General features: G+C 60.0%; 62 protein-coding genes and 1 tRNA gene (1 of these 63 cut by a window edge). 28 read left to right on the forward strand and 35 right to left on the reverse strand.

Translation table 11 applies throughout. The features are described 5' to 3' along the window. The 13 genes from HKD24_RS00005 to HKD24_RS00065 form a co-directional block, all read right to left on the reverse strand. Positions 1–927: hypothetical protein (locus tag HKD24_RS00005; protein WP_194258454.1), on the reverse strand; the 927-nt coding region annotated here is incomplete at its 3' end. 9 nt (positions 928–936) lie between these two features. Continuing rightward, the gene (locus HKD24_RS00010; protein WP_194258455.1) at positions 937–1,941 is read right to left on the reverse strand and encodes a phage tail tube protein; all 1,005 of its coding nucleotides are present in this window, start codon (positions 1,939–1,941) and stop codon (positions 937–939) included. A 59-nt stretch (positions 1,942–2,000) separates the two neighbouring features. Next, positions 2,001–2,423 carry a hypothetical protein gene (locus HKD24_RS00015; RefSeq protein ID WP_194258456.1) on the reverse strand — a complete coding sequence of 141 codons (423 nt, stop codon included), beginning with the start codon at positions 2,421–2,423 and terminating at the stop codon, positions 2,001–2,003. After that, positions 2,420–2,746, reverse strand: a complete 327-nt coding sequence (locus HKD24_RS00020; RefSeq protein WP_194258457.1) for a hypothetical protein — start codon at positions 2,744–2,746, stop codon at positions 2,420–2,422. The genes HKD24_RS00015 and HKD24_RS00020 overlap by 4 nt, the downstream gene beginning before the upstream one ends. Then, on the reverse strand, positions 2,746–3,402 hold the full coding sequence (locus tag HKD24_RS00025) for a phage gp6-like head-tail connector protein (RefSeq protein ID WP_194258458.1): 657 nt from the start codon (positions 3,400–3,402) through the stop codon (positions 2,746–2,748). Before HKD24_RS00025 ends, HKD24_RS00020 begins: the two co-directional genes overlap by 1 nt. A 20-nt stretch (positions 3,403–3,422) precedes the next feature. Beyond that, entirely contained in the window at positions 3,423–4,643 is a 1,221-nt protein-coding gene (locus tag HKD24_RS00030) for a phage major capsid protein (protein ID WP_194258459.1), read from the reverse strand. Positions 4,644–4,709: 66 nt separating this feature from the next. Continuing rightward, positions 4,710–5,528, reverse strand: coding sequence for an HK97 family phage prohead protease (locus tag HKD24_RS00035; protein WP_194258460.1), 819 nt, complete (start codon positions 5,526–5,528; stop codon positions 4,710–4,712). Continuing rightward, positions 5,521–6,843 carry a phage portal protein gene (locus HKD24_RS00040; protein ID WP_194258461.1) on the reverse strand — a complete coding sequence of 441 codons (1,323 nt, stop codon included), beginning with the start codon at positions 6,841–6,843 and terminating at the stop codon, positions 5,521–5,523. Before HKD24_RS00040 ends, HKD24_RS00035 begins: the two co-directional genes overlap by 8 nt. Continuing rightward, positions 6,840–8,420: a terminase large subunit gene (locus HKD24_RS00045; protein WP_228124061.1), complete on the reverse strand. Its 1,581-nt coding sequence runs from the start codon at positions 8,418–8,420 to the stop codon at positions 6,840–6,842. The genes HKD24_RS00040 and HKD24_RS00045 overlap by 4 nt, the downstream gene beginning before the upstream one ends. Before the next feature lie 196 nt (positions 8,421–8,616). After that, positions 8,617–9,216 carry a terminase gene (locus HKD24_RS00050; RefSeq protein WP_194258463.1) on the reverse strand — a complete coding sequence of 200 codons (600 nt, stop codon included), beginning with the start codon at positions 9,214–9,216 and terminating at the stop codon, positions 8,617–8,619. Between the two features lie 189 nt (positions 9,217–9,405). Next, complete coding sequence (locus HKD24_RS00055; protein WP_194258464.1) at positions 9,406–9,720, reverse strand: HNH endonuclease; 315 nt, start codon at positions 9,718–9,720, stop codon at positions 9,406–9,408. A gap of 62 nt (positions 9,721–9,782) precedes the next feature. Beyond that, the gene (locus HKD24_RS00060; RefSeq protein ID WP_194258465.1) at positions 9,783–10,010 is read right to left on the reverse strand and encodes a hypothetical protein; all 228 of its coding nucleotides are present in this window, start codon (positions 10,008–10,010) and stop codon (positions 9,783–9,785) included. A gap of 23 nt (positions 10,011–10,033) precedes the next feature. After that, positions 10,034–10,246, reverse strand: a complete 213-nt coding sequence (locus tag HKD24_RS00065; RefSeq protein ID WP_194258466.1) for a hypothetical protein — start codon at positions 10,244–10,246, stop codon at positions 10,034–10,036. Positions 10,247–10,570: 324 nt separating this feature from the next. Here HKD24_RS00065 and HKD24_RS00070 point away from each other — a divergent pair, with 324 nt between their 5' ends. Together HKD24_RS00070 and HKD24_RS00075 are read left to right on the forward strand one after the other, a co-directional pair. Continuing rightward, on the forward strand, positions 10,571–11,002 hold the full coding sequence (locus HKD24_RS00070) for a hypothetical protein (RefSeq protein WP_194258467.1): 432 nt from the start codon (positions 10,571–10,573) through the stop codon (positions 11,000–11,002). Next, complete coding sequence (locus HKD24_RS00075; protein ID WP_194258468.1) at positions 10,999–11,622, forward strand: BRO-N domain-containing protein; 624 nt, start codon at positions 10,999–11,001, stop codon at positions 11,620–11,622. The genes HKD24_RS00070 and HKD24_RS00075 overlap by 4 nt, the downstream gene beginning before the upstream one ends. A 32-nt stretch (positions 11,623–11,654) precedes the next feature. Here HKD24_RS00075 and HKD24_RS00080 read toward each other — a convergent pair whose 3' ends face one another. The 9 genes from HKD24_RS00080 to HKD24_RS00120 all read right to left on the reverse strand — a co-directional run bounded on the left by HKD24_RS00080 (position 11,655) and on the right by HKD24_RS00120 (position 16,992). After that, positions 11,655–12,266, reverse strand: a complete 612-nt coding sequence (locus tag HKD24_RS00080) for a DUF3164 family protein (RefSeq protein ID WP_194258469.1) — start codon at positions 12,264–12,266, stop codon at positions 11,655–11,657. Further along, complete coding sequence (locus HKD24_RS00085) at positions 12,263–12,460, reverse strand: hypothetical protein (RefSeq protein ID WP_194258470.1); 198 nt, start codon at positions 12,458–12,460, stop codon at positions 12,263–12,265. The genes HKD24_RS00080 and HKD24_RS00085 overlap by 4 nt, the downstream gene beginning before the upstream one ends. A 42-nt stretch (positions 12,461–12,502) precedes the next feature. Beyond that, positions 12,503–13,354 carry a tyrosine-type recombinase/integrase gene (locus HKD24_RS00090; protein WP_194258471.1) on the reverse strand — a complete coding sequence of 284 codons (852 nt, stop codon included), beginning with the start codon at positions 13,352–13,354 and terminating at the stop codon, positions 12,503–12,505. 182 nt (positions 13,355–13,536) lie between these two features. Then, positions 13,537–13,950, reverse strand: a complete 414-nt coding sequence (locus HKD24_RS00095) for a hypothetical protein (RefSeq protein ID WP_228124062.1) — start codon at positions 13,948–13,950, stop codon at positions 13,537–13,539. Between the two features lie 122 nt (positions 13,951–14,072). After that, complete coding sequence (locus tag HKD24_RS00100; protein ID WP_194258473.1) at positions 14,073–14,573, reverse strand: hypothetical protein; 501 nt, start codon at positions 14,571–14,573, stop codon at positions 14,073–14,075. Positions 14,574–14,585: 12 nt separating this feature from the next. After that, the gene (locus tag HKD24_RS00105) at positions 14,586–14,795 is read right to left on the reverse strand and encodes a hypothetical protein (RefSeq protein ID WP_194258474.1); all 210 of its coding nucleotides are present in this window, start codon (positions 14,793–14,795) and stop codon (positions 14,586–14,588) included. Positions 14,796–14,798: 3 nt separating this feature from the next. Beyond that, entirely contained in the window at positions 14,799–15,338 is a 540-nt protein-coding gene (locus HKD24_RS00110; protein WP_194258475.1) for a TRM11 family methyltransferase, read from the reverse strand. Then, positions 15,335–16,546, reverse strand: coding sequence for a hypothetical protein (locus tag HKD24_RS00115; RefSeq protein WP_194258476.1), 1,212 nt, complete (start codon positions 16,544–16,546; stop codon positions 15,335–15,337). The genes HKD24_RS00110 and HKD24_RS00115 overlap by 4 nt, the downstream gene beginning before the upstream one ends. Further along, positions 16,543–16,992 (reverse strand): phage regulatory CII family protein, encoded by a 450-nt coding sequence (locus HKD24_RS00120; RefSeq protein ID WP_194258477.1) that lies wholly within the window; start codon positions 16,990–16,992, stop codon positions 16,543–16,545. The genes HKD24_RS00115 and HKD24_RS00120 overlap by 4 nt, the downstream gene beginning before the upstream one ends. Before the next feature lie 90 nt (positions 16,993–17,082). Here HKD24_RS00120 and HKD24_RS00125 point away from each other — a divergent pair, with 90 nt between their 5' ends. Continuing rightward, on the forward strand, positions 17,083–17,364 hold the full coding sequence (locus HKD24_RS00125) for a hypothetical protein (protein WP_194258478.1): 282 nt from the start codon (positions 17,083–17,085) through the stop codon (positions 17,362–17,364). Here the strand turns inward: HKD24_RS00125 and HKD24_RS00130 are convergent. Together HKD24_RS00130 and HKD24_RS00135 are read right to left on the reverse strand one after the other, a co-directional pair. Further along, a complete protein-coding gene (locus HKD24_RS00130; protein WP_194258479.1) occupies positions 17,336–17,761 on the reverse strand; it encodes a hypothetical protein in 426 nt (141 codons plus the stop codon). The two genes, HKD24_RS00125 and HKD24_RS00130, sit on opposite strands and share 29 nt — an antisense overlap. Next, positions 17,758–17,958 carry a helix-turn-helix domain-containing protein gene (locus HKD24_RS00135; RefSeq protein ID WP_194258480.1) on the reverse strand — a complete coding sequence of 67 codons (201 nt, stop codon included), beginning with the start codon at positions 17,956–17,958 and terminating at the stop codon, positions 17,758–17,760. Before HKD24_RS00135 ends, HKD24_RS00130 begins: the two co-directional genes overlap by 4 nt. 80 nt (positions 17,959–18,038) lie before the next feature. On the opposite strand from HKD24_RS00135, the gene HKD24_RS00140 reads away from it, so the two are divergent. From HKD24_RS00140 to HKD24_RS00185, 10 genes are all read left to right on the forward strand, one after another. Then, positions 18,039–18,404: a helix-turn-helix domain-containing protein gene (locus HKD24_RS00140; protein WP_194258481.1), complete on the forward strand. Its 366-nt coding sequence runs from the start codon at positions 18,039–18,041 to the stop codon at positions 18,402–18,404. An 85-nt stretch (positions 18,405–18,489) separates the two neighbouring features. Next, positions 18,490–18,825: a hypothetical protein gene (locus tag HKD24_RS00145; RefSeq protein ID WP_194258482.1), complete on the forward strand. Its 336-nt coding sequence runs from the start codon at positions 18,490–18,492 to the stop codon at positions 18,823–18,825. Next, complete coding sequence (locus HKD24_RS00150) at positions 18,822–19,214, forward strand: hypothetical protein (RefSeq protein WP_194258483.1); 393 nt, start codon at positions 18,822–18,824, stop codon at positions 19,212–19,214. Before HKD24_RS00145 ends, HKD24_RS00150 begins: the two co-directional genes overlap by 4 nt. Then, positions 19,204–19,341 carry a hypothetical protein gene (locus tag HKD24_RS00155; protein ID WP_194258484.1) on the forward strand — a complete coding sequence of 46 codons (138 nt, stop codon included), beginning with the start codon at positions 19,204–19,206 and terminating at the stop codon, positions 19,339–19,341. The genes HKD24_RS00150 and HKD24_RS00155 overlap by 11 nt, the downstream gene beginning before the upstream one ends. Beyond that, a complete protein-coding gene (locus HKD24_RS00160) occupies positions 19,338–19,586 on the forward strand; it encodes a hypothetical protein (RefSeq protein WP_228124063.1) in 249 nt (82 codons plus the stop codon). The genes HKD24_RS00155 and HKD24_RS00160 overlap by 4 nt, the downstream gene beginning before the upstream one ends. Positions 19,587–19,755: 169 nt before the next feature. Next, positions 19,756–19,995 carry a MerR family transcriptional regulator gene (locus tag HKD24_RS00165; RefSeq protein ID WP_194258485.1) on the forward strand — a complete coding sequence of 80 codons (240 nt, stop codon included), beginning with the start codon at positions 19,756–19,758 and terminating at the stop codon, positions 19,993–19,995. Further along, positions 19,977–21,023: a site-specific integrase gene (locus tag HKD24_RS15215; protein ID WP_228124064.1), complete on the forward strand. Its 1,047-nt coding sequence runs from the start codon at positions 19,977–19,979 to the stop codon at positions 21,021–21,023. The genes HKD24_RS00165 and HKD24_RS15215 overlap by 19 nt, the downstream gene beginning before the upstream one ends. Positions 21,024–21,147: 124 nt before the next feature. Beyond that, entirely contained in the window at positions 21,148–21,489 is a 342-nt protein-coding gene (locus HKD24_RS00175; protein ID WP_194258486.1) for a hypothetical protein, read from the forward strand. Further along, positions 21,486–21,971, forward strand: a complete 486-nt coding sequence (locus tag HKD24_RS00180; RefSeq protein WP_194258487.1) for an ImmA/IrrE family metallo-endopeptidase — start codon at positions 21,486–21,488, stop codon at positions 21,969–21,971. The genes HKD24_RS00175 and HKD24_RS00180 overlap by 4 nt, the downstream gene beginning before the upstream one ends. 15 nt (positions 21,972–21,986) lie before the next feature. Next, a complete protein-coding gene (locus HKD24_RS00185; RefSeq protein WP_194258488.1) occupies positions 21,987–23,045 on the forward strand; it encodes a beta family protein in 1,059 nt (352 codons plus the stop codon). Here the strand turns inward: HKD24_RS00185 and HKD24_RS00190 are convergent. The 3 genes from HKD24_RS00190 to HKD24_RS00200 all read right to left on the reverse strand — a co-directional run bounded on the left by HKD24_RS00190 (position 22,994) and on the right by HKD24_RS00200 (position 25,114). Beyond that, positions 22,994–23,647, reverse strand: a complete 654-nt coding sequence (locus HKD24_RS00190) for a sce7726 family protein (RefSeq protein WP_194258489.1) — start codon at positions 23,645–23,647, stop codon at positions 22,994–22,996. The two genes, HKD24_RS00185 and HKD24_RS00190, sit on opposite strands and share 52 nt — an antisense overlap. A gap of 340 nt (positions 23,648–23,987) precedes the next feature. Further along, positions 23,988–24,064, reverse strand: a tRNA-Arg gene (locus tag HKD24_RS00195). 87 nt (positions 24,065–24,151) lie between these two features. Then, a complete protein-coding gene (locus tag HKD24_RS00200; RefSeq protein ID WP_228124065.1) occupies positions 24,152–25,114 on the reverse strand; it encodes an alpha/beta hydrolase in 963 nt (320 codons plus the stop codon). A 125-nt stretch (positions 25,115–25,239) separates the two neighbouring features. Here HKD24_RS00200 and polA point away from each other — a divergent pair, with 125 nt between their 5' ends. Genes polA through HKD24_RS00215 form a run of 3 tightly spaced genes read left to right on the forward strand, consistent with a single transcriptional unit; the run spans position 25,240 to position 30,352 of the window. Beyond that, positions 25,240–28,074: a DNA polymerase I gene (polA, locus tag HKD24_RS00205; protein ID WP_194258491.1), complete on the forward strand. Its 2,835-nt coding sequence runs from the start codon at positions 25,240–25,242 to the stop codon at positions 28,072–28,074. 13 nt (positions 28,075–28,087) lie between these two features. Beyond that, positions 28,088–28,696, forward strand: a complete 609-nt coding sequence (locus tag HKD24_RS00210) for an SCO family protein (RefSeq protein ID WP_062508589.1) — start codon at positions 28,088–28,090, stop codon at positions 28,694–28,696. Beyond that, positions 28,697–30,352: an ABC transporter substrate-binding protein gene (locus HKD24_RS00215; RefSeq protein ID WP_194258492.1), complete on the forward strand. Its 1,656-nt coding sequence runs from the start codon at positions 28,697–28,699 to the stop codon at positions 30,350–30,352. It begins immediately after the preceding gene. On the opposite strand, the gene HKD24_RS00220 is transcribed toward HKD24_RS00215, so the two are convergent. Together HKD24_RS00220 and purD are read right to left on the reverse strand one after the other, a co-directional pair. After that, positions 30,332–31,021, reverse strand: coding sequence for a hypothetical protein (locus HKD24_RS00220; RefSeq protein WP_194258493.1), 690 nt, complete (start codon positions 31,019–31,021; stop codon positions 30,332–30,334). The two genes, HKD24_RS00215 and HKD24_RS00220, sit on opposite strands and share 21 nt — an antisense overlap. After that, positions 31,018–32,247 (reverse strand): phosphoribosylamine--glycine ligase, encoded by a 1,230-nt coding sequence (gene purD, locus HKD24_RS00225; RefSeq protein ID WP_194258494.1) that lies wholly within the window; start codon positions 32,245–32,247, stop codon positions 31,018–31,020. The genes HKD24_RS00220 and purD overlap by 4 nt, the downstream gene beginning before the upstream one ends. Before the next feature lie 66 nt (positions 32,248–32,313). Here purD and xseA point away from each other — a divergent pair, with 66 nt between their 5' ends. Together xseA and HKD24_RS00235 are read left to right on the forward strand one after the other, a co-directional pair. After that, complete coding sequence (gene xseA / locus HKD24_RS00230; protein WP_194258495.1) at positions 32,314–33,867, forward strand: exodeoxyribonuclease VII large subunit; 1,554 nt, start codon at positions 32,314–32,316, stop codon at positions 33,865–33,867. A 36-nt stretch (positions 33,868–33,903) separates the two neighbouring features. Beyond that, a complete protein-coding gene (locus HKD24_RS00235) occupies positions 33,904–34,266 on the forward strand; it encodes a hypothetical protein (protein ID WP_194258496.1) in 363 nt (120 codons plus the stop codon). 89 nt (positions 34,267–34,355) lie between these two features. Here the strand turns inward: HKD24_RS00235 and HKD24_RS00240 are convergent, their stop codons facing one another. Beyond that, positions 34,356–37,139 carry an Rne/Rng family ribonuclease gene (locus tag HKD24_RS00240; RefSeq protein WP_194258497.1) on the reverse strand — a complete coding sequence of 928 codons (2,784 nt, stop codon included), beginning with the start codon at positions 37,137–37,139 and terminating at the stop codon, positions 34,356–34,358. Positions 37,140–37,697: 558 nt separating this feature from the next. On the opposite strand from HKD24_RS00240, the gene HKD24_RS00245 reads away from it, so the two are divergent. The 3 genes from HKD24_RS00245 to HKD24_RS00255 all read left to right on the forward strand — a co-directional run bounded on the left by HKD24_RS00245 (position 37,698) and on the right by HKD24_RS00255 (position 41,235). Next, positions 37,698–38,522, forward strand: a complete 825-nt coding sequence (locus HKD24_RS00245; protein WP_194258498.1) for an N-acetylmuramoyl-L-alanine amidase family protein — start codon at positions 37,698–37,700, stop codon at positions 38,520–38,522. 208 nt (positions 38,523–38,730) lie between these two features. Next, positions 38,731–40,302, forward strand: a complete 1,572-nt coding sequence (locus HKD24_RS00250) for a 2-isopropylmalate synthase (RefSeq protein WP_194258499.1) — start codon at positions 38,731–38,733, stop codon at positions 40,300–40,302. Between the two features lie 165 nt (positions 40,303–40,467). Continuing rightward, positions 40,468–41,235: a sulfite exporter TauE/SafE family protein gene (locus HKD24_RS00255; RefSeq protein ID WP_194258500.1), complete on the forward strand. Its 768-nt coding sequence runs from the start codon at positions 40,468–40,470 to the stop codon at positions 41,233–41,235. A gap of 25 nt (positions 41,236–41,260) precedes the next feature. Here HKD24_RS00255 and HKD24_RS00260 read toward each other — a convergent pair whose 3' ends face one another. After that, on the reverse strand, positions 41,261–41,749 hold the full coding sequence (locus tag HKD24_RS00260) for a hypothetical protein (RefSeq protein WP_194258501.1): 489 nt from the start codon (positions 41,747–41,749) through the stop codon (positions 41,261–41,263). Positions 41,750–41,797: 48 nt separating this feature from the next. Then, a complete protein-coding gene (locus HKD24_RS00265; protein ID WP_194258502.1) occupies positions 41,798–42,052 on the reverse strand; it encodes a YMGG-like glycine zipper-containing protein in 255 nt (84 codons plus the stop codon). Between the two features lie 284 nt (positions 42,053–42,336). On the opposite strand from HKD24_RS00265, the gene HKD24_RS00270 reads away from it, so the two are divergent. The 5 genes from HKD24_RS00270 (at position 42,337) to rodA (ending at position 48,179) form a co-directional block, all read left to right on the forward strand. Next, positions 42,337–43,386: a rod shape-determining protein gene (locus HKD24_RS00270; RefSeq protein ID WP_062033912.1), complete on the forward strand. Its 1,050-nt coding sequence runs from the start codon at positions 42,337–42,339 to the stop codon at positions 43,384–43,386. 17 nt (positions 43,387–43,403) lie between these two features. Next, positions 43,404–44,333 carry a rod shape-determining protein MreC gene (gene mreC, locus HKD24_RS00275; protein ID WP_194258503.1) on the forward strand — a complete coding sequence of 310 codons (930 nt, stop codon included), beginning with the start codon at positions 43,404–43,406 and terminating at the stop codon, positions 44,331–44,333. 5 nt (positions 44,334–44,338) lie between these two features. After that, entirely contained in the window at positions 44,339–44,905 is a 567-nt protein-coding gene (locus tag HKD24_RS00280; protein ID WP_194258504.1) for a hypothetical protein, read from the forward strand. 77 nt (positions 44,906–44,982) lie between these two features. Then, entirely contained in the window at positions 44,983–46,992 is a 2,010-nt protein-coding gene (gene mrdA, locus HKD24_RS00285; protein ID WP_194258505.1) for a penicillin-binding protein 2, read from the forward strand. Further along, on the forward strand, positions 46,989–48,179 hold the full coding sequence (gene rodA, locus HKD24_RS00290; RefSeq protein ID WP_062508617.1) for a rod shape-determining protein RodA: 1,191 nt from the start codon (positions 46,989–46,991) through the stop codon (positions 48,177–48,179). The genes mrdA and rodA overlap by 4 nt, the downstream gene beginning before the upstream one ends. On the opposite strand, the gene HKD24_RS00295 is transcribed toward rodA, so the two are convergent. From HKD24_RS00295 to HKD24_RS00305, 3 genes are read right to left on the reverse strand one after another with little or no spacing between them, the layout of a single operon-like run. Continuing rightward, a complete protein-coding gene (locus tag HKD24_RS00295; protein WP_194258506.1) occupies positions 48,176–50,209 on the reverse strand; it encodes a DUF2075 domain-containing protein in 2,034 nt (677 codons plus the stop codon). The genes rodA and HKD24_RS00295 overlap by 4 nt on opposite strands. 4 nt (positions 50,210–50,213) lie before the next feature. After that, positions 50,214–52,268: a glycine--tRNA ligase subunit beta gene (gene glyS / locus HKD24_RS00300; RefSeq protein WP_194258507.1), complete on the reverse strand. Its 2,055-nt coding sequence runs from the start codon at positions 52,266–52,268 to the stop codon at positions 50,214–50,216. Next, positions 52,261–53,139, reverse strand: a complete 879-nt coding sequence (locus HKD24_RS00305; RefSeq protein WP_041112029.1) for a glycine--tRNA ligase subunit alpha — start codon at positions 53,137–53,139, stop codon at positions 52,261–52,263. Before HKD24_RS00305 ends, glyS begins: the two co-directional genes overlap by 8 nt. A 154-nt stretch (positions 53,140–53,293) precedes the next feature. Here HKD24_RS00305 and HKD24_RS00310 point away from each other — a divergent pair, with 154 nt between their 5' ends. Continuing rightward, a complete protein-coding gene (locus HKD24_RS00310) occupies positions 53,294–54,073 on the forward strand; it encodes a DUF2076 domain-containing protein (RefSeq protein WP_194258508.1) in 780 nt (259 codons plus the stop codon). Between the two features lie 144 nt (positions 54,074–54,217). After that, a protein-coding gene (locus HKD24_RS00315; protein ID WP_194258509.1) for an FAD-dependent oxidoreductase crosses the window boundary here: on the forward strand, positions 54,218–54,742 show its 5' end (the start). The gene runs 1,059 nt beyond the window's last position; only the first 525 of its 1,584 coding nucleotides appear in the window; it begins with the start codon at positions 54,218–54,220; its stop codon lies beyond the right edge, outside the window.

The raw sequence follows: 54,742 nt of genomic DNA on the forward strand, positions 1-54,742 counted from the left end.
CGCTACGCCAAGATCGGCTTTCCAAATGGCGCTGTTCGCATTGGGATAGAGACAGGTATGCGCCTCGCCACCGGACTGCCAGACGTCTCCTGTCGCATACAGTTCGGCTGCATCATCCAGACATCCCGGTTGCCGTTTGGTTACTGGAATTGGTGATGTAGCAGATGGTGCTGACAGCGCATCCAGTCGCAAGGGAAAGCCCGTTTTGTCCAGCAGCTTCACCGTGTCGTCCGGGCTTTGCAGGAGCCGGACGCCGCCAGCGAAAATGCCGGCGCTGGTCAGGCCGAAAGCTGGCTGGCTGCTCTGATCAGATGCGTAAGATCCGTCCGCGCCAACCTGCGCGACAAGGAAGCCATAACTGTCCGTCAGCGTGAAGGCATCGCTACCCTGGCCTGACATGAGACGGGCTGTCCCGGCACGGATTTCGCCCAGGGACGTGATCGTCTGGGCGACTGCGGCCCAGCCGGCGCGGGCGTAATACTGCCAGGCACCATTTGTGAACCAGGCGGCATCTCCGACGCTCCACTGGACATGCCCGGCCAGTGAAGTGCTTCCGGCATTGGAAACGAAGTAGAGATCCCCCTCGGTTCCAGTGCCGTCTGCAAGGGCAGGCTTGTTTGCCGCAGCGTCCCAGTATCCCTTGAAGTTTCCGACCGAGACACCGCTCTGCGATGCCGTCAGAAGAACCTTGGCAGCCGAGGCATCCGAAGCGACACCGGAGACAGCGTTCTGGGCTGAAGCGATGGTTGCCGCATAATCGCTGTCGATCTTGCTTGCCGTATCCGTCGCGTATTTCGCCGCAAACAGTGACATGATCTGTTCTGCAGGAAGCTGAAACAGAAGGGGGATGCCGTTGACGTTTCGAACCAGCATGAGAACGTCACCGCCTTCAAGGGTGGTGACTGGCTGCTTCGTGAGTTCTGTCATGTCGGATCCTTACGGCGTGATGTTCTGACCGCCGACCGTCACGTCTGACTGTTTGAATGTCAGGCTTTTCGGGTCGACTGCGGCACGGACTATCCGGAACGTGCCACCGCCGGCCTGCGGGTTGGCCTCGATGTCGAAGGTGGCCACGATCGAGGTATTCTTGCTGCCGGCATTGATGACCGGATTGCGCAGCGTCGCATTCAGGAAGGTCAGGACATAGCTGTTACCGTTCGAATCTTTCACCGTAATGGCAACCGGTCCCTGCGCACGTGCGGCCCAGAGTTCATACAGATCCCAGGTCTTGAAGAAGACCTGCATGGACCCGGAGGCCAGAAGCTGACCCGGGCGGATGCCACAGGCATCAGCATGTCCCATACCGTAATCAGACCCGGCCCCGTCGCGGTCAAGCGTAATCTGGACCTGCCTGACGCAGCCATCCGGTGCCTGGCCATTCACCGTCATGCCGACGAAGTTGTCGACCGTATCAAATACCAGGCCCGTGGGAGCATCGGTATAGGTCGTGGCCGGATCAGTATCGAGCAGATCCTCTTCTTTGCAGGAGAAGTCGAAGGCAACCGATGCAAAGCTGCCCTGGGCAAAGGTCAGCTGCGCCCGTGTGCAGTAGCTTCCCGGGCGGACCACCCACTTGGAATTCATCTTCTCGATGATGGTCCAGGTCTTGACCAGTGCGCTGTTCTGGACCGCATCGCCGTTCCAGTCTGCACCAAGGACTGCCGCGAACATGTCATCATAGGTGCCAAAGGACAGGGCACCGGAGAGCGTACCTGCGACCGCCGTCTGCGTCAGGACAGCCTGTGATGCTTCGATAGCCGCGTTGATCTCATCCGGACGCTGGGTTGTATCCGTCGGCTTGAAGTTCTCGCCCGTAAAACGGGTGTGCTGGTAGTTTCCCGTAGCCTGGACGCCATAGGTCGGCTCCAGGGCATAGGAAATCGCTGTATCGTTCGCCTGTGCGGCGGCCTGATAGCCTGCCGTAGCCCCTGTGAAAGGCATTTCTCACCCCATAAAAAAAGGCCACCCAAAGGCGGCCATGTCAGGAAATTCAGGAAGGATCAGGACGCCGGCAGGACGATGTCCTGGTAGCGGTAGTCCACCATCAGGGAGAAGCGGACCCAGTTGCCGGTCTGGTCGGCATCAGGCGGGTCGAAGCCCTGTTCGTCATAGAAAAGGCCGGCCGGCAGCGGCGCGACGGGGGCCCGAAATGCGACGGACAGAGCCTTGCGCTGCGTGATGGCATCGATCGCGCCCGTCCCGCGCCGCACCATCAGGTGCAGCCAGATCTGGCCGGTTTCTTCATCGACGATCTCGCCCACGCCAAGGCGTCCGGAGGAGGCGCTGGCAACCTCGAAGTTGACCCATGAGCCTGTGGTCTGATCGAGGTCCTGGGCAAGCGCATCCTTGACGTTCAGGCCAAGTGCTGTGGCGGCTGCCGTGGCACGATCAAAAGCATCCTGCCAGACGACGGGAGAGGTCATGTTCCACCTGCTGCAATGAGTTTCCAGCCGCAAAGCTCGCTGCCGTCATAGACGGGTGCGGCATCTGTCAGCGCGTATTGACGGCCCCCATCCGTCAGGATGTCCGCGTTGGCGGGTTGTCCGTATGCAGCGGCTGCCAGTTCATCGTTCAGGGTTTCCGCCACGAAAGGCATGACGGATACGCCTGATTCCAGTGCCGCCGTCGCAGGCGGCGCGGCATAGGCCATCAGCATGACCGGTTTGGTCCCGCTTGGCCGCGACAGTGTCATCAGCCGGCCTTTCTTGCGGATCTGCCGGCGACGGCGGTCTGTTCTGTAACCCATCAGGAAAACCCTGCCGACAAATAGCGAGACAGGAACGCTGCCGCGTTACCGGGGAGGCCGCCTGTGGTGGCGTCGGGCAACGACCAGGACGTGGAGCCCACGCCTTGTTCGCTTTCCGATTTCAGAAGCGGATCACGATCCTGCGCTGCGTAAAATGACCGTGCCGTCAGGAGGACAGCCTGTCGAATATCGGCAGGCAATGTGACAGGAAGCGGTTTTTCATCTGCGTCGGTCATTCCAGGGATGACCCATCCAGCACGATAAGACACGAGGTAACGCCCTGGTCCCCATAAGGAACCATCACCGTTCTCCGGATATAAGATTCCACTTGAGGACGAAAAGTCCCATCCGTCCGGAGGAGTCACAAGGGGCTGTCCATGTCTGACCACACTGGTGATCGAGAGAACAGGACGGACATCCAGAACAAATGAGGCCATTTGATCGCCCGGTCTTATGCGGATCAGATCTGTATAGTCAGCGGCCGTGATCTGTCGCCCGATATAGCTTTCAACAGCAGCAGATGCCGACAACAACATATCTATCAGGGCTTTGTCCTGGGATGTGTCACTGTCTGCAATCGACAACGCTGCCTTGAAATCAGGCAAAGCCACGAAGGGCAGCGGATCCGCTACCCCATTGGCCTGGAGTGTCGTCATGATCGTCTCCAGTCCTTGGATCAGCCGCCAGCCGGCGCCGCCGTCAGATCGGCAAAGCTGCCATTGATCAGGGCTTCCGGACGGTAGACCGCCAGCATGGCCCGCTCTTCAGCAAGGATCGTGACCATGTTCTTGACGAAGTTGTCCCGGTCTTCCGTGGAGATGGAGACCGTTGCGTCTTCGCGGTCGAAGATCTGCGCTGCCAGGCGGAACGCACCCGTCATGAACTTGCCCTGACCCATGGCAAGGCTTTCTGCCACCGGAAGCCCCCAGAGGACCGGACCGGTCAGTCCCAGCGGATTGGCGAAGACATAGCGCTGCTGCGCATCCTTCGTCAGCGTGATGCTGGCCCAGTCCGTCGGGTTGAGGATGTGTCCCGTTGCCGGGTATTCAGCGAGCGTCGTCTGGAGCATGGCCAGACGCAGACGGTCGATCATGGTCTCATTCTTGACCAGGACGCCGGCCGGCTGGGCATAAGGCACGGAAGAGGCCATCAGCCCCTTGATGCTGACACCGGTGCCGTCGCCGTTCAGGAGCGCATCATCTTCCTTGAAGGCCAGGCCATAACGCAGGCGGCCGTCGATGTAGCTCTGAAGCATCGGGGCATCTGCCAGGATCTGCTTTGAGGCCATGACGAAATGCGCGATCGTCCGAACCGGCAGCGTTTCCAGAGCGAACTGGATGTCAGACTGCGGCTTGGGATTGGCTGGGTTTTCCGCCACGAAATCCGCATTGTTCGTGAAGCCGGTTTCCTTCACATAATCGATGGATCCGGATCCCGTGTTGCCAGGCATCAGCAGGTCGCGGATGACCAGCGAGCGGATCGGCTGCTGGATGATCTGCGGCTGACGATCCGCCACGACGAGGCCGGTCGTGCCGGAAACACCGGTCGAGCTGGCAGACGTGATGTTCTTCACCTCGATCTGGACGGTTCCCTTCCAGTTGGAACCCCGCTCCATAGCGGCCTTGACTTCGTCAGACTGGACGAAACGCTGCCCGATCGAGAGGCTGGGCTGGCTCTCGTGACCACGGCCACGAGCAGCTTTCTGCTCCATCTCTGTCACACGCGCCGCCAGAGCATTCATTTCGGTCAGGGCCTTGTCCGCACTGGCCTTGGTCTCACGCGAGACATCGCCAAGATTTTTCAGCTCTGTCCGGGCCGTCTCGGCAAACGTCTTGACCTGGTCCGTCGCCGCCGTGAGATCCGCAACAGCCTGTTTGTATTCGTTTTCGGTGGGCATCCGTTTTTCCCATAAAAAAAGGCACCAGAAGGCGCCTTGCATTGCAGTGTGGTCAGTCGAGCCGGCTCAGAGGCCGGAGGCTCCGGTCAGATCCGGAAGCGTGAAGCCGGCCAGGGATGGAGATGACGTCCCCAGTCCCGAAAGCGTGTCCAGCACCCGACGGAAGTCATCCGAGAACGGGGCTTTCTTCGTCAGTGCCAGCGGAGCACCCGTCAGGGCCAAATGCGCTGCCTGAAGATGCTCAAGCATGGCGTCGCATTCTTCCTGCGTCGGCGGATGGCCGCCTTTCAGCGCCGCCTGGTGCAGGGCGATGGCAGACGCGATCGCATCGGTGGCCTTTTCAGGCGTCAGGGCGGTTTTCAGCCCCAAAGCTCCGAGGCGGCGTTTCATGTCCGTGACACGCGAGGCAGCGTTGGAAGGATCATCCACCAGGCTGACCTCATGGAGGTTCACCCGGTTGATCTGACGCTGCGCCCCGCTGCCCTGGACAGCCTTTACAGCGCCGCCTGTCGGGACATTGAAACCGATTGACAGACCGCCGAGCGCGCCGTCCTTAACTAGGCCATACAGCCGCTTGCCATAATCGGTATCCATGCCGGACAGCCGCCCTTTCAGGTGCAGCCCCTTGCTGTCTTCCGAGGCATCGGTCCACACGCCGGCAGGAAGACCGTCTCCACCGTAAAACCCGTGCATGACGTGCATTGCGATGTTTCGGCCCTGTGCCTTGCGCTCGGCCAGCGTGTCCGCAAACGCTCCAGGCATGACGATATCGCCATGTGAGTCCACGTTCCCGAAGACGCTACCGTACCCCTCGAAGGTTCCAGGCGCTCCGTTATCGGCGAATTTCACCTCAAAAGGGGCAGCGAGGAAATCACCGTCAAACATCTGGATCTCCTGTTGTGCCGGACGAAGCCGGATCTGGTGAAGGCTGACCACCCGGAACGGGCTTCAGCGTAGGCTGCACAGCTGACTTTCCGACATCCGACAGCGGGATCATCTGCGCCTGGACAGTCAGCATGTCGCCGCCCTGCATCGGTGCCATTTCTTCCTTCTCCCGGACTTCATTAGCTGTGAACCAGCCATTCTGCCGACCCGCGATATAGAAGGCTGTTCGCGCCGCCGTATCGGCTCGCAGCAGGGCGTCGACATTGTGCTTGGCGAAATAGCTCAGACGATCCACAGGGCTGAGCAGGCAGCGTGAAATGGCCTGTTCGATCCGAACCAGCCAGGGCATCAGTCCGTATTGCAGGAACCAGAGGTTCATCTGTTCCAGCCCGGTGCCCCAGGCGGTGGATTTCTCCATGCTGCCGATCATGACGGGCTGAACACCGAACCACCGGCAGATGGTCTGCACATTGAAAGCGCGGCTCTGGAGCAGCTGCGCTGCCTCCGGGTTCAGACCGATGCTTTCAACTGACCATCCGCCTTCAAGAAGCGGCGTTTTCCCCGCATTGATCGCACCCGCGTAGTCCTGAAGGGAGGCTTTCGCCAGCTTGCGCTGATCATCCGTCAGGTAGGTCGGAGCCTTGATGTAATTCTGGGTCTGAAGACCATGCCGGAAGGTCTTTCCGGCCGTTTCTTCCGCTGCCATGGCTGTGCCGAGACTCTGCCGGCCGACCGTAATGGGCGAAAGCCCCATCAGGCCGTCGAATGAGACACCCTTGATATGGAAAATCTCGTCTTCGGACAGTGTCAGGATCTGCTGCTGCCAAGCGTAGGTGTAAATCAGAGCGCCCGTGTTCGGATCCCGCCGCACTGTCATGCGATCGGGCCGCAGTGGATTGAGGGCAATCACTGATCCATCCGGACGTCTCACAACCTGGGCAAAAGCATTCCCCCAGGCCAGTAGGCAGGCGACCATACAGCCCCAGAACTCGACCCCTGTCATGTCCGCGTTCGGCTTGTCATACAGGATCGAAAACAGGGGATGTGAGCGCGCGACGTTGGACGTGTTCTCTGTCTCCCGCTGGTAGAGCTTCAACGGTAGCGAGGCGATGGTCTCCGACAGAAGCCGGATGCAGGCCCAGACCGTGTCCAGCTGGATGGCCGTGTCGACCGTGACCAGTTGTCCGGAATGCGTCGGGCCACCTGCCATGAATGCCCCGAGACGCAGATCCGTCAGGCTGACCCCCGTGATGGACACGGCCATCGCATTGGCTGCCTTGAATAGCAGTCCAGTGAGGGCTTTTGGCATTTTCATGCGCTAATCATTCCCCCTTTCAGGAAGTCATCGACACGCCCGCTCTTTGGCGGGCTTGGGTTTTTGGACATGCAGGCCACGGCATCGAACAGCGCCATCAGGGGATCGATCTTCTTTCCGCCTGCCAGCTGCTTGGTGATCTCGATGTTGTTGCCTTTGGCCTGGGCTTTCGCATTGCCAACGGCCCAGGCCATGATCGGCCGGCCGCCATGGTGGAAAGACCCGTCCGCCAGCTTGCGCTCGAGGGTCTTGATCGGTCCGGTGAGCTTCCAGCCCTGGCTGACGCCGACGATCTGGCTTTCCTCAATCCCCTGCCGGCGCAGCTCGAAGACAATTTCCGCTACACCGGCCGGATCGAGGCCGATCAGGGCCAGCTTGCCCGACCGATTGAGATCCGCGGCGATTTCGCCCAGCTCGATGATGTCGTCCTGCATGACCTCGACCAGCACGAGATCCTGCTGTTTCTCGAAATCGAGATAGCGGGGCGCTTCCTCCTTTCGGGTCTTCAGGACGTCGCGGAATACCCAGCTGCGCTGCCAGTGCAGCCAGTCATCCGTTTCAGTATCGCAGCCCAGAACGGCCATGGACAGAAAGTCGTCCAGGCCACCGCCATCGATGCCGACGACCAGGACACTGGAGCTGCTGACCACGTCTTCCAGAGTGAGATTGGGGTCTCCTCGCTGCTCCCAGTATTTCGCGCCTGCCCAGGCCTTCTCTCGCAGGGAGAGCCCGACCTGGACGTTGAGGTGCTTGGCCATCCAGACGCGGAGCGGGCCTTCGCCAGCTTCCTTCTGCTGGTCATACTGGCTGATCAGGAACTCGGTCCCGACCGATAGGCCAAGGTTCGGGTTGGTGACGTACCAGTAGTCCGGATCCTTGTGTTTCTCGGCCTCGATCAGCGCGGCCGGAAACTCATAGATGACCGGGAAGAACTTCTTGTTCTGGATTTTCCCGTCCCGGACGGAGCGGGCATATTCCAGCTTCGATTTGAAAACGCCGGCCGGTTCTTCTTCGGACTGGGTGGTCAGATAGATCACGAAACCTTCAGGGCGCGACGAAATGCCGCCCATGGCTTCCATGAGCATGTTCTCGCCTGTCGGCTTCTTGCCAAACTCCCAGAGCTCATCGACGAGAATGCCGGTCGCCTTCTTGCCGACCACCGACTGGCCGTCAGCGGCCACGACTTTGAGCGTCGCTCCGGTCTGCCTGTGGGTGATGATGCGGTTGTACTGCTGGACGTGGAAGATCGCGTCCAGATCCGGGTCATTCAGGACCATGTCCCGCGCTGGTTTGAAGGCGTTGTCGGCCGCTTCCTTGGTCGGTGCCAGGATCAGAAATTCAGCCGATCGACGCCAGTTCAGCACCAGCTGGGTCAGCATGACGCCGGCTGCGATGGTCGATTTGGTGTTCTTCTTGCTGACCAGCAGGAAAAACTCGTTGATGTGCCGGACGCCGGTGTCCGGATCGTAGGACCCGAAGAAAGAGGCCGCAAAGTCCTTCAGCCAGGGCCGGCAGGACTCACCGATTGTCGGCTCGCCCATCACGTCAACGAGCTTCAGGGCATTGAAGACATCCATGCCCTGCTTGGCTGCCTCAGGAAAAAGCGGCGGGCAGGGGATCAGGCTTTCACCGGCAACAATTCGCTTTTCCCAGGACGGGCAGGCTGTCGACCAAGTGAGCGTGGCAACGGCAGCGCCAATGGCAGCGGCCTGCTTGACTGCTTTTCTGACCCCGGTCCGTTTTAGCGTAGTTTTTCGTGCCCGTGAGCTCGCTTTAACCGTCCCGTCGCTTACCATTGTTCACCACCAGCTTGGGTTGATGCATGGGGGCGAAACGGCCGGAGGATGCCGTTTCTGCCGCATCCTTCATCTGCTCTTTCTTGCCTTTTTTGCTGGCACCTTTGCCGCCCAGGAGTGCGACGGTCTGCGCGATCGTCTTGAGTGAATTGGCCCGGATTGGATGGCTGATGGCTTTCTGCATTGCCTCACGCCGGCGCGGGTTTTCATCGTCCATCGTCTCGATTTCTATGGCTTCGGAGAGCTCACCATGGTGCGCTGTGATCTGCTCCAGTTCGTCGGTCATCCGTTCTGCCAGGCAGAGCAGACGTCCCTCGATGTCATCCGGAATGGCTTCCGCGACGATCGGGGAGGGGCGTTTTTGCGCAGGCTTCCCGGAGTGCGCACCGGTGCGCACTCTTGGAGCGCGAGTACGCACCTTTTGCGCACCTGTTTTCTCCCATCCTTCGGACGCGATGCGCTTGCGCAGGGTGCTTTCGGCAATCCCGAACTGCTTGGCAATCTGGCGGTTTGACAGCGTTCCAGCGCAGTACGCGCTGGCAATCTCCTCCCAGTTTGCGGGCGGTTTCTTCGACATTCTGGACCGTCCTGCGCAGGATGGTGCGCACCTCATTTCGTTATTTCAGGAAAATTTTTCACGCGTGGAACTGGCGCGGTTACACCCCTGGGGTCGGGCCGAAGATTTGACCCGCCCCCCCTCAATCCGGACCGTTTCGGTCGCCTTTTGGGTCGAAAACGAGAAAAAATGGCTGTTTTCCGCCGTTTTTCACCAGTTTTTCGCGGCGCGCTGCGCTTTTGCCCGCGCCGTCTTGGCCGTGTGGCACGAGCCGCAGAGCAGCTGGACGTTCGCCGGATCGAGCTTGGCGCCACCATCCTTCAGTTCGACGATGTGATCGCCGAAGATCCGGCAGCCAGACCGGCCGCAGCGTTCGCAGACGCGTCCACGCTGCTTCAGGATGGTGCCCATCAGGGCGCGCCATTCCTTCGAGACATAGAACGCGTCCGCACGCTTGGGTGGTTCGCGGGCAATGCTGGTGTCCAGCACTGTCAGCCCGCTGTTGATGCAACGTAGCAGTGCCATGACACCCTTTCATTGTGATGAGAGCGAGCCGCTCCGCAACGCAATGCGAAGGTGCTGCTTGGTTATGAAGGCGAGTTCATATTTCGGCTCAGAGACTGTGCCTGTTGATCCTGAATGTAGCTGAAGTAACCACCCGCCGTGATGCAGGCACACAAGGTGGCAACACCGATGAAGATCATCCAGCCACGATTTGACCGACCTGAAGCCAGTCCGATCTGAAGAACCTCAATACCTTTGATGAAAAGGTAAAAGGAGAGCAGATACGTCAGTATCTGAAGCATTCCAGCCATGTGTTTCTATCCGTCTGGTCAGATCACATCGGGCGGGAAAGTGTGATGTTGGTGTTGTTGCACTGGGACGCTTCAACCGTGTTGATGTTGCGATCCAGCTTGACCATGCATTTCTCGACGTTCAGGCCACCGCGTCCATCGCTGCTGATGTTGGTGACGAAAGGACCAGCCTGACTGGTGCAGGCTGATACTGCAAATGCAAGGAACAGCGCGGGGACAATGGCTTTGAACTTCATGAAATTGCTCTTCAATAGAATCTTATCGTGACGGTTTGTCACAGAAGATTTCTATTCGCTGTCTGCTTTGAGCGCAATCTGAATGAGGCGGCGGACGGCTTCGGCCTTCGTCACCTTATGTATCTTGGCATAGTGTTGGATCGCTTCACGCTGTTCTTCAGGAAAACGAATTCCCCACATTGGGTCTGTGCCTGTGGCAGGTCTCCCACGTTTTTTACGATTATCGTTTATTGACTCTGTCATGAATAACGATTATCAAGAAAGCAGGCCGGAAGGAAGAGGCAACTTCCAACCGGCCCTAACCCAGAACAAGGGACTACCCCCATGTCAAAGGCTATCCAAGTCTCTACCACATCCCGGCGCGCGATGCTCGCCGGACTTGCCACGCTGTCCATGACAGGTGCAGTTCAAGCAATGGAACGTCCAGACGTACAGCTTATCAGTCTGTGCGATGAGTTCATTGCTGTTCGCTCTCAACTCGATACCCGATCACAGTATCCTATCGGATCTCAGGCATATCTGGCCGAACTGGAAAAAGAAGAAAGCCTCTGCTGGCTTGAAATTGATCTGCTTGGTCGTATCAGCCAGATATCCGCGCAAACGATCTTCGGCATTAAGGCCAAGGCTCAAGTCGTCCAGATCTACCTGCCGAATCACATTGCAGACTGCGAAGTGGAAACAGAACAGCCAGAGGTACAGGTCGTGTTCAGTCTGCTTCAGGACATTGCCACGTTTGCAACGGAGGCACGGGCATGACGGATCTGGTTCCCTTCAGCTTCGAAAGCCATGACGTTCGGGTAGTCATGCGTGATGGCCAGCCGTGGTGGGTGCTGGCCGATGTCTGCAATGTGCTCGGCATCTCCAAAAACCGCGATGCAGCAACCCGTCTTGATGATGACGAAAGGATGCCGGTAGTAGTGGACACCCTTGGTGGTCCGCAGGAAACAGTCGCTATCAACGAAAGCGGTCTCTACAGCCTGATCTTCACGAGCCGAAAGGCAGCGGCCAAGCGCTTCAAGAAGTGGGTCACGTCCGAGGTTCTGCCGCAGATCCGCCGGACGGGCGGCTATCGGGCCGATCAGGTCTCCTATGCTCCACCACCGTGGACATTGGAAAACTGGCGGGAGCGTCTGGCGACGGTGCAGGAAACGCGCAAGATCTTTGGCGAACCCGATGCCCTGTGGATGTGGGAGCAGATGGGCTTTCCGGAACCGCCGCAATGGGGCGCTGAAATCGAGCACATCCAGCGCATGACCGAGGGTATGACGCGGGAACAGGCCATTGCCAACCACTTCCGTCCTCAGCCGATCCAAGCCCCGCCTGACGTTGTGCAGGAACGTGTCACCATCACCCGAAGCGTGAAAAAGCGCCGTTAACTGCGAAAGGCCGGACACTGTTCCGGCCTTTTTTATGCCTTGGCGATGTCCAAGGGAACCTGAACGAACGCGCTGTCCGGCGATGCGCGTTCGTGAAACCGGATGTAGCTGCGCGATGCGTTCACCTTCACCGCGTCGGTGATGGCCTGCATGGCGCGCTGCCACTCTTCATCGTCGATCGAAAGCCGGCGCAGTCCAAGGATCTTGGACACGTTCAGCTTTCCTTCCTTGCCGACGTCAAAAGCATCGGTGACGACGGCGCGGATGTTGGCGTTGCCGCCTTCTGTCCAGCGCGTCAGGCAGCTGTCCACCAGTTCCTTGGCGATCTGGAGCTCAGGGCCGAACGTGATGGTGTCGCTGATGGCGATGGTCACGCGCTCGCAGCCGTCATAGGTCGACAGCGTCAGATTGCCCTTGGCACCACCTTTCTTGGCTCCATACTGATCAGCCAGAAGGTCGAGAAAGGCGCGAATGTCGCTGTCCGCATCCTCACGAAACTGGCGCATGCCTTCACGGATGGCGCGGGCGCGCTCGAACAGCTTGCGCACCAGCTCGTCCTGGAGCAGGTCCTCCGGCTTTACGTTCGCTCGTGGCACCAGACGGCCAGCGGAATCCTTCATGTAATCGTCGGGGTTGTGGCTCATGCCTGTTCTCGCTTGCGATCGGCCTCGATTGCGCGGGCGCGGCGCGCTTCAGCTGCTGCCCAGATCTTCATTCCCGGCATCCGCGCATGCTGTGCCGTGCGCTCGTAACGCTCGGCCACGCGCGTCCAGAAATCGACATGCTCCGCCTGGATCTCTTCAGGCGTTTCGGGTCGGCGTCGGTATCGAGTGCTCATTTTGCTCTCCAATAATGGCCGACGCCGCCTTTTCGTGAGGCGTCAGTCTTTCAGGTAATTGCCGCCACCGTCGCCTTCGCGGACGTGGGCGTAGCGTGTCGTGGTCTTCAGGTCGGAATGTCCCAAAGTCTGCTGGACGACATGCGCGGGCGCGCCATTGTCCAGGGCGTGTGATGCGTGGGCGTGCCGGAACCAGTGCGCCGAGGCATCTGGCAATCCGGCACGCTTCGCCGCCCGCTTCACGAGGCGATGTGCAGCTCTCAAGTGAAGCGGGCTCCCATCGTGGCCGGGGACAACGGGCGTCTCAGGACGCCAGTCGTCAGCTCTCACAGCCACGATCTCTTTCCACAGCTTTGCGGGAACAAGCACATGTCGTGTCTTGCCCCCTTTGCCGAACACAGAGGCAACGCCTCCCTGCTGACGCCGTGTCATGTCTCGCCAGGTCAGGCTGCACATCTCCGAGATGCGCAGACCCATGAAATACAAAACGCGAAGGGCGACCCGCTTTCGCGGGCATTCCTCCATGTCGATGACGCGCCGCACATCCTCTTCGGTTAGGATGCGCTCACTGAGACGATCTCGCCCACGATCGAGGCGAAGCGCTGCGCCGACGTCCACATCCAGAAAACCAACGCGGACCCCGAAGGCCAGAGCCGATTTGACGGAGGCCAGCTTTCGGCGGCGCGTGGCGTCTGATCCCTTGAGGCTGTCAAACCAGCCTTGCAGGTCATCCAGCACGACATCCGCAAGCGGCTTGTCAGCCCACTGGCGAAAGGCATCCACGTCCGCACGATAGGCACGCGTCGTGTTCGCGGAGCGGTTGTGAAGCCACATATTCACGAGGCGATCGTCATCAGAGATACGGGGCCTTTTCGCGGCCGTTGCTGGTGCCATTGGCCCAGTTCTCCGACAAGTCGTTGAATAATAAGGATTTCCGATCCTGCGGAGACCCTGAAAAACCGTCAGATAACAGGTATTATCGGACGGGTTCTGACCCCTTCCAGCGGGTTATCTGACAGTCTGCCCTTATGGGCTTGTCAGATAACTCCGGGTTATCGCGCCGCTTTTCGCGCCTGTCAGTCGGATGGCGAACCACCCTTCTTGCGCCCTCGGTCACCCAGCTTGGGACCGCGCCCCAGGACGGATTGATACAATCCTGGCTTGCCGGCCTCGATCGCCTGGGCGTCGAGATCCTTCACCAAACTGTCGACAATTTTTCGCATGGACGCGGCGCTGGCCTGCATGAGGCGACTATCCCACCCGTTGCGATGCCAGCGATGGTCTGTGCAACGGACGACAGTTGTGCCCGAAAGCTGAAGCGATTTTTCGCGGCGGCTGTCCCATAGCGAGACGTCAGCGCGGTGAATGAATGTGCGGTTGAAGATGACGGGCACGCAAAGTGCCCGTTTCCCCTCGACCGCAAGCACAAGGAAGTGCTGCGCGCCGCGACGGCACACGTCGCCTGCGCTCGCAGGTGCGAGTGTCCGCATTTCTGATTCGCTTTTGGCAGGGAGGCGAAAACGCCAATAAAAAAGGCGTGGACCTTCAATGGTCACACGCCTTCGTAGAGCCTAGATGTTTACTGTCCGTTCCTGTTCCAGGTCAACAGGTTTTAACTGATTAGCTTTCCTTCGTAGTAATCAGTCAGCTGCTCGAGAAGCAATTCGACTGCTCCCGCCATGCCATGACGATCCTTCCCGTAAATCTCTGCGATCTTCGAGATGGATAGTCCGTCCAGCACCAGGAGAACAAGCAAGTCGGCTGCATACCTTCCCAAGGTCCGCCGCACGCCTTCACAGCGTGCCACCGCTGCCGATCGCGCCAGAAGCATGTCTTCCAGCGTTCCCTGCCCATTTGAACGCCGCTCTGGGTCCGATGCGCCCATGACGCCGGTTTCAAAGTCCCGCGCCCATTGTTCAGCGACGTTAACATGGGACTGCTTAATCTTCCCGCTGCGGAGAAGGCTATACAGCCCAACACCACGCCGGATTACCGCGATTTTTCTGTTTTTCCCTAAGTTCAGTTCAGTAAAGGTGAAACGGTTATTCCAAGCCCCGACAAGCGGGACAATGTCTTCTCTAACTTCTTGAGTCGCCTCAGAGGCAATAGTCATTTGCATTCCACGTCATGTGGGGTTGCGCTTACAAAATCGGCCGTTGTCGTCCCGGTTCGATGTGAACCGCGCTAGACGGGCCTGGAGCGTGACAATCTCCAGGGCTTGGTTCGCCACTGTCTTCTCCATGGTGGCGGCGCGCTGTCGCGCCTGGTCGCGTTCGAGGCAGACAGTGTCGAATTCAGAATATGTGAGGCGGGCAAGGGCGCGACGGAAAATCATGCGTCAGATCCAGCCAACAGCAGGCGCACCAGTGTGGCCATGCTCGAAAACAAACCAGGCGAACGCGACCGTGCCATTCTTGGCCTTCACGCCAGATCCTCCAGGCGGCATCGACATGCGCCGACTGGACACCCAGACGCGGGCCAAGGGCACGGTCTTGAACCATTCGCCACGCGCAACGCCCTCCAGGAAGGCAAGCCGGAGCAATACAGCCACCCGGTCAGTGGTCTGCCTCAATGCTTCCTCGACGAATGTCTGGGCAACGCCATAGGGCGGATTGCTGACAATGCTTGCCGGCGCAACAATGGAAAGCACGGCTTGGAAATCAGCCACGACGTACTTGCCGCCAGCACGGTCCACACGATCTGACCCGATGGCTTTGATGCCATGTGCCTCGAGACGATCCGGAATGTTCCCGCCGCCGCAACATGGATCTGACACAAGCCCGTCAAACGGCCTTTCGGCCTGAAGCAGTGCATCCACTGCCCAGGCCGGCTCGATATACCAGTCATCCGCGTGCCGTTCGTACCCCGAAGCCCTCATGCTGCCTGCTCCTGCGGGCGGTACCAGTCCAGGTAAGCAGAGCGTTCGTATGGGCAGTCTGGCAGACCATGAGCCTGCGCCAGATCTGGCCATGCTCGCTGTACGGCAGAGAAGTCCCGTTTTTCGCGGAATGCCTCGTTCCAGATCCCCTGCGCCCTGGTAAACGCTGCCACCGCCCGTTCTTCCCAGTCTTCCAATGAAACGGGCTCTGGTTCCGGAGCAGTTGACACTCCGGCCTGATGATCAGCCCAGAACCGCTCGATGGGTTTACAGAAAGCCCCCATCCTGTTGGCAGTATCGCCATTCAGGGCCATTTTCTCTGCATGCTGCTTCACAGCTTCGACCAGAACGTCGGCTGGAACACCCTGCCGAAGGAAACGGCCGCAGATGCTCTTGGCGAACCCGGCCTGACCGTCTGGCAAGCGCCCAATCTTGAGGACGCGGGCAACTGTCTGGGAGATCAGGCTCTCTGCGATTTCCAGAACTGGTTTGTCGGTTTTGGTTTCTGCCGGTTTCGTAGATTTAGAATTTAGAAGGGATATATCTTTCTCTGATTCTAGATCTACGGAAACCTCAAAACCGGTTTCAAAACCTAAATCGCCGGAAACCAAAACCGTTTCCAAAAACTGGTTTTGGTTTTTGGTTTCGGAATTCCGTCCACCAGGCATGGACGTCAGCAGACGCATTTCCCGCTGTTGGGTGGCCTCATGTTCATCACGCTCCCGACGCTCCCGTGCCTGCTCTTTCGTCTCGCCTTTGCGGGGCCGTCCGCCCTTGAACGCGTTGGCGCGGGACGTCATAGCCTTCACACTGGCACCAGGAGCGAATTCTCCGGCCTCCTGACGCGCTTTGAACTCTTCCAGCCTGCGAGGCTGCGCCGCACGAGCCGCAGCACGTTCTGCACGCCGGATCTGCCGCTCCACTAGGTGGGGGCTATACAGCGCACCATCCTCGTCACGAAGCATGAAGCGTGTCAGCTCGAGTTCCGGCAGCACACGACGCATCACCTCGACGTTCTCGCACGCCAGCTGCGCCACTTGGGCATCATCCAGCGCCCGGCCACCAACGCGGAACACCACGTCACGGGCAGATTTCAGTGCGTCCATCAGCGAGTGAAACACACCGCGCTGTTCAGCTGGCAGAACCTTCAGAAAGGCCATGGCGGGAATGTCATCACGATCGAACGTGGAAGGGACCTGGAACGTCATGGTGTCCCTCCCGTCTTGATACGGGCACGAACGGCGCGGAGACCGTGGCTCACGGCCGTCTGGAGTTTGCAGAGATCCGCTTCCAGCTCGATGGCCTCACCGTCATCGATGACACCATCCGCCATGATGCGCATGGTAGTCGCCATGGTATCGCCAGACCGCCGCGCGACGGCCTCCATGCTTTCAGGAATATGTCCTTCACCGACATGGATCGGCACCAGGACATAACCGAGATGCTGGGCCATGACCGTTAGGATCAGCGGCTCTTGGGCGAACTCGTCCAAGGCAACGGCAACATCGACAGGAATGACCGAAGGGCTATGCCGCTTCTGATATTCCGAGATCCGGGCGCGGCTGACGCGGGACGCCTCGGCCGCAGGATCCACACCACCAATGGCTTTGACGGCCATCTGTGTCGCTGTCTTGAGACGGGAAAGCAGCGTCATGCGCGTTCTCCCAGCACTGTGGCCGAGGACTCGCGCCCTCGGCCACGATCGTTCATCCTGTGTCTGTCACAACCAACAGGAGACGATTCCATGACGAACGAAGTCGGTATTCTTTCGATTACCCGTACCTCTCCGCACGAATATGATTTCGAAATCGCTCTAAGCGATACAACCGAAGACACGCGCATCCATAATCTTGTCCTGACCGCGACTGTCCAGAACCAGTCTGGATCCGAAATAGATTTCCACCACGAAGAAGCACGCGTTTTGTCAGTTGCACAGGATTGCATCACTGTCCTTCTCAAGCAAAACAAAGATCGCCAAGAGGCACACAAGCAGCGCATCATTGCTCAATATGAACTGACGAATTAAGTGAACTGACTTTCCTGACGCCACGCGAAGGATTTCGTGTGGCGTCACTCTTCGGAAGATCACTCATCCAAAGCTGCGGTCCTACCTGCGTCTCGTGAAGCGGGAGTTTGGCGATAGGCACATGCCACATCCTAAGCTCATGGACACGTGCCAGCATGGAGTTGAGCAGCGATATCTTATCGGCCAGCGAGAGCTTCTCGTAGGCCCTTATTTCCGCGAAAGTCGGGCTGGCACGCCACGCGACTTTTGACTCAATAAGACTGTGAATATCGCTGACCACGAAGGACAGCCTCTTCTGGATTTCTTGTTCCAGTTCTTCATTAAATGTCTTCAAGACACCATCTTGCTGACGGCGGCATGAGCGGAGCTTACGCTTGAGGGTATGGAAGATGCTCATGCTGCACGGGTCTCGCAGAAAAGGTCTGGACGAAGTTGATCTACCGGCAATCCCGTCAGTTCAGAGACGGCGTCCAAGTGCCATTTCGGCACTCTTCCCCACTTGGAGACGGCGGCTTTGCTGATGCCACATTTTTTGGCAATCGCAGTTACCGCTCCTCGTCGGGCACGGATCTCGATGATGATATCGTCGCTCATGCATTCCTGTTACCGGGGTTAACAAATGAAGGCAACAGAATTAAGAGGCCGGCATGTTAAGCCTCTGCCATCCCAGAGGAATGACGACGCCAAAGCCAAGCCGTAAAAAGACGCCGACGCCAGCCTCAATCGCGATGGGGCTACGGATAAGAACACAAAGAGAACATTTAGGGTTTACCCAAGCTAAACTTGCGGCCATGCTAGGGGTAACAGTGAATGCGATCACACAGTACGAGACTGGCCGCGCATCACCTAGGAGGGAGCGTGTACCGGCGCTTTTGAAGGCTTTGGGAAAGTCGATTGGATGGCTGTTGACGGGTGACGAACCCGCAGAAGAGGTCAAAGCCCAAACCCAACAAGAGCAGACGATTCTCCTCAAGGCGCGGAATCTGTCACCCGAATCCCAAGACATCTTGATCAAGATGATCGAAGCGCTACAAAAATAATATTAACCCCGGTAACATTTTTCTTGTCTGACGCTGTTACCGGAGTTAACAGTCTCTCCATCGCACCGACGCGATGGAGATCGATATGTCATTGCCCGCAGGTGAGACGCGCCAGTCTCACACAGTCATCAGTTCCGACGTTGCGAAAGCGCACCTCATCCTGCGCCGCAACATGCCGGACAGCCTTCACAGCCTCTTAAATCTGAAGCACGTCGCGTCTTCAGCTCCGGTCCCTGCCTTCGTCATGCTCGCCGAAGCCGATCACTGGGACCGGTCCGCGGATTATGCGGCCTGTCATCGTGACGCGATGCTCTCGAGCGGCATCCGGTGGACGTTCGTCACGGCTATGCGGGACATTGCCACGACATGGCGCTGCCGCGCTCCGTCCCGCCAGCTGACCCATGACCTGGGAGCAGCATGATGCGCCAGCTTCATCCCCTTCTGCGCGGTCACACCGACCAGTCCTTCGCCGAGTTCCTGTCTGACCGCCCGGTCGCAGTCCAGATGAAGGCGCGTGAACGCCGCGTGTGTCTGGTCCATGCCCGTCAGCGGGCAGAAGATGCGCCGAACGCCGGCATCGCTGCGGCCTACACCAAGACGGCCGAGGCGGTCGAAGAGGAGCTGGTGCAGCTGCTCCATGACACGCGCCCTGCAGATCCTGTTCCCTTTCCGGAACCGCCGGCTTCGTCTGGTCCGCAGACGCTGGAAGATCTGCTCGAGCGTTCAGTGCCACAGCCCCGCAATCTGCGGATCTCGAACTTCCTGCGCTTTTGCACGGACCTCTTCCCAGGAGGCCGCGATGTCCACTGATGTCATGGACGTGATGCTTCCGTGCTGTCTGGTGGCCGCACTGTATGGGGCAGGAATCATCACCGTGCTCATGATCGCCAAGGCCGACAGCTGGCTCCAGGTCTTCGGCCCGAAGGAGGCAGCATGAGGTCTTCATCCCGATCGCCGGATCTCTTCCGCGTCACCATGCTCGGAATGCGCCCCAATCCCCGACGTGATCAGGGCTTTGCTGAATATCGGGACGCAGAGAAGCGCGCCAAAGAGGACACGCGCCGCACAATCTGCGCCCACGATATTTACCTCGGCACTCGCCTGGTCGCCACCGTTACCGCCCCATCCTTCGCCGGCAAGATATCGGTGGACATGACAGCCTTCGGGAGCCGCTACGCATGAGCAAGCGCACAGACACGGAACGGCTGGATTGGTTTGATCAGAACTGCGCGCGGGCCCGATCAAGATGGGATGATTCCACCAAAGGTGTGGAGTGGGACGTCCGAGGCGGTAATTGGCGCGCTTCATTTCGCACCGCTATCGACGCAGCTATGGACGCGGAAGAACGGGCATGAGCGGGAAAATCGTTCAGATGCCGCCACGCGTCCTCGATATTGGCGATGCGGCATCTTATCTGGCGATGTCGGTCGGGACGTTCAGAACTCAGGTTCTGCCCCATGTGCGCCAGATTGCCCTGTCGGCTCGTCGGCGGGGATATCTGGTCTCTGACCTGGATCGCTGGATTGATCAACAGGCTGGCGGTGGAACAGAGCTGCCAGCTTCTGTCAACCCTTGGGACATGATGAGTTGACCACCCTTCGGCTGCCTTACATCCAGCGTTTCAAGGATCGGCACGGAAAGGTCAGATATTATTTCCGTAAGAAGGGGCAGAAGCGGATAGCGCTGCCGGATCTGCGGGATCCGGGTTTCATCGTTGCTTATCAGGCTGCGGTTTCAGGTGCGGAGCCGCGAGGGCTCGACGCAGCGGTGGTGACACCCACCGGCAGCCTGAGAGACGTGATTGAGTCCTGGTACGCTACCGCGCATTTCAAGACTCTCGAAGAGAGTACGAAAGCCGTTTATCGGCGCTTGTTGGAACGCATGAGAGGCGCAGACTACGCCGCCAATCCCGTCCTGCTCATGGAGAGCCGTCATGTGCGGATGATCATGAGCCGGTATAACGAATCGCCGACGACCGCGAACCGGATGCTGAGACTGCTCTCCATGCTGATGGAACACGCCATCCATATGGGATGGGCCGAGAGCAATCCCACGGCGGGCGTTCCGCGCATGAAGATCAAAAGTGACGGCATCCATTCATGGACAGATGATGAGATTGCCCGATACGAAGCCCGCTGGCCAAGCGGCACGAGAGAGCGTCTGGCATTGGCTTTACTGCTCTATACGGGGCAGCGTCGAAGCGACGTTGTGAAGATGGGGCCAAGCTCCGTGAGTGCGAACGGTATTCATCTCCGTCAGCAGAAGACGGGCACCGAACTGGTCATCCCTATTCATGAGCAACTGCGCATCGAACTGGATCGTGAGCAGTCAAACGGGGCAGGGACGTTCCTGACGACTGAGCGAGGCCGACCGATGTCAGTGAACAATTTCTACAACCAGTTCATCGACTGGTGTCGTGAAGCCGGATTGCCGCCCGGATGCAGCCCGCATGGTCTGAGAAAAGCCGCAGCCCGAAGGCTCGCAGAAGCAGGCTGCACAACCCACCAGATCGCCGCCATCACAGGCCACCGGAGCCTCAGCGAAGTCGCCCGCTACACCCGTGCGGCTGAGCAAGTAGAACTGGCACGTTCAGCAATTTTACGTTTAAAGGGAAAATGAAAAAATAAATTATGCTGGTACTTTGAGGGCGCATATGAAGACTCTAGCTACAGGGATTTTGTCGGCAATACTGGGAGCTATTTTCATATTAATAATGCAGGGAATTCCCTTAAAGAGTGAGGGAATGTCTTATGCTGATCTATCAGCCGTTCTTCTCTCAGCTGTTGGTGTAATTGTCGCTATTTTTGGCGGTGTTCTAGCGGTTGCTGCCTTTTGGGGCTTCAATCAAGTTAAGCAAGACGCGATCCAAGCTGCTGAAAAAGCCGGTATGCGGGAGATGAAAGAACAAATTGAGTCCGGCTCGATTAAAGGTGATATCATGCAAGAAATTTCCAAGCTGACCGAGAAGGAGTTCCGATCCGACAGAATGGAGCAGCGCATAAAACAGGTCGTAGATGCTGTCTCTTTTTCCTATGGCAATCTGAAAAAGGATCGGGAACTGGATTTGGATGGAGATGAAGAATGAGCGCTGAATGGAAATTGTTAACGCCAACAGAGCGGCAGGTCATTGAGGATTTTCAGGAGATCGCACCGGTACGCCTTTCAGCTTTGGCTAAAGCTTTAGGGGTGACGGTCAAAGCGGCGACACTGGCTCCTGGCATATCTGGCGAAATTCGTCCTGAGGGAAACTCGTACGTAATACGTGTCAATCGGCACGATCCGCCAAAGAGACAACGGTTTACCGTGGCGCATGAGTTGGCTCATTTCCTCCTACATCGTGATCAGATTCAGGAGGGTCTTAAAGACAATGTGCTGTATCGGTCGGGCTTATCAGATACCAGGGAAGCGCAGGCCAATAGATTGGCTGCGGATATTCTCATGCCGGAAGGGCTTATTAAGCAATGCAGGGAGGCAGCCGAGGATAAAGGGGTTGGAGACATTATTCTTTATATGTCAGAAGCTATGGGTGTATCCGAAGACGCAATGAAGATTCGGTTAGGAATTTAATACATAGGTTTTTTTATGCTAAGAGATTTCAGCGCAGTTAATTATCTGCCCATATTATCTATGCGCCCGGCAGAAATGAGGGCTTTAGAAGAGCTTCCCGAGAAGACTAAAAATCTTCTTTTGCCGATAGTCCATCTGCGACCATGGACGACTGCACATAAATTGGATGCTGTAATACAGCGGATTGAGGATGCCTATAGTAATCGCCCTATTATTATAGGGGTTGGACCTCAAGAGGCTGAAAGTACCCGGCCAGTTCATCATGATCTAGATAGGCTTAGAAAACCGGAAGATGGTTTTGTAGAATGGTGTGATTTCATGCGTGAGCATGACAACTACATTCCATGTGTGCAGTTGTCGCTCGAGGCGTTGCACGAAACTCGGCAAATTGAATCTTTGTATGCCTTAGGGCGTGGAATCGTTTTTGTTGTCCCAAGACAGGCCTTTGCAGCGTTGCCCGTTTTGGCGTCTCGTGTGTCACGTCTGACTGACGGTGGGCACGGTGTAATTTTTGTTATGGATCTGGAGAAAACGGGCGCTACTGATCTGGTAGAGGCTAGTGCACGTGCTCCTCAAATCGCAGATATAAAATTTAGATGCCCAAACTGTTTTGTTTCAATATCGGGAAGCAGTTTCCCAGAAACATTTGTGGGAATCGAAGAGCAGGAAATATTTGAAAGGCGGGTATTTAACCTGCTTCCGGATAAAAATAGGTTGATTTACAGTGATAGAGGAAGCGCGCGTTGCGAAAGTAAGCGAGGCGGAGGTGGTACACCTGCTCCTCGTATTGACTACCCCTTACCTAATGAGTGGTATTTCTATCGTGCAGAGGACAAGCCAGGTTTTGTTGGATATGAGGAGCAAGCACAGATTCTAGTTAAAACTGGAATTTGGAATCCTATGTTGCGGGTTTGGGGCACCCAGATGATTGAGCGCACCGCCTCAGGGGACACATCTGCGATATCTAGCCCTGGACGTGCCACGGCTGCGCGAATTAATATCCATCTACAGCGTCAGACGTTTTATGATGACCCAGCTCTGGCTGAAGATACTGATGAAGATTGGGAAGAATGAGAATATAGTTGTGTTTCTAACCATTTCTTCCAATAGTCTTCGCGCTCTTGAACGATTTGCGCAGCAATCTCTCTTTCTGCTTGAAACCGACTTAAAAGCTTTAGATCTGACGACTTTATAGATCTGCCCCTAGTAAAATCCCAAAAATTTTCACTAGTATGAGAATATCGGTTTCTTGCATAGTCTAAGAATGTTGGAAATTTTTTACTTGATTCATTAACTAGACTATATTGAACGTCGGGATTTATCTTCTCTGGTTTTCCATTACAAATTACTGAAAAACGGCCCTTTATATCGTAAGTCCATAGCGCAGCTCTACCCAACATTTCTGGAGTAATTTTGGGAAGATGGTTTGGGGCAATTACGGCAACAACATTCGGAAAAAACTGAGAATAAGCAGCAATTTGTGCGTGTAGACGACGGAGGCTGTCTCTTTCAGTTTTAATTTCATAGGCTGTGGAATTTCGAGAGAAGTGGATTAGATCTGCTCTTACTCCACTGTCTCCCAGTGTGAATTCTGTCGTTACCAAAGGATCGCGGGAGCGATTTGCTTTTCTTCGGATATCAGCAAGAAGCGCTGCTTTCACTTTTGCTTCATTCATACCTGATCACCACCAACAAGGTATGGTTTGTCATTCAGTTGAGAGATGCAAGAAACTAGGTTTTCCATCCAGTCTTTCATATTCTCCCAACGCCTAACATTATCAATACAGTTTACCTGCAAATCGAGACGAGAGCAGGGCAATCGTCTCTGAAAGAGCAGTCGCTTCGCATGGATGGAGGCACAAAGCAAATTCAAGTCTGAGGTGGAAATATAAACCTTGAGCTGGCCTGCTGTAGGTTTTCTTGCAGCAGTAAAGTTTGAGGCCGAATGTCAAACTCGTCCAGGAAGGTGTCAAACCTGCCGAAAAACTGGCGGAAGATAGCGATTTTTGAGATTGGTGGTGGACCTGACGCGATTCGAACGCGTGACCTTTGCCTTCGGAGGGCAACGCTCTATCCAGCTGAGCTACAGGTCCATGTGTCCTCAGATAACTGCTTCGGCGCAAGATTGCCAGCCCTCTTTTTTGAAAGTTCGGTCAGGCTGTTTTCCGGTCCGGGACAGGTTACGGAAAAACCTGTGTCTGGGCCGTGGCCTGCCATGCGGCCGCAGCGATATCGCCCCCTGAGGGAAGGAACTGGCCGGGATCTGTCAACCAGGCGACAGCGTCCTGTGCTGCGCCCCGTCGGTCCCGGCTGAGAAGATGATGGGCGCCGGGCAGTTCGTCGATCCGGGTTCCTTTGGGAAGTTTCCGGAGCAGGCGGGCCGTGAAAGGTGGCAGGACAAACTGGTCCCTCCCGCCGAAAATAATGAGCAGCGGCAGACGGGCTTTCGGTGCGGAATCGTAGGCGGCCCGCATTAGAAGAGTCAGACCGTAGAGCGGATGGATCGTCGAATTGTGCAGGGTGAGGGGATCGAAATACAGCCGCCGCAGCGCCTTGAGATTGTCGCTTGCAACCCGGTGGCCGGGTACGGCGGAGCCATCAAGTTTCCAGTAGGGGGCGAGCAGGTCCATGCCGCCCATGATGGCTTCCCAGGGCTGGCCAATATCCAGGGCAGCGGGAGCAAGCAGGATCGTGCTGCTGATGCCGGGTGCATCTGATGCATCAAGGAGCAGGGCGATCGCGCCTCCCATGCTTTCCCCCATGACGTGGACAGGAATGCCCGGATAGTGGGCACGCAACCACAGAACCTCTTCACGTGCATCCTGCACCATTCTTGCCCTACCGGCCCAGCTTCCCCGCTCCGCTGTCTGTCCGAAGCCGCGAATGTCCGGCGCGGCGAGCGTAAAGCCTGCGGAAGTGAATGTCGGGGCAGCGAATTCGAAGGCGTCCCGGCTGTCTCCATATCCATGCAAGGCAAGGATAATGCCTCGGGGTTCGGGGATGTCTGCGGGATACAGTCGCAGCGGAATATGGGCCCCGTCCGACATGGTGAGGGTGAGGGTCGGAGGAATGAGGGCCGTTTCCTGAGCTGTCGGGTGCAGGTCCGGCATATGTGGCGCCGTGCAACCTCCAAGCAGAACCATGAGTCCCGTTAGGCAGGCCAGTCCGAAGGAAAGACGTGCGAGGCAGTTTGAAATGGAGGGGAATGGGCCTATCATCGCGAGGATTTTAGAACGTCCGCTCCTTCGGGGCGAGAAGGGAGACATTCGTGCCGCCAGAAAAACCTGATCTGGGAAAGCCTGATTCGGGCAAGCCCCATCTGGTACTGATCGACGGGTCCGGCTTCATCTTCCGCGCATTCCATGCCCTGCCGCCGATGAGCAGCCCCGAAGGCGTGCCGGTCAATGCGGTCTATGGCTTTACGAACATGCTGGCGCGTCTGCTGCGGGACCATGTGGGCACGCATCTGGCCGTGATCTTCGATGCCGGTCGCACGACATTCCGCAACGAGATCTACCCGCAGTACAAGGCCCATCGCCCCGAACCGCCGGAAGACCTGCGCCCGCAGTTCGGACTGATCCGCGACGCCACGGCGGCTTTCAACGTGCCGTCGATCGAGCTTGCCGGCTGGGAAGCGGACGATCTTCTTGCCGCCTATGCAAAGGCGGTCGTGGCGGATGGCGGGTGCTGCACCATCATTTCGTCCGACAAGGATCTGATGCAGCTCGTGCGTCCAGGCGTCGAGCTGATGGACCCAATGAAGCAGAAGCCGATCCGCGAAGCCGAGGTCGAGGCCAAGTTCGGTGTCCGTCCCGATCAGGTCGTGGACGTGCAGGCGCTGATGGGGGATTCGACCGACAACGTCCCCGGTGTACCCGGCATTGGTCCAAAGGGTGCCGCGCAGCTCGTGAACGAGTACGGCACGCTGGACCAGATCCTAGACGCCGCACCGGGCATGAAGGCGTCCAAGCGGCGTGACAACCTGATCGAGCATGCCGATGCCGCACGCATGTCCCGCAGGCTGGTTCTGCTGGACGACAACGCGCCGATGCCGCAGCCGATCAGTGAACTCGGCTGCCGCGAGCCTGTTCGCGAAACCCTGCGGGACTGGCTGGAAGAGATGGGCTTTCATTCCATTATCCAGCGCATGGGGCTGGGTCTGGCTGCAAAGCCGCGCCCGTTCACGCGCCAGATCGTCCGGCCCGAGGACAAGGCTGCCGAACGTGAAGAGGCCGCCGCTGTCACGATCCCTGATGCGCCTTATGGTCCCTATGAGACCGTGACGGATATGGACGCGCTGGATCGCTGGATCGCGGACGCACGGGCAGCGGGTGTCGTCGCTGTCGATACCGAGACGGACAGTCTCAATGCACGGCAGGCCAATATGGTCGGGTTGTCGCTGTCGGTTGCGCCGGGGAAGGCCTGTTACGTGCCGTTTCTGCACGAAACCATGCTCGACCTGCTGGAAGAAGATTCGACTGGGGAAGCTTTTGTCCGGCAGCTGGACCGCGCCGCAGCGCTGGAGCGTCTCAAGCCGCTGTTGCAGGATGCGTCCGTTCTGAAGGTGTTCCAGAACGCGAAATATGATCTGACCGTCTTTCGCGGCGCAGGCATTCCCGAGATCACGCCCATCGACGATACGATGCTGATTTCCTACGCCCAGTCCGCCGGTGAGCACGGGCAGGGCATGGATGAACTGTCGGAACTGCATCTGGGGCATACGCCCGTCACCTATGATTCCGTAACGGGAACCGGGCGCAAGCGCATTCCGTTCGCACAGGTGGCGCTTGATACCGCGACCGCCTATGCCGCTGAGGACGCTGATGTCACGCTCCGTTTGTGGCAGGTGTTGCGTCCGCAGTTGCGGATCCGGAAGGCGCTGGCGCTGTATGAGGAAATCGAGCGCCCGCTGATCCAGATCCTGACGGATATAGAGGATGTCGGCATCAAGGTAGATGCTACCGAACTGCGCCGTATGTCTGCCGATTTTGCCGAGCGTATGGCGACGATCGAACAGGAAATCCACGCGCAGGTCGGACGCAGCTTCAATGTTGGTTCGCCCAAGCAGCTTGGCGAAATCCTGTTTGATGAAATGGGTCTGCCCGGCGGCAAGCGGACGAAGAGCGGAAGCTGGGGCACGGATTCCGGGGTTCTGGAATCACTGGCCGAGCAGGGGCATGAGCTGCCGCGCAAGATTCTGGACTGGCGTCAGCTGGCCAAGCTGAAATCTACCTATGCCGATGCGCTGGTCCAGCAGATGGATCAGGACACGCAGCGGGTTCATACGTCCTTTCAGATGGCCATCACCACAACGGGACGGCTGTCTTCGAACGAGCCCAACCTGCAGAATATCCCCATCCGCACCGAAGAAGGCGCGCGCATCCGAAAGGCGTTCGTGGCGGCTCCCGGCTGTGTCCTGCTGTCCGCGGATTACAGCCAGATTGAACTGCGTCTTCTGGCGCATGTCGCGAAGATCGAACCGCTGCTCGAAGCCTTCCGTCTGGGGCAGGATATTCATGCGCGCACGGCATCCGAAGTGTTCGGTATTCCGCTTGAGGGCATGGATCCGCTGACCCGTCGCCGGGCCAAGGCCATCAATTTCGGCATCATCTACGGCATTTCGGCCTTCGGGCTGGCGCAGCAGCTCCAGATTTCCGCAGGTGAGGCACGGTCCTATATTGATGCCTATTTCGCCCGCTATCCCGGCATCCGCGCCTATATGGAGCGGACCAAGGAAGAGGCGAAAAAGCACGGCTATGTCACGACGCCGTTTGGCCGCCGCTGCTATGTGCCGGGCATCACCGAGAAGAACGGTGCCCGTCGTGCCTATGCCGAGCGGCAGGCCATCAACGCACCGCTTCAGGGCGGTGCGGCCGACATCATTAAGCGCGCGATGGTTCATCTGGCACGGCGTCTGCCGGCGACGGGTCTGAAGGCGCGGATGGTATTGCAGGTGCATGACGAACTGCTCTTCGAAGTCGAGGAGCAGGATGCAAAGGCGCTGGCGGAGTTCGTTCGCACGGAAATGGAAGGGGCCGCCAAACTCGATGTGGCCCTTGAGGTAGAAACCGGTATTGGCCCAAGCTGGGCTGACGCACATTAAAGACAGGAAGGTCATGCAGACCAATCACGAACGCCGCAAGCGGGTCGGCAATCGCATCATCTGGAGCGTTCTCGCCGTTGCGGCCGTTCTGGGATATGTTGGCTTCCATCTTGCGTCCAATGGCGGGCCAGGTCTTCTGGTCCAGTCTAACGGCAATGAGGTCGGCGGCAGCTTCCGTCTGGACTCGCTGGGCGAGAGCACCGTCACCGAAGGCGATTTCCACAATACCTGGATGCTGGTCTGGTTCTTCGATGCCAACTGCCCCGAGGAAAAGTGCAAGCCCGTGCTGAAAAGCATGGAGCAGGCGCTGGTTACGCTGCGTCCGGAAGGCATCCGCGTCTCGCCGCTGGCCGTGTCCCTCAATCCGTTCGACGAGGCTGACCCGCTCAAGGAATATGTCCTGCCTGTCGCACCCCATGTCATGCCGTTCACGGCCACGCCGAACATGATCAAGGCCATGACGGCCGAATATCATGCGCCGCTTCAGAAGGAAGGGGACCATTTTGTTCCCGCGCCGCAGATTGTCATCATGGACCCCAATGCCCGCTATGCTGGCACCATTCCTGCTGACGGCAATGCCGATGCGCTGATCGCGCGTCTGCGTGAACTGGCGAAGCGCTGAATGAAGCGGGGGTCTGCGCTTCTTGCGATAGGAATGGCTCTGGGGCTGGATATTTCTCAGGCCTACGCCGGGGAGCAGACCCCGCCTGACTGGAACGGGATTACACTCGGCAGTCCCCATCGTGGCGGCACGCTGCACCTGACAGCGGATGGTCCCGGTGGAACGTTGGACCCGCAGATCAATTACGGAACCCAGTACATCCAGGTGTTCCTCAACATGTACGATCCGCTGCTGACGTTCCGGATGGTTCCGGGAACGGCGGGGCTGGAGGTGGTGCCGGACCTTGCCGATGCCATGCCGCAGATCAGTCCGGATGGTCTGACATGGCGCATGCATCTGCGCCCGGGTCTGCATTTTTCAGACAGTTCTCCCGTGCGGGTTGAGGATGTGGTGGCGTCTTTCCGCCGCATCTATCGTGCAGGCAGCCCGACCGCGGCCTCGTTCTATGGCGGGATTGAAGGCGCGAAAGAGTGTCTGGAAAAGCCTGATCTCTGCACGCTGCCTGGCGTCGAAGGGCATCCGGACACCGGCGAAATCGTCTTTCATCTGACAAAACCGGATGGCGAGTTTCTGTACAAACTCGCATTTCCTCATGCCGTGATCCTGCCGGCAGGCACTCCGCCACATGATCTAGGCGGGACAACCGCTCCGGGGACAGGACCGTACCGCATCACGGAATATGATCCGGGCCACGGCATGGTGTTGGAGCGCAATCCGCACTTCCATGTCTGGAACCCGCAGGCCCAGACGGATGGCTTCGTGGACCGGATCGAATATGATTTCGGTCTTTCGGATGAGGCGCAGGTCACGGCCGTCGAACAGGGGCGCTATGACTGGATGCTGGACGCCAAGCCAGCGGACCGTCTGGGTGAACTGGGCGCACAATATACATCCCAGGTGCACATCAATACGCTTCTGGGCCTGTATTATCTGGCCATGAATATCCATGAAAAGCCGTTCACGGATGTTCGCGTACGCCGGGCCGTCAGCATGGCCGTCAACCGCCATGCCATGACGATCCTGTTTGGTGGTGACGCGATTTCCGAACCGCTGTGCCAGATGGTGCCACACGGTATTCCCGGTGCCGATCTGGGAATGAGTTGTCTGCAGGATGTGGAAGGGGCACGCCGCCTGATCCATGAAGCCGGTGCGGAGGGTGCGTCCGTCACGCTGGTGGTTCCAAACCGCGCTATGGAACTCGGAATGGGCACCTATCTGCGCAATGCCCTTCAGTCCATAGGCCTGAACGCGCAACTGCGGCCGATCACGGCCGGTCTTGCGGAGTCCTACGAGCAGAATACCGCCAATCACGTCCAGATCGCGCTGGCTTACTGGTTCGCGGATTATCCATCGGCCTCAACCTTCCTCGATGACCTGTTCGGCTGCGATAACTACCACCCGAACTCGGCTGTCTCCCCGAATTTCACGGGCTTCTGCGACCAGCATGTCCAGTCACTGTTCGATCAGGCCATGGCACAGACCGATCCCGAAAAAGCAGCCCCGATCTGGCAGGAAGCCGGGCGCGCCATCATGGACCAGATGCCTGGTGCACCGATGATCCAGATGCGTACCGTCGATTTCGTCTCCAAACGGCTCGGCAACTATTATTCGACGCTGCTGAACCACATGGTGTTTTCACATGTCTGGGTGCAGTGACGCAGGGTTTGCGTGAAAACCTATTTTGTCCCGAAGAAAAACGGCCAGCCTGTCGGCATCATGACGGTTGATGCGGCTGCCTGTGAGATGTGCCACGCCGATGGCCGGAACGCCCCAAATCTGGCCTTCCCGAGCAAGCACATCCGGCCGGCGCGAATGCTCTTTTCGTAAAACCGGCAGTCCCTGAGCCAAAGCCTCAAAAGTCCCAAGACCAATGACGAGGATCATGCGGGGGCACAGAGCCTTCACAATCTCCTCGCATTTCTCCAGTGAGAAGCGCTCAAGCTCCTTGCGGACCGGGCGTGGAATCCGTCGCCATGCAGTCATCGAAGGCGCACGAAAGAAGACAAGATTCAGCCCGGTGCATTGGTCCAGATCTTCGACGCCGAAGATCTTGCGGATTGCGCGCGCCAGCGGCCATGGTGCTGCTGCAAATTCAAATCGCGTCGGCCATGAGGTATGCTGGCCTTCGGCGAGACCATCCAGCGCATCCTGACCGCGTCCACCCGGCTGAAAGCCGATGAAAAGAATATCGGGACAGGGGCGCGGTGGACCGTAGAGAATACGGTAACCCAGCGCAGCCTGTCCCATTTCGGGCGCAAGCCTTGCATACAGGGCTTCGGTTTCCCGATAGATCTTCTGGACCAGCAATGCCGGTCCATCCGTCACAGGCCGATATCGCTGCGGAATATCTTGTCCTCCCACTGAATTGCGGACGCGCCTTCATAGGCCAGCTTCCGGGCTTCTTCAGGCGTCGCAGCCTTCGCGCAGACCGTCAGCACGCGCCCGCCATCCGCGACCAGAATGCCATCGACCAGCTTTGTTCCGGCATGGAAGACCGAGACGCCCGGAACGGCTTCGGCGCGTTCGATCCCGCTGATCCGGCCACCCTTTTTCGGAGCGTCCGGATAGCCGTTCGCAGCCAGAACCAGCGAGATCGAGTGCTCGTCGGAAAATTCTGCCGCTGCGTGTTCGAGACTGCCCTGCGCCAGAGCGGCGAGGATCGGAAGCAGGTCCGATTTCAGACGGATCAGCAGGGCCTGCGCTTCCGGATCGCCAAAGCGGACATTGTATTCGATCAGCTTCGGCCCTTCGCTCGTTAGCATCAGCCCGGCGAAGATCACGCCCCGGAACGGCGTGCCACGGCGGACCATCTCGGCCAGCATGGGGCGCACCATGATGTCGAGGGCCTTTTCCTGCATCTCGCGCCCGAAAGCGGGGGGCGGGGAAATCGCACCCATGCCGCCGGTGTTTGGGCCGGTATCGCCGTCACCGAGGCGCTTGTGATCGCGTGCGGCCCCGATGAGCACGGCCTTGTCGTCCGAGCAGAACGCGAAGAGCGAGACTTCCTCGCCCACCAGACATTCCTCGATCACGAGTGGCATGCCGAGCCTGCGGATGGCGTCTTCGGCTTCTTCCACGCTCTGGGCCACGACGACGCCCTTGCCGCCAGCCAGACCGTCCGCCTTGATGACGATCGGTGCGCCACGACGACGCACGAACTCGATGGCCGGGGCTTCCTCTTCAAAGCGCTCCCAGCGTGCCGTCGGAATGCCAGCCGCGTCCGCCACGTCCTTCGTGAACGCCTTGCTACCTTCCAGCAGGGCCGCAGCCTTCGTCGGACCCGCGCACGGAATGCCCGCTTCGGCGCAGGCATCCGCCAGACCGGCCACAAGCGGCGCTTCCGGACCGGGCACGATCAGATCGATCTTCTGCTCCTGCGCGAACTGCACCAGCCCTGCGACATCATCGGCTTTCAGCGGAACGAGCGTTGCGACCGATGCCATGCCGGGATTGCCCGGTGCCGCATAAAGGGCGGTCAGCCCCGGTGAGCGCGCAAGACATGTAGCCAGGGCATGTTCACGCCCTCCGGACCCGACCAGCAAAACGCGCATTCCGCTTATCCTTTATTATGCAATCGTGGGCTTCGTTTGACGGCGTGCGTAGCATAGACTGGAGGCATGATGGAGAGTGATGGCGCATCGATCCGCGGGAATGTTCCGCAATATTCGGTTTCCGAGATTTCTGGGGCGATCAAACGCACGCTGGAGAGCGGATTCGGCCGCGTGCGCGTCCGCGGTGAGGTCACGGAACTCAAGCGCTATCCCTCCGGGCATGTTTATCTGTCGCTCAAGGATGAAGGCGGCAAGATCGCCGGTGTGATCTGGCGTGGCAGCGTCTCACGTCTCGGCATGGCGCCGGAGAACGGCAACGAGGTCATCGCGACCGGACGTGTGTCGGCTTACGGTGAGCGTTCCAGTTATCAGCTCATCATCGACCGCATGGAGTTCGCGGGCGAGGGGGCTCTGCTCGCCAATATCGAGCGCCTGCGCCGCAAACTGCTCGAAGAGGGGCTGTTCGAGCCCGAGCGCAAGAAGGCCATTCCGTTCCTGCCGTCTCTGGTGGGCGTCATCACATCGCGTTCTGGCGCGGTGTTGCACGACATCATTACGACGATCAGCCGCCGCTTCCCGCGGGATGTGCTGCTTTGGCCGGTTCCGGTTCAGGGTGAAGGCGCGGCCGCGCAGATCGCCGCTGCCATTGAAGGCATGTCTGTCCGTCGCCCCCGCACGCCGGACGTTTTGATCGTCGCGCGTGGCGGTGGCTCGCTTGAAGACTTGATGGCCTTCAATGACGAGCGCGTCCTGCGTGCTGTGGCGAACTGCCCGGTGCCGATCATTTCCGCTATCGGCCATGAAACCGACACCACGCTGATCGATCTCGTCTCGGACCGTCGTGCGCCCACACCGACCGCTGCCGCCGAAATGGCCGTGCCCCTGCGCTCGGAAATGGTCGCGGACATGGCGCATCGCAATGCGCGTCTGACAGGTGCGCTCACCCGCATTATCCAGACGGCCCGTGCGCGACTGGATCAGGCCGCCGCCCGTCTGCCCGATCTGCCGGGTCTGCTGGATTCCGCCCGGATGCGTCTGGACGATCGGGGCCAGCGGCTCGATCTGGCATTGCCGTCCTTTGTCATGCGGGTTCGTAACCGGCTCGATGCTCCGGGAATGCATCTGCCGTCACCGGAGCTTCTGATCGGGCGCAGTTGCGCACGGTTGCAGGCCCTGCGGCTGCCCGCGCCCGAGCTTCTCGTCAGCCGCGCCCGCGCCCGCCTGACAGCACCCGCGACCCATCTTCCCAGCCCGGAACTCTTGATCGAGCGTCGCCGGGCCGCGCTGCGTCTGGTTTCTGGCGAACTGGAGACAGCTTGGCAGCGCGCGCTCCAGACCTTCCAGCTCCGGACGGAGCGTCAGCGCCTGTCGCCCGATATTCTCAGAAGCGCCATCCGTCTCCAGCAGGCCCGGCTTCAGGGACTGGGCAGCCATCTTGAGGCCGTCTCTCCCCGCACCATTCTCAGTCGGGGCTATGTCCTGGTGCAGGATGTGAACGGGCAGCCCGTCACGAGTGCGGAGGCCCGTCCTGTTGCGGATCGCGTCGTTCTGTCTTTCGCTGACGGTGATCGTGGGGCAAGACTGGACAGCCTGTCGCCGCAGGGCGATCTTGGGCTGTAAATCTTTCATCCACCCGATCTGTGATCCGGAGTCTGCATGCGTTCGTTCTGGTTGAGTCTCGTTGCCCTGCCGCTGCTTGCAGCCTGTGCCCAGCAGCCGACGGCGCCAGCGCGTCCTGCGGGCTCGCCTCCGACGCAGGCCAGGATCCCGCCGCAGGATTTTGCGCCCGGTCTGGTCGAAGAAACCTCTGAGGATGGCAAGAAGAAGCTGTTCAACGATCCTTCAGCGCCGCTCAACACACCGCTTTGTGGAGCAGCCCTTCAGGAACAGGCCCAGGCGGCCGGAGCCATCTATCCGCAGAGCCTGGCCAGCACGAGTTCCTGCCCGCGCAATGCCTGTTTCCAGCCGCTGACCGGGACCTATATCGCGGCAACGGGAGCCCAGAGCGTCTGCCGCTAAAGCACTCGCTGGGCTGACAGTCCCAAATAAAAAGGCCGGTCGGGACATCCCGACCGGCCTTTTTCATGCTTGCAGAACACGCTGACGGATCAGCGCTTCCACCAGCCGACACGACGCTTTGGTGGTGCGACTTCGTCGATGTTCACCGGCTGAAGGACGTTCCCTTCATCAGTCGGGGCCTCGGCCTGCTTGGCCTTTGTGGTCCGACGGGTGCGGGTCCGCTTCGGCTTAACAGCTTCCTCGGCAGCAGGCTCTGCCGGAGCAACAGGGGCCGCTTCAGCAGCAGGCTCGGTAACGGGAGTCTCGGCTTCCTCAGTCTTTGCCTTCGATGTGCGGCGTGTCCGCGTCCTGCGGGGCTTGGGAGCCTCTTCGGCTACGGGCTCTTCAGCAACCGGGGCCGGGGCGGCCTCGGCCGCAGGAGCTTCGACAGCCGTCTCGGCAGGAGCGGCGTCCGTTTCCCTGGCGCGGGCCGGACGACGGCCGCGACCACGGCGGGGCTTGGGAGCTTCCTCGGCAGCCGGTTCCTCGACGACAACGGTCGTTTCGAGAGCAGGCGTGTGCGCGATCTCGATTTCCGTCGGCGTGTTGATGCCGGTCTGGAGAGCCTGGGTCGTGCCCTCGAACTCCGCCTGCTCGATCACATCAAAGATGTCGAAGCTGCCACCGAACGGATCAGCCGGGGTCGGACCCGTGTAGCGACGCTGTGCCGGACGCTCCTCGCGCTCTTCACGGCGTGGCGTACGGTTTGCGGCTGCCGGCGCGGTGCTGCGCCGGGGCGCCACATCCCGTGTCTCGGACACGGGTTCCGCAACGGTCGTGTCGGAGCCTTCGGTTTCCTTGACGATACGCTTGAAGCGGGTGCGACGACGGCCCGGAATGATGCCGTTCTCGTCAGCCTGTTCCGGCGCAGGAGCCTCGCGGGTTTCGGAAACAGGAGCTGCCTGCTGCGTCTCCACGGCCGACACATCCCCGTTCTGCTCCCGACGGCCACCGCGACGGCGACGGCGACGGCGGCGACGGCCACCATTATTTTCCTCGTCGCCTTCGGAGGCCACGACGTCTTCGATGATTTCCGCATCGACAACCGGCGTTTCCGTCCGCAGAGCGACCGGAGCAGGAGCCTGTTCCTCGATAATCTCGATCGTGCGAACATTCTCCGGAGCACGCTCGATCTGACGCTCGGGAGCAGCGGTCTGGGCCTTCAGGCGCTCGATGCGCATGTCAGCCGCGGCAAGGTTCTCTTCCGTGCGGAAAACCACCTGCATGCGGTGATGGCGTTCGATATCCGCCAGCCAGGAACGCTTGTGATTGAGGATGTAGAGCGCGATGTCCGAACCCACATAGACTTCGATCTCGGCTGAACGCTGGCGTGCGCCTTCCTCGTCGATGGCGCGGAGGACGTGCAGGGCCGAGCTTTCCGTTCCACGGATGAAGCCGGTGCCCTGACAATGCGGGCAGGGGGTGAGAACGGACTCCGCAATGGACGGACGCAGGCGCTGGCGGGACATTTCCAGCAGACCGAAATGGGAGATGTGTCCGACCTGGATGCGGGCGCGGTCGGAGCGCAGGGCTTCCTTGAGGCGCTTTTCCACCTGTCCGTTGTGACGGCGGCTTTCCATGTCGATAAAGTCGATCACGACCAGACCGGCCAGATCACGCAGACGCAGCTGGCGGGCAACTTCCTCGGCGGCTTCGAGGTTTGTGCGCAGGGCCGTTTCCTCGATGTTGCGCTGCGAGGTGGACTTGCCGGAGTTCACGTCGATGGCGACGAGGGCTTCGGTCTGGTTGATGACCAGATAGCCACCGGACGGCAGACGGGCCGTCGGCGAGAACATCGCGTCCAGATGGCCTTCGACATTGTAGCGGGCGAACAGGCTCTGGCCACGGTTCTGCCAGAGCTTCACCTTGTTGGCGTTGCTCGGCATCAGCAGGCGCATGAACTCGCGCGCGCTCTTCCAGGCCGCTTCACCATCCACCAGGATATCTTCGATGTCCTTGGAATACAGGTCACGGATGACGCGCTTGATGAGGCTTGCTTCCTCATAGACCAGCGTCGGTGCGACCGAGGATAGGGCGTGGGAGCGGATGTCGTCCCAGAGCTGGAGCAGATATTCGCAGTCGCGCGTTACTTCCGCAGCCGGTCGGCCTGCACCAGCCGTGCGGACGATCATCGCCATGGATTTCGGCAGGTCCAGCTCCGCGATAATGTCGCGCAGGCGACGGCGATCGGAATCGGACGTGATCTTGCGCGAAACGCCACCGCCACGCAGGGCGTTGGGCATCAGGACACAGTAGCGGCCGGCCAGGGAGATATAGGTGGTCAGGGCCGCGCCCTTGTTACCACGCTCTTCCTTGACGACCTGCACCAGCAGCACCTGACGGCGGCGGATGACTTCCTGGATCTTGTAGTTGCGCAGAAAACGGGCCGTGCGGCGCGACGATGCGCTTTCCTCACCCGTATCGTGCTCGCCACCGACGGTTTCGGGCGCGCGACGGTCATGGTTGTCGCCGTCTTCGCTGTCCGTGACCTCTTCGGCAACCGTTTCGGCCTCGCCATCATCGGAAGCATCACCGCGCTCGGCAATTTCCTCTTCCTGGAGCGCGATGAGCTTCTCGCGGTCTGCGACAGGGATCTGGAAATAGTCGGGGTGGATTTCGCTGAAGGCGAGGAAGCCGTGGCGATTGCCGCCATATTCGACGAAAGCGGCCTGAAGGCTCGGCTCTACGCGAATGACCTTGGCAAGATAGATATTGCCCTTGAGCTGCTTCTTGGTCGATGTCTCGACGTCGTAATCTTCGACGCGGTCACCATCCATGACCACAACACGCGTTTCTTCCGCGTGTGTGGTGTCGATGAGCATACGCTTGGTCATGGAAAACTGAACTCCACGACGCTCCGCGATGGCTGCCTTGGCCGGGGGGAGCGTCAGATTGTGTGGGGTGGAGGGAACGGCGCAGTCCGAACGCACAGCGGCGGGACACGTTGGGTCCCGTTCCGGTGATGTTGCTGGCTGCGAGCACGTTGAGTGACATTCGTCCCCTGAACAGACGGCCGGTCCAGAGTCTGGAGCCGGATGAAAAACCTGATCCGGACGGGCGGCTGGCCTGTACCGGAATCCATAAGATCGCCAGTTCGGTCCGGTCAGGACAGGGTGCGGAGGGCTAGTCGCGCATCTGTCAAACGACGGGACGTCGTGGCGGAGAGACAGGGAAAGGCGGGAGCGGTACGGGAAAGGCTTGAGCCCGTGTCCGGTCGGACCGCACTTTACAGGTCCCTGTCACGCAGGATGACCGAAACCGCCCCCCGTGGCAAGCGCGGCGTTTTTCATTTGCCCGTGCGCTGTTTTGCAGACACTTCATGCCATGTTCCTGACAGGGTTTTGTGCTGTATGATCGCCCCGTTATTCACCGCCGAACGCTGGGAACAAGGGATGCTGACGCGACGCACACTGGTAAGTGGTCTTTCGGGGCTGCCGTTGCTGACTCCCGTTGCGGCATTCGGGCGCCATCCGCTGCATAAGAAACTGTCCGCACCCGCCGTGCATCGCGGGGCCGCACCTCCGAAGCCGCTCGTCATGCTGGATCCCGGTCACGGCGGAAAAGATCCTGGCGCGATCGGGATTTCCGGTACCTATGAAAAGCATATCTCGGAAGCCGCAGCCTCCGAACTCAGCCGCCAGCTTCTCGCGTCCGGTCAGTACCGTGTTGCCATGACCCGCTCGGAAGACCGGTTCATCCCACTGGAAGGGCGCGTTGAACTGGCCCAGCGGCATCAGGCGCATCTCTTCATCTCCATGCATGCCGATGCTTTGCATGACAGGGATGTGCGCGGGGCGAGCGTTTATACGCTGTCCAGCGGGGCCTCGGATGCGCAGACCGCCTCTCTTGCGCGCACGGAAAACAGTGCGGACCGTTTTGCCGGACCGGCCTTTCACGGGATGTCGCCGGATGTACAACAGATCCTGGCCAGTCTTGTTTCCGAAGAGACGCGTCGTGGCTCCGCGCATATGGCGGCAAGCATTGTCAATTCGTTCCGGAACAGGATTGGTCTGCTGACCCATCCGTCACGTCATGCGGCTTTTGTGGTCCTGAAATCGTCTGAAATTCCATCGGTGCTGGTGGAAATGGGGTTCATGTCCAACCGGCTGGACGAGGCGGCGCTGCGTCAGGCCGTGCATCGCACGCAGGTCGCCAGCGCCCTGAAAACGGCGATAGACCGTTATTTTGCCTCCCATCCGGGCATCATGACCGGCTGATCTGATATTTCTGCAATGAAGGCTTCACGGTCATGCGGGTTGCGCATGACGAAAGAATCGGTCATTTAACGCAGCCATGACGTTTCTTTCGATCCTCTCGCTTCGACTTATCGGCCCCTGAACGCCTTTCCAAGGCGGACAGCGCTCCGTTGCGTTCAGGGGATGACAGACAAAAAACTTTCCTGAACCAGACGAGACGATCACAATCATGAGCTTCCACCATCCGTCCTTCGGCACGATCGCCGACGACCGCGTCATTATTTTCGACACCACGCTGCGCGACGGCGAACAGTCCCCCGGCTTTTCGATGAACCTCGAAGAGAAGCTCCGCATGGCCCATGCGTTGAGCAATCTGGGCGTGGACGTGATCGAAGCCGGCTTTCCGGTGGCGTCCGAAGGCGATTTCGAGAGCGTGCGTCGCATTGCCGAGGAAGTCCGTGGATCGGTGATCTGTGGTCTGGCCCGTAGTGGTGGCAAGCGTGACATCGAATCCTGTGGCGAGGCGCTGAAAAAGGCCGAGCGTCCGCGTATTCACAACTTCATTTCCACATCGCCGCTGCACATGAAGTACAAGCTGCGGATGGAGCCGGAAACGGTTCTGGAAATCATCGCATCGGGCAACCAGAAGGCGCGCCAGTTCACGGATGACGTTGAGTGGTCAGCCGAGGATGGTTCGCGGACCGAGCCCGATTTCCTGTGCCGCTGCGTGGAAATGGCAATCCGCAACGGCGCCAACACGATCAACATCCCCGATACGGTCGGTTTTGCCACGCCGGAAGAAATGCGCGCCATTTTCACCATGCTGCGTGAGCGCGTGCCGGGTGCGGATCAGGTGATCTTCTCGACGCATAACCATAATGATCTGGGGCTCGGTGTTGCCAATACGCTGGCTGCTGTTGAAGGTGGTGCACGTCAGATCGAGTGCACCATCAACGGTATCGGCGAGCGCGCAGGCAATGCGGCGCTTGAAGAAATCGTCATGGCGCTGCGCACCCGTCACGACCAGTACGGCAAGACGACTGGCATCGAGACGACGAAGCTGCTGGGCATGTCCCGCATGCTGGCCACGATCACGGGGTTCGATGTCCAGCCGAACAAGGCGATCGTCGGCCGTAATGCGTTCGCGCATGAAAGTGGCATCCATCAGGACGGTATCCTGAAGAACGCCGCGACCTATGAGATCATGACGCCGGAAAGCGTGGGCTGGAACAAGACCTCACTGGTCATGGGCAAGCATTCCGGCCGTGCGGCCTTCCGCGACAAGCTGGCGCAGCTCGGCTACCCGCCGCTGGAAGACGAGGCTCTGAACGCCGCGTTCGCGCGCTTCAAGGATCTGGCCGACAGCAAGAAGGTCGTGTTCGACGACGACATCCGTGCCCTCGTCGATGACGAGAGCCGCGATCATGAGCGCGTGCATCTGATCGCGCTGGAACTGGCCTCCGGAACGAAGCAGAAGGCCCGTGCCAAGCTCGAAATCAGCGTCGATGGTGCCATTCAGTACGCCGAAGTCAACGGCAATGGTCCGGTCGATGCGGCTTTCCGTGCCATTGGCGAAGCATTCCCGCATACGGCTGAACTGGCCCTGTTCTCGGTTGCCAACGTCACGGAAGGGACCGACGCGCAGGCCCGCACGACGGTCCGTCTGCAGGAAAACGGCAAGCTCGTGGACGGGCAGGGTGCTGATGCCGACACGGTGGTTTCTGCCGTCCGCGCCTATATCCACGCTCTGAACAAGCTCCTGACCAAGCGTGAGCGGACGGAGCCGGAGGCGCTTTCCTGATCTTTCAGGTGTCCTGCTTTGCATGACAACAGGCATGTGGAGAAATCTGCATGCCTGTTTTTTTTGACACAGCCATAAACAACTATATTTAATAGTTTATATAGACAGTAGACAAATATAGCACGATCGCTATGGTTCCCTTTCTGGCCGAGACAAGGGATCGTCATGCCGCATTCATGGCTCTACACGCTTTCAGGACTGCTGGTAGGATTTCTGGTCGGAATGACCGGTGTGGGCGGCGGCTCCCTGATGACACCGCTGCTGATCCTGCTTTTTGGCGTCAAACCGCAATCGGCAGTGGGCACGGATCTGCTCTACGCTGCCATCACCAAGATCTTTGGAACGGCGCTCAATCGTCATCATGGTGTTGTACGATGGAGAGTCGTACTTCTTCAGATGGTGGGCAGTCTGCCTGCGGGTCTGCTGTGCCTGATCTTCCTGCATCATGCCGGTCCGAGTCCGTTCGTCTCGAAGCTGATTACCGAAGTGCTGGGTGTGGCGCTTCTGTTGACGGTTCCGGCCATCCTGCTCAAGCCCTGGCTTCAGAAATGGTCAACTGGCGCCGGGACGCTGCGTCCGCAGACAGTCGATATTTTGACAGTCGTGCTGGGTGCGGTTCTGGGAACGCTGGTCACGCTGTCATCGGTCGGGGCGGGAGCAATCGGGATGGCGGCGCTGACGGTGCTGTACCCACGGGTCAGCACGCGTGAACTCGTGGCGACGGATATCGCACACGCCGTGCCGCTGGCGCTGCTGGCCGGCGGCGGTCACTGGCTTCAGGGCGCGGTGGATACCGTTGTGCTGGTGGAACTGCTGATGGGGTCCATCCCCGGCATCCTGCTCGGGACGTTGCTGGCAGGACGCCTGCCAGAGAACGCTCAGAGGTGGTTTCTGGGTATTCTTCTGGCAATCATCGGCCTTCGGATGGTCTGAACGGGACCATCCTGGCACTCAGGCCTCAGTAGCCGTAGCCGCCCTGATAGTTCTGGGGCTGGGGCTGCTGATAGCCGCCCTGCTGGGAATATCCGCTGTTGGACGGATAGCCGTTGGGATATTGCGGCTGCTGGCAGTTGGTGTTGGGCGGGCACTGGTACTGCGGCTGCATGTACTGGCCCTGCTGCTGCGGATACGCACCCTGCTGGTTTTGGTAGTAACCCTGCTGCTGGCCGTTGGGGTAACCGCTCTGGTAGCCCGGACGGTTGGGCGTGGTCACGGCACCGGCGCCGGCACCGAGAACGCCACCGGCCAGGGCGCCGATCGCCGCACCACGGCCGCCGCCAGCAAGCGCGCCGATGGCCGCACCGGTTCCGCCGCCAAGAAGGCCGCCACCCAGTGCGCGTGAGCCAGGGTCATAATTCCCTTCGCATCCACCCAGAGCCATGACTGTGGCGAATGCTCCGACCAGCGCCGTACCGCGCAGGGCAGAGTGGGAAAAAGCGGTCCTCATAGTCCGAATCCTTGATCGTCTCTAACGGAAGTGAGCTCTGCTTATAGCTCAATATCCGTTGCGTGGGCGGTTGGGTGTCGTCGCTGCGCCCACTGCCGCACCTGTACCGCCACCGACCAGGGCGCCGATAGCCGCACCGCGACCGCCGCCTGCGAGCGCACCGATTGCCGCACCGCCGCCTGCGCCGATTAGGGCGCCCGAACCGGCGCGGGCCCCACTGTCATACGGGCTGCCGCACCCGGCGAGAGCCACGCCACACAGAGTCAGAGCGGCCAGAAAGCGGGGAGTTGTGAAGGTCTTCATGACAAAACATCCTGTTGGGCGTTCCGGAAACTGTGATGGCCGGAACGGTTTTGCGGATTTAGACAGACACAACGTGACAGAAGGGTGGCAGGATCAGGGCCCACGATTATTTTTTTCCATGTCCCCGGATGGGATCTGTACGATCCGTTAGGATAGCGCGCATTATATTGCGTCCTCGGGCCTTGCTGAACCTGCGTCGTCTGGTTAAGTCCACCCGCGGGGAACCGCCCCGCAATCACGATCCGCCATCTGTCCCCCGCACAGAGCCGCGCCAGGAGTTTTGGATGTTTTCTCGTCTGCTGGGTCTCATGTCTGCCGACATGGCCATCGACCTCGGCACTGCCAACACGCTCGTTTACGTCAAAGGTCGTGGCATTGTCCTCGATGAACCCTCCGTTGTGGCGATCGCCGAAGTGCGTGGCAAGAAACAGGTTCTTGCGGTTGGTAACGAAGCCAAGCAGATGGTCGGACGTACGCCGGGAAACATCACCGCCATCCGTCCGCTGCGCGATGGTGTGATCGCGGATTTCGAAGTTGCGGAAGAAATGATCAAGCATTTCATCCGCAAGGTTCATAACCGCCGTGCCTTCGCCAGCCCGCAGATCATCATCTGCGTGCCATCCGGTGCCACGGCCGTGGAACGCCGCGCGATCCAGGAAAGTGCCGAGAGCGCAGGCGCGCGCAAGGTCATGCTGATCGAGGAGCCCATGGCGGCAGCCATCGGCGCGGGTCTTCCGGTGACGGAGCCTTCGGGCAGCATGATCGTGGATATCGGCGGCGGGACGACGGAAGTGGCCGTCATTTCGCTGGGTGGCATCGTCTATGCGCGCTCGGCGCGCGTGGGTGGGGACAAGATGGATGAAGCCATCATTTCCTATATCCGCAAGACCTATAACCTTCTGGTCGGCGAGAGCTCGGCAGAGCGCATCAAGATCGAACTCGGCTCGGCCATGATGCCGGATGATCCCGCAAATCCGGATGGCCCGCTGACGGAAATCAAGGGTCGTGACCTCATCAACGGCGTGCCGCGCGAAGTGGTCGTCAGCCAGGCCCAGATCGCCGAGAGCCTGGCCGAGCCCGTCATGCAGATCGTCGATGCCGTGACGACCGCGCTTGAGAACACGCCGCCCGAACTGGCTGCCGACATCGTGGACAAGGGCATCGTCCTCTCCGGTGGCGGTGCGCTGCTCTACCGTCTGGACGAAGTGCTGCGTCTGTACACGGGTCTGCCCGTGACGGTTGCAGAGAATGCCCTGTCCTGTGTGGCACTCGGAACGGGGCGGGCGCTTGAAGAAATGCGTCGTCTGCGCAGCGTTCTGAGCAGCATGTACTGAGGACTCGCTGACGCCGGATGCTGTCCATCCATGCCCGGCAGGTGCTTGCAAAGGCCGTCCTGCCCATCCTGATCCTGCTGGCGGTCGGGCTTGTCCTTCTCGGACTGGTCCGTCGTCCGGCGGTTGACGGGGTGCGACTGATGGCAACGGATTTCATGGCCCCGGCCTATCATGGTCTGGTCTGGCCGCAGGAGCGGGCAAAGGTCTGGCTGACGGATCTGCGGGGCGCGACGGATCTGGCGAAGGAAAACGCCCGTCTGCGTGAGGAAAACCGCGCTCTGCGACACTGGTATGATGTTGCCGTGGCGCTTGCGGCGGAAAATGGCCGCCTCAAGAAAAGCCTGCACTGGATCCCGGAGACGGTGCCCCAGTATGTGACCGGCCGCGTGACGCGCGATGATGGCGGACCATATTCACGAGCGGTCCTGCTGGATGTCGGAAGCGGCCATGACGTGCGGATCGGGGATGTCGCGCTGGATGCCGCCGGGCTGCTGGGACGTGTGACGGAAGTCGGGCCCCATACGGTCCGCGTCCTGATGATCAATGACGATGCCAGCCGCATCCCCGTCACCCTGGCCACATCGCATGGCGATGCCATTATGGCCGGTGATGACACGGCCTCGCCCCGCCTGATCTTCTATCCGCAGGATCATCATCCCGTTGAAGGCGAGCGCGTGGAAACCCGCGGCCAGAGCACGATGCCGGCCGGGCTGCCGGTCGGCACGGTCCATTACAGTGCGCCCAACCGGCCGGTCGTGGTGCCGGATGCGGATCTGGACCGGCTGGATATCGTCCGCGTGTTCGATTACGGCGATGACGACTCGCAGGCGCCGGACGCACCGGGCCGTGTGCGCGTGAAGAAGCTGCCGCAGAACCCGATGACCGGCCCGCTGCCGTTTTCATGGCTGCCCAACTTTCCGAACATGCCGGGACGGGGAGAGCAGTAAGCGCCATGGTTGCCGAGAACTCCACGCCGCATCTGCATTCCGCCGTCGAGCCGAAACAGACCTTCCGCCGGGCGCTCGACATGGCAGCGCGGGCGGCCATGCCATCCCTGTTCATCATGTTTTCCGCGATCCTGCTTTCCGCACCGTTCGGCATTCCCGGACAGGCGCAGCTTCAGTTCGGGATTGCGATGTGCACGGTCTGGTTCTGGGCCTACAGCCGTCCTCGCTCCATGCCGGCGCTGGCGGTTTTTCTGTGTGGGCTGGTGGTGGAGATCTTCAGCTTCGGGCCGCCGGGAACTGTCCTGCTGTCGTTGCTGGTGATTTATGGTGTCTCGCATCACTGGCGCTATGGTCTGTCCCGTCTGGGCTTCATCGCGGGATGGCTGATTTTCAGTATTCTTGCCGTGCTAGCCTCGTTTTTCCAATGGGCTCTCGTCTGTCTGCATGCGGTTGCATTACTCTCTCCTGTCCCCGGCCTCTTTCAGGCAGCGCTGACAATCGGTATCTATCCCAGCCTGACCGCGCTGTTTGTCTGGGGACGTCGCACCTTCGCCAATCCCGATCAGGCCTGACAGCATCTTTCATGGTCCGCACATGGCGTGCGGAGCGGAAGGCTGCCTTCTTTTCCGGATCCTGAATTTCTGCCCTGATGTTTTCCCGAAACACTCCTTTCCGGTCACGGATACGCCAGAAGCGTCAGGCTGAGCCTGTCCGCTCGGGGCGCGGTGTCTTCACGCGCCGTGCGCTGCTGGTCATGGCCGTGCAGGCTGGAGTTCTCGGCGTGCTCGGGCGACGGCTGTATAATCTTCAGGTCGTGGATGGTGGCCATCTGCGCCAGCTTGCCGAGCGCAACCGGACCAGCAAGCGCCTTCTGGCCCCGGCGCGGGGCACAGTTCATGACCGTTTCGGCGTGGCGCTGGCAGACAACAAGGTGAGCTGGCGCGCGCTCCTGATGCCGGAAGAGACGACCGATATTCCGGCTGTTATTGAACGTTTCTCACAGATCGTCCCGCTGGATGAGCATGACCGCGCCCGGATCGAGCGCGACCTGCGGCACGTCCATAAATATGTCCCCGTCACGCTGCATGAGTTTCTGTCCTGGGACGATATGGCGCGCATCGAGCTTAATGCGCCGTCTCTACCGGGCGTTCTGGTCGATGTCGGATCGACGCGGCTTTATCCGTTCAAGGACCTGACGGCCCATATCGTAGGCTATGTCGCGCCTCCCAACGAAGAGGACGTGGCAAAGGACACGACGCTCTCGCTGCCAGGCATGCGTGTCGGGCGTGCCGGGATCGAACAGACGCAGGAAGCCGTGCTGCGCGGCGAGCCGGGTTCGGTGGAAATGGAAGTCAACGCGGTCGGTCGCGTTATCGGCGAGATCGACCGTGTGGAAGGCCAGCAGGGCGAAGATGTCCGCCTCACGCTGGATTCCGTCCTCCAGAAGCAGGTTCTCAACCGCCTTGAGGATCGTGTGGCCAGTGCGGTGGTCATGGACTGCCGCAATGGCGAGGTGATGGCGATGGTCAGCACGCCGTCCTTCGATCCGTCGCTGTTTGATTCCGGCGTCAGTCACGCGCAGTGGAACGAATGGGCCAATGATCCGCGCACGCCGCTGGTGGACAAGGCAGTGTCTGGCCTTTATCCGCCAGGCTCCACTTTTAAGCCGGCCGTGGCTCTTGCTGCCCTGAAATCCGGTTCCGTCACCGCGCATGACCGCTTCAACTGCCCTGGATATTACGATCTGGGTGGCGTGCGCTTCCATTGCTGGAACCGTTGGGGGCATGGCCTCATCAACATGCGCGAAGGCCTGAAATATTCCTGCGACGTCTATTTCTATGAAGTGGCGCGTCGCTGTGGGATGGATCCGATTCAGGCCGTCGGTAATGCGATGGGGCTGGGCGTTAAGCTGGACATCGAACTGCCGCATGTCCGCTCTGGCATCATTCCCACTCCGGAATGGCGACAGCGGCACGGGTTTCACTGGAATGGCGGTGATACGGTCAATGCCGGCATCGGGCAGGGCTTCGTCCAGGTCACGCCGCTTGCCCTTGCGACCTATGTCTCGCGTATCGCATCGGGTCGGGATGTGCAGCCGCATCTGTTGCGGGCGACCAATGATCAGCTTTCCCCGTTGGCGTCTCTGGATGAGGCGGCGAAGGTCGATCTGCCGCCCGATTATCTGGATGTCGTACGCGGAGGTATGTTCGCGGTCGTCAACGAGCCGCATGGCACGGCGCCGAAAGCCCGACTGGACCTTCCCGGTATCCAGATGGCCGGCAAGACAGGGTCCGCGCAGGTCCGCCGCGTATCCCGTGCGCTGCGTGAGTCCGGGCATTTCAACTCCATGAATCTGCCCTGGGAGTACCGCCCGCACGCGCTGTTCATCTGCTTTGCGCCTTACGACAATCCGAAATATGCGGTGTCCGTCGTCGTGGAGCACGGCAATGCGGGTGCGGATGAAGCGGCGCCTCTGGCCAAGCTCATCATGACTGACGCGCTGCTGCGCGACCCGGCCAGCGATGTCCGTCCGCCTGCACCTGCGGCTGCTCCGGCCACGGAGCCTGCCGCAGAGGGTGCCCAGCCTGTGGATACAGCGTCCGCTCCAGCGCCGCAGCCTACAGGGCAGGGGCAATCCGATCCGGGAGTGCCGCAATGAGACGCAACGGCCTGAACACTTTCGGCTTTCTCAAATCCGACCGCCGCCTTCTGCGCGCGGAGCCTGATTTCCGGCCCATGGCGCGGCTGCTTCAGGTCAACTGGCTCTATGTGTTGCTGGTCTGTCTGCTGGCTGGCGTGGGCTATATCGCGCTCTATTCGGCCGGTGGCGGGTCTGCCAAGCCGTTTGCCGGTCCGCAGATGGTGCGGTTCGGGTTTGGCCTGGTGATGATGATCGCCGTTTCGCTCGTCAGTCCGCGCATTCTGCGCATGGCGTCGGTGCCGATCTACCTGCTCTCGGTCACGTTGCTCACCCTCGTGCTACGGATGGGGCATGTGGGGAAGGGGGCCGAGCGCTGGATCAATCTGGCGGGTATGCAGTTCCAGCCTTCCGAATTTGCCAAAATCGGACTCGTTCTGATGCTGGCGACATGGTTTCACCGCATTGGTAACGAGCGGATGGGCAATCCGCTGCGCCTGATCCCGCCCGCGCTGCTGACGTTGCTGCCTGTTCTTCTGGTGCTCAAGGAGCCCAATCTCGGAACTGCGACGATCATCGGCGTCATCGGTGCGACGATGTTTTTCGCAGCCGGGATGCGGCTGTGGCAGATCCTGCTGCTTGTGGCGCCGCTGCCGTTCATGGGCAAGCTGATCTACAGCCATCTGCACGACTACCAGAAGGCCCGGATCGACACGTTCCTGCACCCCGAGCATGATCCGCTGGGCGCAGGCTACAACATCATCCAGTCGAAGATCGCACTTGGCTCTGGCGGCATGTGGGGGGAGGGATACCTGCATGGCAGTCAGGGGCAGCTGAACTTCCTGCCGGAAAAACAGACGGACTTCATCTTCACCATGATCGGTGAGGAGTGGGGTTTTGTCGGCGGGATTGCTGTCATTACGCTGCTGGGCACGCTCGTCATGGGCGGTATGCTCATTGCCATCCGCAGCCGCAACCAGTTCGGGCGGCTGCTGGGTCTGGGCATTGCGATGGATTTCTTCCTGTATTGCGCGGTGAACCTGTCGATGGTCATGGGCGCCATCCCGGTCGGTGGCGTGCCGTTGCCGCTCATTTCCTATGGCGGTTCGGCCATGCTGACGATGATGTTCGGCTTCGGCCTGCTCATGTCAGCCTGGGTGCATCGCAATGAGCGTGATCCCGGCACGGAAGACGATGACGACGACTAATCCTGAAGCAGGTCTGCCAGATCGTTCTGCAAAGTGAAGGCTTGGGCAGGGGCCGCAGGCTCCAGAAGAGGCACGCCGCACGTCATCAGGAAATCCGCAATCCGGTCCAGCGTTTCCGGATCGCGCGTCGGGTCATCCGCGCAGCCCTGCGGCACCCAGATCAGGGTTTCGTAACGCGCCCGCGTCAGCAGAACGCGATAGGTGTTCAGCCGCCACAGCTTCGCTTCTGCTGAGCTGACATTGGCCCATTTCGTGCCTGAAAAGCGGCGAGGCTGCCAGCAATCGCCCGATGGCGCGCGGATCAAATCGCCGTCCCAGCACAGCCCCACAAAGTCCAGTTCCAGTCCTTGGATGGCAAACTCCGTCGCACAGGTTTCCAGCGCATCTGAGGCCCGGATATCGCGGTTCGGAACCCAGCGGTTCAGGAACCATTGAGAGACGGCCTTGTCGTCCATATGCGGCACTTCACAGCCCAGCCCTTCGGCCCGCAGCCGCTTGGCCTTGGAACTTGCCACCAGTCCGCACCGATAGGTCAGGCGCGAACGGTGTCGCAGTCCCGCGCGCAGATCGTCCAGACTGCGTGTGAGACGGAACGGAAGATCTGTCTGGGCGGCCAGACGTCGGGCGGTCTCGACGTCTCCGTTCAGAACGGCGTTGACCCAGCGCGGCGCGGTTTCCTCGCGCAGGGAACGGATGGCCACACCGAGATGCAGAAAACGCTGCCGTCCGGCTTCAAGTGTCGCGGGCAGATGCGTCAGATCCCCGGTTCCGATCACGTCCGGAGCGGCCTCGACGCGCCATGCGGGGCGACTCAGAAGGGCCTCGCCCCAACAGGCCAGACCGCCTTCACCGTCATTGATTTCCTGCCCATGCCCGATCAGGCACAGAATGGCCGCGAAACCGTCATGCCGTCCCATGATGTCCAGCAGATGCGCAGGTTCGGATTCCGTCAGCTTCACATGCCGCGACGCACTTTTGCGGACAGCCTGAGCCTGCGTCCAGCATCGCTGGGCCTCGTCAATGACCATGACCTGTTCAGGCGGGCATTCCGCTGGCCGCCCGACATAGTGGTCGCGGAATTTCGTCAGGGACTGGATGGTGGATTCCATCCGCTGCTCCACGAGGGGACGCTTCTGTCCTCGACTGACCGTATCGCGCGTCAGAGCTTCCCGCAGCACCGAAACAAGAGTGGGGTTGCCTGTCAGGAACGTCGCACCCGTCCTGTCGCTTCCATCCGCAAAAGCCGCCTTTAGGCCACACAACGTCTTGCCCGCGCCCGGGATACCCGAGACGAACACGATGACCTTGCGTCCTTCCGTCCGGGCTTTTTCCAGAATGCTGGCGATGCAGGTAGAAGTCTGCGTCAGGTTTGTCGCATCCGCACGGGCGGTGTGAATATCGGCAACGCTATGCGTGGCGTAAATCTGCCGGGCCGCTTCCACAATGCTCGGGACCGGATCATAAGGAGCGTGTTCCCACTGCGCGGGGATCAGCGGATTTTCGGCATGAGCCGTTAGTACTGCCAGCGTGGTCAGGAGCGTTTTCAGCCCGGTCGCATTGACGCGCTGAACCTCTGTGACGCCCAAAGGCAGCAGAAGCGGCGTTGTCTGGGCGCGGGGCGGCGCATCCGTGGCAACCAGAACGGGAATAAGCGGATGAGACCGGCTGGCGGCATGAAAATCCAGCAGGTCGAGCGCATAGCCTTCCGTCTGGGAGAGGGCGGACGCATCGAAACTGGATGAGCCGATCTTGAATTCCAGCACGTAAATCGCGCCGGGCGACACCAGAACCGTGTCGATCCGTCCGCCAAGCCGGGGGATCGGGAACTCGAACAGAACCTGCCAGCCCTGTGCGTTGGGAATTGTGGGAAGGATATCACGCAGAAGATCGATCTGCGCTTCCCAGGCACGAACCTGCTGCGGCTCGCCCTGAAAACGGTTCTGCACCACCTTGTGGGACAGGGCAGCGCAGAGCAGGTCCGGCGGGGTGTGAAGGAATGTGGTGACGGATCCGGACCACCACGCTCCCATGGCCTCAGCCCTCGATCTGGCCGAAATCGGCGATCAGGGCCGTTGTCTCGCGGAAGCGGGACAGCAGTTTGAGGCGGTTGGCCCGTACTTCCGGTTCCGGCGCATTGACCGTCACGGCCTCGAAGAACCGGTCCAGTGTCGGACGCAGGGCGGCAATGGCCTGCATCGCATCGGTGAAGCGTTCTTCCTTCAGGGCCGTCTCGATCGCGGGAACGGCCTGATCCAGACCCGTAGCCAGAGCGCGTTCCTCGTCCTGTGTATAGAGGGCCGGATCGGGCGCACCGGTATGCGGGCCGTCCTTCTTGTCTTCGATGCGCAGGATGTTGGCGGCGCGCTTGGCGGCGGCGAGCAGGTTGCGCCCGTCTTCCGTCTGAATCATCTCCGACAGCGCCGAAGTCCGGGCCAGAAGCCGCACCAGATCGCCATCAAGACCCCCAGCCAGCGTTGCGGCCAGCACGTCATGCCGCTCACCTTCACTGCGAAGCTGCACGCGCAGACGTTCCGCAATGAAGTCCGGCAGCTTGGCCAGTTCGCCACCCATCCGGCCATTGGCGGCCTGTGCGAACAGTTCCGTCAGGTCCAGACGCAGCCCGTTGTCACGGATCGTGCGGATGATACCGAGTGCTGCACGACGCAGCGCATACGGATCGCCCGAACCGCTCGGCAATTCGCCAATGGCAAAGAACCCGGCCAGCAGGTCCAGACGGTCCGCGAGCGCCACAGCCACCGAAACCGGGGCCTTCGCCGTCTCGTCGGACTGACCGCGCGGCAGATAATGCTCGGCTACGGCGCGGGAGACGGCTTCGTCCTCGCCATCATGCGCCGCATAATAGCCGCCCATGATGCCCTGAAGTTCCGGGAACTCGCCGACCATTCCGGTCGTCAGATCCGCCTTGGCCAGCAGACCCGCGCGCTCTGCCTGTGCGATCTGTGCGCCATCCAGACCCATAGCCTGAGCAACAGTGCCCGCCAGCTTCGAGATCCGCTCGGCGCGTTCGGCCTGCGTGCCGAGCTTGGCATGGAACGTCACTGCCGCCAGCGCGGGAACGCGATCGGCAAGCTTGGTCTTGCGGTCCAGATCCCAGAAATGCCGCGCATCGGCAAAACGGGCGCGGAGCACGCGCTCATTGCCCGCCGTGGTCAGCTTGCCGCCATCCTTGAACGGCAGATTGCCGACGAATGCGAAGTACGGCGCGGCCTTGCCGTCCGGATTGCGCAGGGCGAAATAGCGCTGGTTGATCCGCATGGAGACCTGCATCACTTCGGCAGGCAGATCCATGAACGCCGCATCGATTTTGCCCAGAAGCGGCACCGGATATTCGACCAGTCCGCAGACTTCATCGACCAGCCCGTCATCCTGCACGACCGTGATGCCATGCTGGTCCGCCAGACGCGCCACACCGGTGCGCACCATGTCGCGGCGGCTGTCCATGTCCACGATGACCGAGCGCGTCTCAAGCTCTTCCTGCCACTGCTGGCCGGAGAGGATCTCGAACGGGCCCGGCGCCAGGAAGCGATGGCCTTCGGAGAGGTTGGATGCCTTCAGTCCATGCGCGTCGTCGCCTTCGCGGGCGAGGGCGAACGGCACGACATGCCCGTCCAGCAGACAGGCGATCCGGCGGAGCGGGCGGACCCAGGTGAAGTTCGAGCCCGCACCCCAGCGCATGGATTTCGGCCAGGGGAACTTCCACAGAAGCTCGGGCACGGCTTCGGCCACGCAGCTTTCCGCGCTCACCGGATCGAGCGACTTGTTCAGGACCCAGAAGCCGTTTTCCAGCGTCAACTCATCAGGCGTGACGCCATGTTTGCGGGTGAATCCGGCCAGGGCCTTCTCGGGCGCACCTTCACGCGGGCCGCGCTCGGACATACTGCGGGCCGGGATTTCGGCATCGACGGTCAGGATCGCCGCAATGCGACGGGCGCCGAAGAACATGCGCAGATCGCGCGGGTTCAGGCCATCCAGTGCCTTCGTCAGCAGCGAACCCAGATCATCGGCCGCGCGGGCCTGCATGCCGGAGGGGATTTCCTCGCTGAACAGTTCGATAAAAAGTTCAGCCATGGGACGTCTCCTCCTCACCGGCGAGCCAGGCTTCGCAGGCGGCTTTGGCAAGCGCTCGGACGCGCCCGATATAGGATGCGCGCTCGGACACGGAGATCACGCCCCGCGCATCAAGCAGATTGAACAGATGCGAGGCCTTGAGGCACTGGTCATAGGCGGGCTGGGCCACGCCGGCCTCGGCCAGACGCATGGACTCACGCTCGGCATCGTTGAAATGGGTCAGCAGCATCTGCGTATCGGCAAGTTCGAAATTATGGCGCGAGTAGTCCTGCTCGGCACGCAGGAACACGTCGCCATAGGTCAGGCCCTTGCCGTTGAAATCGAGGTCGTAAACGTTCTCGACGCCCTGCACATACATCGCCAGACGCTCGAGCCCGTAGGTCAGCTCCGTGGAGGGCATGACGGTCGGAATGCCGCCGACCTGCTGGAAATAGGTGAACTGCGACACTTCCATCCCATCACACCAGACTTCCCAGCCCAGTCCCCAGGCGCCGATGGTCGGGTTTTCCCAGTCGTCCTCGACGAATCGGATATCGTGCAGTTCCGGGTCGATCCCGATGGCGCGATAGCTGTCGAGCAGAAGCTGCTGGCTGTCTTCCGGCGTCGGCTTGAGCAGCACCTGATACTGGTAATAGTGCTGAAGGCGGTTCGGGTTCTCGCCGTAACGGCCATCAGACGGACGGCGGCAGGGCTGCACATAGGCGGCGGCCCAGGGCTTGGGGCCGAGCGCACGGAGCGTGGTGTGAGGGGAGAGCGTGCCTGCTCCGAGTTCGGTATCGTAGGGCTGCAAAATGGCGCAGCCCTTCTCGGACCAGAATTGATGAAGGCGCAGGATCAGGTCCTGAAAGCAGAGCGGCCGGGTCGCAGACAATTCGATAGGCTCCGGTTGGCAGAAATCGGGCGTCACCTTACAGGCACAGGCCCTTAACCGGAAGGGAGCGTCATTTCGCCGATCTTGTAGACTGGGCGCGAGTGCATCATATGATTGACGCTCTGCAATTTCTTCATCTGGAAGGATGATGACGATGAACAACGAAGAACGCGATCTGATCGCCCGTTTCGTCGCCCGTGTCGGGGGAGGGCCGCAGGTCACGGGGCCTGGACAGCCACCGGCCGCGCCCCTGCCGCCGATCGACCCTGAAGCGGACCGCTTCATCGCCGAGAACTTCCAGAAATATCCGGAAGCCCGCTATCGCATCACCCAGATGGCCGTGGTGCAGGAAGCCGCGCTTGCGCAGGCGCAGAACCGCATTCGCCAGCTCGAGTTCCAGCTCCAGCAGGCCCAGCAGCAGCTCGCACAGGTGCAGCAGTCGGGCGGGTCCAAGCCGGGGCTGTTCGGTGGCCTGTTTGGTGGTGGCGGCAACCGTCCGCAGCAGTCGGCACCGCCGCCGGGCTGGGGCTCGCAGGCCGCGCCGCCGCCGAACTTCATGCCGCAGCAGCAATATGCCTATCCGCCGGGATACCAGCCGGGCATGTTCCAGCGCGGCGGCTCGGGCTTCCTTGGCTCGGCCCTGACGACGGCCGCAGGTGTGGCTGGTGGCATGATGGCCGCCAATGCGCTTGAAGGCCTGTTCTCCGATCATCACGGTGCTGGTGGCGATGCTGCCGGTGGCTGGGGTGCGGGTGGCGACACCATCATCAACAACTACGGCAGCGATGCTTCGGCCTCCGATCCCTTCGGTGGTGCCGGGACCGATGCCGGCAGCTTCTCCGATTCCGATTTCGGCGGCGGTGGTGATGCCGGCGGCGGCGGAGATTTCGGTGGTGGTGATGGCGGTGGTGGCGGATTCGACGACATGTTCTGATCCTGCCGTCATCAGACAGACATCATTCAAAGCCCGTCCGGACCGCGTGTCCGGGCGGGTTTTTTGATGTTTGCCAACCCGGCGCCCTATGCTGCGTTCGCTTTTATGACTGTTCCCAATTCCCCAACCGGGAGGCCATATCCGATGCCCCAATCCGCCCCGAACGCTGATTTCCGCGACCTCTCCGCTTTCGACGCGCTCGAAGATGGGAAAATCACGCCGTTTTCCCTGGATGGGACACCGGTGGTCGTCATCCGGGACGGTGACAGCGTGCATGCCTTTGCCGGCAAATGCCCGCACAAGGAAGCGCCGCTGGAACAGGGAGCGTTCTGCCGGACGGAGAAGGGGAGCGTTCTGGTTTGCCCCTGGCACAAGGCCGTTTTCGATGCGGTGGATGGCAGTCTGGTCGAGCCTCTGGCGCTCGATCCCCTGCCGCAATATCCCGTTCAGGTTGTCGATGGCCGGGTGCTGGTCGGGCTGAGGCCGATGCAGCGTGAGGCACCGGAAAAGCGACAGGAAAACGAAAGCGTCCTGCTCCTCGGGGCAGGGGCTGCGGCTGTCAGTGCGGCGGTGACGCTTCGGGCGGAAGGATTTGCGGGCGCCATCACGATGGTCAGTGAGGAAAAAGATCTTCCCTATGACCGCACGGCCCTGAGCAAGACTGTTCTC

This window comes from Gluconobacter vitians (assembly GCF_015244565.1).
GTDB classification, from domain to species: domain Bacteria; phylum Pseudomonadota; class Alphaproteobacteria; order Acetobacterales; family Acetobacteraceae; genus Gluconobacter; species Gluconobacter vitians.

Coding starts and splice junctions, on each gene's coding strand:
- HKD24_RS00010 (WP_194258455.1), bottom strand. CDS start 1,941: ATGCCTTTCACAGGGGCTACGGCAGGCTATCAGGCCGCCGCACAGGCG.
- HKD24_RS00015 (WP_194258456.1), bottom strand. CDS start 2,423: ATGACCTCTCCCGTCGTCTGGCAGGATGCTTTTGATCGTGCCACGGCA.
- HKD24_RS00020 (WP_194258457.1), bottom strand. CDS start 2,746: ATGGGTTACAGAACAGACCGCCGTCGCCGGCAGATCCGCAAGAAAGGC.
- HKD24_RS00025 (WP_194258458.1), bottom strand. CDS start 3,402: ATGACGACACTCCAGGCCAATGGGGTAGCGGATCCGCTGCCCTTCGTG.
- HKD24_RS00030 (WP_194258459.1), bottom strand. CDS start 4,643: ATGCCCACCGAAAACGAATACAAACAGGCTGTTGCGGATCTCACGGCG.
- HKD24_RS00035 (WP_194258460.1), bottom strand. CDS start 5,528: ATGTTTGACGGTGATTTCCTCGCTGCCCCTTTTGAGGTGAAATTCGCC.
- HKD24_RS00040 (WP_194258461.1), bottom strand. CDS start 6,843: ATGAAAATGCCAAAAGCCCTCACTGGACTGCTATTCAAGGCAGCCAAT.
- HKD24_RS00045 (WP_228124061.1), bottom strand. CDS start 8,420: ATGGATGTCTTCAATGCCCTGAAGCTCGTTGACGTGATGGGCGAGCCG.
- HKD24_RS00050 (WP_194258463.1), bottom strand. CDS start 9,216: ATGTCGAAGAAACCGCCCGCAAACTGGGAGGAGATTGCCAGCGCGTAC.
- HKD24_RS00055 (WP_194258464.1), bottom strand. CDS start 9,720: ATGGCACTGCTACGTTGCATCAACAGCGGGCTGACAGTGCTGGACACC.
- HKD24_RS00060 (WP_194258465.1), bottom strand. CDS start 10,010: ATGGCTGGAATGCTTCAGATACTGACGTATCTGCTCTCCTTTTACCTT.
- HKD24_RS00065 (WP_194258466.1), bottom strand. CDS start 10,246: ATGAAGTTCAAAGCCATTGTCCCCGCGCTGTTCCTTGCATTTGCAGTA.
- HKD24_RS00070 (WP_194258467.1), top strand. CDS start 10,571: ATGTCAAAGGCTATCCAAGTCTCTACCACATCCCGGCGCGCGATGCTC.
- HKD24_RS00075 (WP_194258468.1), top strand. CDS start 10,999: ATGACGGATCTGGTTCCCTTCAGCTTCGAAAGCCATGACGTTCGGGTA.
- HKD24_RS00080 (WP_194258469.1), bottom strand. CDS start 12,266: ATGAGCCACAACCCCGACGATTACATGAAGGATTCCGCTGGCCGTCTG.
- HKD24_RS00085 (WP_194258470.1), bottom strand. CDS start 12,460: ATGAGCACTCGATACCGACGCCGACCCGAAACGCCTGAAGAGATCCAG.
- HKD24_RS00090 (WP_194258471.1), bottom strand. CDS start 13,354: ATGGCACCAGCAACGGCCGCGAAAAGGCCCCGTATCTCTGATGACGAT.
- HKD24_RS00095 (WP_228124062.1), bottom strand. CDS start 13,950: ATGCGGACACTCGCACCTGCGAGCGCAGGCGACGTGTGCCGTCGCGGC.
- HKD24_RS00100 (WP_194258473.1), bottom strand. CDS start 14,573: ATGACTATTGCCTCTGAGGCGACTCAAGAAGTTAGAGAAGACATTGTC.
- HKD24_RS00105 (WP_194258474.1), bottom strand. CDS start 14,795: ATGATTTTCCGTCGCGCCCTTGCCCGCCTCACATATTCTGAATTCGAC.
- HKD24_RS00110 (WP_194258475.1), bottom strand. CDS start 15,338: ATGAGGGCTTCGGGGTACGAACGGCACGCGGATGACTGGTATATCGAG.
- HKD24_RS00115 (WP_194258476.1), bottom strand. CDS start 16,546: ATGACGTTCCAGGTCCCTTCCACGTTCGATCGTGATGACATTCCCGCC.
- HKD24_RS00120 (WP_194258477.1), bottom strand. CDS start 16,992: ATGACGCTGCTTTCCCGTCTCAAGACAGCGACACAGATGGCCGTCAAA.
- HKD24_RS00125 (WP_194258478.1), top strand. CDS start 17,083: ATGACGAACGAAGTCGGTATTCTTTCGATTACCCGTACCTCTCCGCAC.
- HKD24_RS00130 (WP_194258479.1), bottom strand. CDS start 17,761: ATGAGCATCTTCCATACCCTCAAGCGTAAGCTCCGCTCATGCCGCCGT.
- HKD24_RS00135 (WP_194258480.1), bottom strand. CDS start 17,958: ATGAGCGACGATATCATCATCGAGATCCGTGCCCGACGAGGAGCGGTA.
- HKD24_RS00140 (WP_194258481.1), top strand. CDS start 18,039: ATGACGACGCCAAAGCCAAGCCGTAAAAAGACGCCGACGCCAGCCTCA.
- HKD24_RS00145 (WP_194258482.1), top strand. CDS start 18,490: ATGTCATTGCCCGCAGGTGAGACGCGCCAGTCTCACACAGTCATCAGT.
- HKD24_RS00150 (WP_194258483.1), top strand. CDS start 18,822: ATGATGCGCCAGCTTCATCCCCTTCTGCGCGGTCACACCGACCAGTCC.
- HKD24_RS00155 (WP_194258484.1), top strand. CDS start 19,204: ATGTCCACTGATGTCATGGACGTGATGCTTCCGTGCTGTCTGGTGGCC.
- HKD24_RS00160 (WP_228124063.1), top strand. CDS start 19,338: ATGAGGTCTTCATCCCGATCGCCGGATCTCTTCCGCGTCACCATGCTC.
- HKD24_RS00165 (WP_194258485.1), top strand. CDS start 19,756: ATGAGCGGGAAAATCGTTCAGATGCCGCCACGCGTCCTCGATATTGGC.
- HKD24_RS00175 (WP_194258486.1), top strand. CDS start 21,148: ATGTCTTATGCTGATCTATCAGCCGTTCTTCTCTCAGCTGTTGGTGTA.
- HKD24_RS00180 (WP_194258487.1), top strand. CDS start 21,486: ATGAGCGCTGAATGGAAATTGTTAACGCCAACAGAGCGGCAGGTCATT.
- HKD24_RS00185 (WP_194258488.1), top strand. CDS start 21,987: ATGCTAAGAGATTTCAGCGCAGTTAATTATCTGCCCATATTATCTATG.
- HKD24_RS00190 (WP_194258489.1), bottom strand. CDS start 23,647: ATGAATGAAGCAAAAGTGAAAGCAGCGCTTCTTGCTGATATCCGAAGA.
- HKD24_RS00200 (WP_228124065.1), bottom strand. CDS start 25,114: ATGGTTCTGCTTGGAGGTTGCACGGCGCCACATATGCCGGACCTGCAC.
- HKD24_RS00210 (WP_062508589.1), top strand. CDS start 28,088: ATGCAGACCAATCACGAACGCCGCAAGCGGGTCGGCAATCGCATCATC.
- HKD24_RS00215 (WP_194258492.1), top strand. CDS start 28,697: ATGAAGCGGGGGTCTGCGCTTCTTGCGATAGGAATGGCTCTGGGGCTG.
- purD (WP_194258494.1), bottom strand. CDS start 32,247: ATGCGCGTTTTGCTGGTCGGGTCCGGAGGGCGTGAACATGCCCTGGCT.
- xseA (WP_194258495.1), top strand. CDS start 32,314: ATGATGGAGAGTGATGGCGCATCGATCCGCGGGAATGTTCCGCAATAT.
- HKD24_RS00235 (WP_194258496.1), top strand. CDS start 33,904: ATGCGTTCGTTCTGGTTGAGTCTCGTTGCCCTGCCGCTGCTTGCAGCC.
- HKD24_RS00240 (WP_194258497.1), bottom strand. CDS start 37,139: ATGACCAAGCGTATGCTCATCGACACCACACACGCGGAAGAAACGCGT.
- HKD24_RS00245 (WP_194258498.1), top strand. CDS start 37,698: ATGCTGACGCGACGCACACTGGTAAGTGGTCTTTCGGGGCTGCCGTTG.
- HKD24_RS00250 (WP_194258499.1), top strand. CDS start 38,731: ATGAGCTTCCACCATCCGTCCTTCGGCACGATCGCCGACGACCGCGTC.
- HKD24_RS00255 (WP_194258500.1), top strand. CDS start 40,468: ATGCCGCATTCATGGCTCTACACGCTTTCAGGACTGCTGGTAGGATTT.
- HKD24_RS00260 (WP_194258501.1), bottom strand. CDS start 41,749: ATGAGGACCGCTTTTTCCCACTCTGCCCTGCGCGGTACGGCGCTGGTC.
- HKD24_RS00265 (WP_194258502.1), bottom strand. CDS start 42,052: ATGAAGACCTTCACAACTCCCCGCTTTCTGGCCGCTCTGACTCTGTGT.
- HKD24_RS00270 (WP_062033912.1), top strand. CDS start 42,337: ATGTTTTCTCGTCTGCTGGGTCTCATGTCTGCCGACATGGCCATCGAC.
- mreC (WP_194258503.1), top strand. CDS start 43,404: ATGCTGTCCATCCATGCCCGGCAGGTGCTTGCAAAGGCCGTCCTGCCC.
- HKD24_RS00280 (WP_194258504.1), top strand. CDS start 44,339: ATGGTTGCCGAGAACTCCACGCCGCATCTGCATTCCGCCGTCGAGCCG.
- mrdA (WP_194258505.1), top strand. CDS start 44,983: ATGTTTTCCCGAAACACTCCTTTCCGGTCACGGATACGCCAGAAGCGT.
- rodA (WP_062508617.1), top strand. CDS start 46,989: ATGAGACGCAACGGCCTGAACACTTTCGGCTTTCTCAAATCCGACCGC.
- HKD24_RS00295 (WP_194258506.1), bottom strand. CDS start 50,209: ATGGGAGCGTGGTGGTCCGGATCCGTCACCACATTCCTTCACACCCCG.
- glyS (WP_194258507.1), bottom strand. CDS start 52,268: ATGGCTGAACTTTTTATCGAACTGTTCAGCGAGGAAATCCCCTCCGGC.
- HKD24_RS00310 (WP_194258508.1), top strand. CDS start 53,294: ATGAACAACGAAGAACGCGATCTGATCGCCCGTTTCGTCGCCCGTGTC.